This is a genomic window from Alloalcanivorax xenomutans, from assembly GCF_900217905.1.
GTDB classification, from domain to species: domain Bacteria; phylum Pseudomonadota; class Gammaproteobacteria; order Pseudomonadales; family Alcanivoracaceae; genus Alloalcanivorax; species Alloalcanivorax xenomutans.
Map to the genome: position 1 here is coordinate 1 of NZ_OBMO01000031.1, position 43,759 is coordinate 43,759.

At 62.2% G+C, this 43,759-nt stretch carries 42 protein-coding genes, 1 tRNA gene and 1 riboswitch; of the genes, 18 read left to right on the forward strand and 25 right to left on the reverse strand.

The window, feature by feature from the left end; genetic code table 11:
- Window positions 1–303 precede the first annotated feature (303 nt).
- The 5 genes from CRO06_RS20145 to guaB all read right to left on the reverse strand — a co-directional run bounded on the left by CRO06_RS20145 (window position 304) and on the right by guaB (window position 5,499).
- The gene (locus CRO06_RS20145) at window positions 304–774 is read right to left on the reverse strand and encodes a DNA-methyltransferase (protein WP_218839905.1); all 471 of its coding nucleotides are present in this window, start codon (window positions 772–774) and stop codon (window positions 304–306) included.
- Window positions 775–863: 89 nt separating this feature from the next.
- The gene (locus CRO06_RS20150) at window positions 864–1,400 is read right to left on the reverse strand and encodes a DNA-methyltransferase (protein WP_218839906.1); all 537 of its coding nucleotides are present in this window, start codon (window positions 1,398–1,400) and stop codon (window positions 864–866) included.
- 67 nt (window positions 1,401–1,467) lie between these two features.
- Window positions 1,468–2,007, reverse strand: coding sequence for a GNAT family N-acetyltransferase (locus tag CRO06_RS18865; RefSeq protein ID WP_143247767.1), 540 nt, complete (start codon window positions 2,005–2,007; stop codon window positions 1,468–1,470).
- A gap of 245 nt (window positions 2,008–2,252) precedes the next feature.
- On the reverse strand, window positions 2,253–3,824 hold the full coding sequence (guaA, locus tag CRO06_RS18870; protein ID WP_097059140.1) for a glutamine-hydrolyzing GMP synthase: 1,572 nt from the start codon (window positions 3,822–3,824) through the stop codon (window positions 2,253–2,255).
- 205 nt (window positions 3,825–4,029) lie between these two features.
- Window positions 4,030–5,499, reverse strand: coding sequence for an IMP dehydrogenase (gene guaB / locus CRO06_RS18875; RefSeq protein WP_022995353.1), 1,470 nt, complete (start codon window positions 5,497–5,499; stop codon window positions 4,030–4,032).
- 291 nt (window positions 5,500–5,790) lie between these two features.
- On the opposite strand from guaB, the gene xseA reads away from it, so the two are divergent.
- Window positions 5,791–7,143 carry an exodeoxyribonuclease VII large subunit gene (gene xseA, locus CRO06_RS18880; protein ID WP_097059141.1) on the forward strand — a complete coding sequence of 451 codons (1,353 nt, stop codon included), beginning with the start codon at window positions 5,791–5,793 and terminating at the stop codon, window positions 7,141–7,143.
- Here the strand turns inward: xseA and CRO06_RS18885 are convergent.
- From CRO06_RS18885 to ndk, 12 genes are all read right to left on the reverse strand, one after another.
- Entirely contained in the window at window positions 7,109–8,995 is a 1,887-nt protein-coding gene (locus CRO06_RS18885; RefSeq protein ID WP_022995351.1) for an ATP-binding protein, read from the reverse strand. The two genes, xseA and CRO06_RS18885, sit on opposite strands and share 35 nt — an antisense overlap.
- Window positions 8,992–9,846 carry a type 1 periplasmic-binding domain-containing protein gene (locus tag CRO06_RS18890; protein WP_097059142.1) on the reverse strand — a complete coding sequence of 285 codons (855 nt, stop codon included), beginning with the start codon at window positions 9,844–9,846 and terminating at the stop codon, window positions 8,992–8,994. The genes CRO06_RS18885 and CRO06_RS18890 overlap by 4 nt, the downstream gene beginning before the upstream one ends.
- 94 nt (window positions 9,847–9,940) lie before the next feature.
- Window positions 9,941–12,043: a TonB-dependent receptor plug domain-containing protein gene (locus tag CRO06_RS18895; protein ID WP_097059143.1), complete on the reverse strand. Its 2,103-nt coding sequence runs from the start codon at window positions 12,041–12,043 to the stop codon at window positions 9,941–9,943.
- 99 nt (window positions 12,044–12,142) lie between these two features.
- Window positions 12,143–13,540 (reverse strand): ribosome biogenesis GTPase Der, encoded by a 1,398-nt coding sequence (der, locus tag CRO06_RS18900; RefSeq protein WP_022995348.1) that lies wholly within the window; start codon window positions 13,538–13,540, stop codon window positions 12,143–12,145.
- Window positions 13,541–13,750: 210 nt separating this feature from the next.
- Window positions 13,751–14,947, reverse strand: coding sequence for an outer membrane protein assembly factor BamB (gene bamB / locus CRO06_RS18905; RefSeq protein ID WP_022995347.1), 1,197 nt, complete (start codon window positions 14,945–14,947; stop codon window positions 13,751–13,753).
- A gap of 5 nt (window positions 14,948–14,952) precedes the next feature.
- The gene (locus CRO06_RS18910; protein WP_055100159.1) at window positions 14,953–15,600 is read right to left on the reverse strand and encodes a YfgM family protein; all 648 of its coding nucleotides are present in this window, start codon (window positions 15,598–15,600) and stop codon (window positions 14,953–14,955) included.
- A 12-nt stretch (window positions 15,601–15,612) separates the two neighbouring features.
- Window positions 15,613–16,893, reverse strand: a complete 1,281-nt coding sequence (gene hisS, locus CRO06_RS18915) for a histidine--tRNA ligase (protein WP_022995345.1) — start codon at window positions 16,891–16,893, stop codon at window positions 15,613–15,615.
- 130 nt (window positions 16,894–17,023) lie between these two features.
- Window positions 17,024–18,142 (reverse strand): flavodoxin-dependent (E)-4-hydroxy-3-methylbut-2-enyl-diphosphate synthase, encoded by a 1,119-nt coding sequence (ispG, locus tag CRO06_RS18920; RefSeq protein ID WP_022995344.1) that lies wholly within the window; start codon window positions 18,140–18,142, stop codon window positions 17,024–17,026.
- A 96-nt stretch (window positions 18,143–18,238) separates the two neighbouring features.
- Complete coding sequence (locus CRO06_RS18925; RefSeq protein WP_097059144.1) at window positions 18,239–19,165, reverse strand: RodZ domain-containing protein; 927 nt, start codon at window positions 19,163–19,165, stop codon at window positions 18,239–18,241.
- On the reverse strand, window positions 19,165–19,941 hold the full coding sequence (gene pilW / locus CRO06_RS18930) for a type IV pilus biogenesis/stability protein PilW (RefSeq protein ID WP_097059145.1): 777 nt from the start codon (window positions 19,939–19,941) through the stop codon (window positions 19,165–19,167). Before pilW ends, CRO06_RS18925 begins: the two co-directional genes overlap by 1 nt.
- A complete protein-coding gene (gene rlmN, locus CRO06_RS18935; RefSeq protein WP_022995341.1) occupies window positions 19,938–21,080 on the reverse strand; it encodes a dual-specificity RNA methyltransferase RlmN in 1,143 nt (380 codons plus the stop codon). The genes pilW and rlmN overlap by 4 nt, the downstream gene beginning before the upstream one ends.
- A 58-nt stretch (window positions 21,081–21,138) precedes the next feature.
- On the reverse strand, window positions 21,139–21,570 hold the full coding sequence (gene ndk, locus CRO06_RS18940) for a nucleoside-diphosphate kinase (RefSeq protein WP_022995340.1): 432 nt from the start codon (window positions 21,568–21,570) through the stop codon (window positions 21,139–21,141).
- A gap of 284 nt (window positions 21,571–21,854) precedes the next feature.
- On the opposite strand from ndk, the gene sufB reads away from it, so the two are divergent.
- From sufB to CRO06_RS18975, 7 genes are all read left to right on the forward strand, one after another.
- Window positions 21,855–23,297: a Fe-S cluster assembly protein SufB gene (gene sufB, locus CRO06_RS18945; RefSeq protein WP_022995339.1), complete on the forward strand. Its 1,443-nt coding sequence runs from the start codon at window positions 21,855–21,857 to the stop codon at window positions 23,295–23,297.
- Between the two features lie 96 nt (window positions 23,298–23,393).
- Window positions 23,394–24,149, forward strand: a complete 756-nt coding sequence (gene sufC / locus CRO06_RS18950; RefSeq protein WP_055100164.1) for a Fe-S cluster assembly ATPase SufC — start codon at window positions 23,394–23,396, stop codon at window positions 24,147–24,149.
- A complete protein-coding gene (gene sufD, locus CRO06_RS18955; RefSeq protein ID WP_022995337.1) occupies window positions 24,146–25,402 on the forward strand; it encodes a Fe-S cluster assembly protein SufD in 1,257 nt (418 codons plus the stop codon). The genes sufC and sufD overlap by 4 nt, the downstream gene beginning before the upstream one ends.
- Window positions 25,399–26,613, forward strand: coding sequence for an aminotransferase class V-fold PLP-dependent enzyme (locus CRO06_RS18960; RefSeq protein WP_022995336.1), 1,215 nt, complete (start codon window positions 25,399–25,401; stop codon window positions 26,611–26,613). The genes sufD and CRO06_RS18960 overlap by 4 nt, the downstream gene beginning before the upstream one ends.
- Window positions 26,614–26,624: 11 nt before the next feature.
- Window positions 26,625–26,984, forward strand: a complete 360-nt coding sequence (locus tag CRO06_RS18965) for a HesB/IscA family protein (protein WP_097059146.1) — start codon at window positions 26,625–26,627, stop codon at window positions 26,982–26,984.
- Window positions 26,985–26,989: 5 nt separating this feature from the next.
- Complete coding sequence (sufT, locus tag CRO06_RS18970) at window positions 26,990–27,550, forward strand: putative Fe-S cluster assembly protein SufT (RefSeq protein ID WP_097059147.1); 561 nt, start codon at window positions 26,990–26,992, stop codon at window positions 27,548–27,550.
- A gap of 27 nt (window positions 27,551–27,577) precedes the next feature.
- Entirely contained in the window at window positions 27,578–28,030 is a 453-nt protein-coding gene (locus CRO06_RS18975; protein WP_022995333.1) for a SufE family protein, read from the forward strand.
- Between the two features lie 18 nt (window positions 28,031–28,048).
- Here the strand turns inward: CRO06_RS18975 and CRO06_RS18980 are convergent, their stop codons facing one another.
- From CRO06_RS18980 to iscR, 3 genes are all read right to left on the reverse strand, one after another.
- Window positions 28,049–28,594, reverse strand: a complete 546-nt coding sequence (locus tag CRO06_RS18980) for a heme NO-binding domain-containing protein (RefSeq protein WP_055100167.1) — start codon at window positions 28,592–28,594, stop codon at window positions 28,049–28,051.
- Window positions 28,595–28,677: 83 nt separating this feature from the next.
- Complete coding sequence (locus CRO06_RS18985) at window positions 28,678–29,838, reverse strand: IscS subfamily cysteine desulfurase (RefSeq protein WP_097059148.1); 1,161 nt, start codon at window positions 29,836–29,838, stop codon at window positions 28,678–28,680.
- Window positions 29,839–29,870: 32 nt separating this feature from the next.
- Window positions 29,871–30,344 carry a Fe-S cluster assembly transcriptional regulator IscR gene (gene iscR / locus CRO06_RS18990; RefSeq protein ID WP_022995330.1) on the reverse strand — a complete coding sequence of 158 codons (474 nt, stop codon included), beginning with the start codon at window positions 30,342–30,344 and terminating at the stop codon, window positions 29,871–29,873.
- A 206-nt stretch (window positions 30,345–30,550) separates the two neighbouring features.
- Between iscR and CRO06_RS18995 the strand changes: the two genes are divergently transcribed.
- A tRNA-Met gene (locus tag CRO06_RS18995) sits at window positions 30,551–30,627 on the forward strand.
- Window positions 30,628–31,088: 461 nt separating this feature from the next.
- On the opposite strand, the gene CRO06_RS19000 is transcribed toward CRO06_RS18995, so the two are convergent.
- The 5 genes from CRO06_RS19000 to CRO06_RS19020 are packed head-to-tail and all read right to left on the reverse strand — an operon-like array spanning window position 31,089 to window position 33,680.
- Entirely contained in the window at window positions 31,089–31,394 is a 306-nt protein-coding gene (locus CRO06_RS19000; protein WP_022995329.1) for a hypothetical protein, read from the reverse strand.
- A 39-nt stretch (window positions 31,395–31,433) separates the two neighbouring features.
- A complete protein-coding gene (locus tag CRO06_RS19005) occupies window positions 31,434–32,045 on the reverse strand; it encodes a TPM domain-containing protein (RefSeq protein WP_022995328.1) in 612 nt (203 codons plus the stop codon).
- Window positions 32,045–32,776: a TPM domain-containing protein gene (locus CRO06_RS19010; protein ID WP_022995327.1), complete on the reverse strand. Its 732-nt coding sequence runs from the start codon at window positions 32,774–32,776 to the stop codon at window positions 32,045–32,047. Before CRO06_RS19010 ends, CRO06_RS19005 begins: the two co-directional genes overlap by 1 nt.
- A complete protein-coding gene (locus CRO06_RS19015) occupies window positions 32,776–33,366 on the reverse strand; it encodes a LemA family protein (protein ID WP_026949406.1) in 591 nt (196 codons plus the stop codon). The genes CRO06_RS19010 and CRO06_RS19015 overlap by 1 nt, the downstream gene beginning before the upstream one ends.
- The gene (locus CRO06_RS19020; protein WP_022995325.1) at window positions 33,363–33,680 is read right to left on the reverse strand and encodes a GIY-YIG nuclease family protein; all 318 of its coding nucleotides are present in this window, start codon (window positions 33,678–33,680) and stop codon (window positions 33,363–33,365) included. The genes CRO06_RS19015 and CRO06_RS19020 overlap by 4 nt, the downstream gene beginning before the upstream one ends.
- Before the next feature lie 101 nt (window positions 33,681–33,781).
- Between CRO06_RS19020 and CRO06_RS19025 the strand changes: the two genes are divergently transcribed.
- From CRO06_RS19025 to uca, 9 genes are all read left to right on the forward strand, one after another.
- A complete protein-coding gene (locus CRO06_RS19025) occupies window positions 33,782–34,210 on the forward strand; it encodes a hypothetical protein (RefSeq protein ID WP_022995324.1) in 429 nt (142 codons plus the stop codon).
- A 96-nt stretch (window positions 34,211–34,306) separates the two neighbouring features.
- Window positions 34,307–34,657 (forward strand): hypothetical protein, encoded by a 351-nt coding sequence (locus CRO06_RS19030; protein WP_097059149.1) that lies wholly within the window; start codon window positions 34,307–34,309, stop codon window positions 34,655–34,657.
- Entirely contained in the window at window positions 34,654–35,424 is a 771-nt protein-coding gene (locus tag CRO06_RS19035; RefSeq protein WP_022995322.1) for a dienelactone hydrolase family protein, read from the forward strand. The genes CRO06_RS19030 and CRO06_RS19035 overlap by 4 nt, the downstream gene beginning before the upstream one ends.
- A gap of 197 nt (window positions 35,425–35,621) precedes the next feature.
- A riboswitch (guanidine-I (ykkC/yxkD leader) is annotated at window positions 35,622–35,721 on the forward strand.
- Between the two features lie 54 nt (window positions 35,722–35,775).
- Complete coding sequence (locus CRO06_RS19040; protein WP_097059150.1) at window positions 35,776–36,822, forward strand: putative urea ABC transporter substrate-binding protein; 1,047 nt, start codon at window positions 35,776–35,778, stop codon at window positions 36,820–36,822.
- Window positions 36,823–36,861: 39 nt separating this feature from the next.
- The gene (locus tag CRO06_RS19045; RefSeq protein WP_022995320.1) at window positions 36,862–37,677 is read left to right on the forward strand and encodes an ABC transporter permease; all 816 of its coding nucleotides are present in this window, start codon (window positions 36,862–36,864) and stop codon (window positions 37,675–37,677) included.
- A 19-nt stretch (window positions 37,678–37,696) separates the two neighbouring features.
- Window positions 37,697–38,479, forward strand: a complete 783-nt coding sequence (locus CRO06_RS19050) for an ABC transporter ATP-binding protein (RefSeq protein WP_022995319.1) — start codon at window positions 37,697–37,699, stop codon at window positions 38,477–38,479.
- Between the two features lie 37 nt (window positions 38,480–38,516).
- Window positions 38,517–39,233, forward strand: a complete 717-nt coding sequence (locus CRO06_RS19055) for an urea amidolyase associated protein UAAP1 (protein ID WP_022995318.1) — start codon at window positions 38,517–38,519, stop codon at window positions 39,231–39,233.
- 9 nt (window positions 39,234–39,242) lie between these two features.
- Window positions 39,243–39,881 carry an urea amidolyase associated protein UAAP2 gene (locus CRO06_RS19060; RefSeq protein ID WP_022995317.1) on the forward strand — a complete coding sequence of 213 codons (639 nt, stop codon included), beginning with the start codon at window positions 39,243–39,245 and terminating at the stop codon, window positions 39,879–39,881.
- A gap of 83 nt (window positions 39,882–39,964) precedes the next feature.
- The gene (gene uca, locus CRO06_RS19065) at window positions 39,965–43,555 is read left to right on the forward strand and encodes an urea carboxylase (protein ID WP_097059151.1); all 3,591 of its coding nucleotides are present in this window, start codon (window positions 39,965–39,967) and stop codon (window positions 43,553–43,555) included.
- Window positions 43,556–43,759 lie beyond the last annotated feature (204 nt).

Here is a 43,759-nt window from a genome sequence, read left to right on the forward strand (position 1 = left end):
GCTGTACCGCGATTTCTTCATGTCGTTCTCCGTTTGCCTCATTGTAGGTCGGAGAACTCTAATTACGCATTCACCGATTTTAGGGGATGGTTACATTGTCAATTAACCGCGCAGGGCAAATAATGATTGGATTCTCTTCTCTGCCATACAAAACGGTACAAGTTCCAATCGAAATTTCCGGATTACTTTTCCTGACCTTGTAACAGGTCTTACCTAGAAATGGGCATTGTTGCTCATCCACAATAGTCTGCCAGTTTTCGTTGGCGACTTTAGTAGAATGGCCAAATAGTTCCAAAACCTTACTCATAAAAGCGACCAACTCCGCTCTTCGGACATATCAAGATATTGTTTGGATATATCAACACCAATGGATTTTCTATTTAGCTGTTTCGCTACCAAAAGAGTCGTTCCTGTGCCACAAAACGGGTCTAACACAATCCCATCTTCTGGGCATGTAGCTAAAATGGGAATCCTGCACAAATCCTCTGGGTACGGCGCAAAATGCAGATCTCGTTTTTGCGTATCCTCTGGAATAATATCCCATACATCTGTTGGTTTGCTTCCCCTTGGATGGTATTTAAGGAAATAAAAACCCTTGTCCCGAAGCTCTTTTGCACGGCCAGAAACCTTCTCTTTATCCGAGTGCGTAGATCGCTGTTGCCCCCGAATAACCATTCTAAAGTCTGACAGCCTGCCTTCTGCAACATCAGATAATATGCTATCCAGGGCTTCACGAGCCAATAATTTTTCTTCATCGCTTAACGCTGTTGACAATTCTATTTGTCGCTTGTAGCGAACTCCTGAAACACCTGTTGCTGAAACTACCGCCCCGTTTACAACTTTTGTTTGGCGAGGCTTAGATCTTATCGAGTCGGCGTCATAGTAGTACTTATTTTTTTAACAAAATGAAATACATTCTCATGAACATTGCCAAGGCGATCTTTAGTGTTGTCCATACCGCTCTTTACTTTGTTCCATATGACGCTATTCCTAAGAATCCATCCTTGGTTATCGGTAAGCTCAAATGCCACACGCCAAGGAATCCCAAGTAACTTCTTGGCTTTGTACGAATCACCTATGTTGAGCCAGAACGACCCATCATCTTTTAGAACACGCTTTAGCTCTAGAAAAATTGCGCATAAATCTTTAACGAAGTCTCGATAATCCGACTCTAAGCCAATCCCACCGTTTTCGTACTCTCTCTTACCCCAGTAAGGGGGTGAGGTTACTACACAATCTATTGATGAATCTGGGAGTTCTTTAAGAACACCTAGTGCATCACCAAGCATCAGCAATGGCGATGTCGTTGAACCGCTCTTGTACTCTTCAAGTCTCTCCGAGAAACCATTTTCGATAATTCCTCGTTCACTAAGAAAAGGTGATTCTTTTGCTTTCTGCATAATTCTCTCTGTTAAAGCCATTTAGGCCGCAAACTACTCTTTGCCTCAAAGGGGCATAACGTCAAAGCTAACCGGCGCCGAAGGCGTCCGGTTGAGCGCCTTGTTGGGCTGCCTTCCTGTATCTGAGTTCAACTAGCTCTTTGCCATCTATCTCGATGACCTTTGAGGCGCCGTCATGGCTGAATCCAGCCTGCGCGTAGAAGGCACGCGTTCGCGAGTTCTCTTGCAGTACCCAAAGGGTGATAGAGGTGAACCCATGATAGTGAAGCAGTGACACTGCATCATCCATCAACTCCCTTCCGATCCCCTCTCCCCAATGCGAATGGTCTAGGTAAATCGCGTACAGCTCACCAATGCCCCGGCCACCGCTGTCCCTCCTTGGAGCGAATGAGGTCCAGCTGACAACCAGCCCGTCGGAACCAACTGCAACATGAGTGCCATTGGCAGATTCAGATAGTGTTTTGGCCCATCTTTTCTCGCGATCTGCCTTTGAAAGCCGCGACAGGTCGCCTTCGGGAACAATGCCAGTATATGCGGCACGCCAGGTGTCTACATGGATGCGAGCAATATCTGCCGCGTCGGCTTTATTTGCTGTGCGTATGTTCATGGCCCAGCGGCCCAACAGGAATTAGGACACCAGCTCGAATATCCAATGAACGCGCCGGCGTCATATCCCTTTTTCTTGATTTCTCATGACTTGAAATAAAAGCAGAAAAATCAGCCGCTCACAAACCCCACCGCAGGCTGCCTCCTGATATCTTGCCCAACACTTTACCTCAAAACGCAAAAAGGCCGCCAACGCTCCCGCGCCGACGGCCTTTAAGTAAGCCCTTACTTTCAGCCTAAATCAGATCATTCCCACTCAATCGTAGCCGGCGGCTTGGACGAGATGTCATACGTCACGCGGCTGATGCCCGGGATCTCATTAATGATCCGGCTGGAGACCTTCTCCAGGAACTCGTACGGCAGGTGCGCCCAGCGCGCGGTCATGAAGTCGATGGTTTCGACGGCGCGGAGGGCCACCACGTATTCGTAGCGGCGGGCGTCGCCGACGACGCCGACGGATTTGACCGGGAGGAAGACGGCGAAGGCCTGGCTGGTTTTGTGGTAGAGGCCGGCGGCTTTGAGTTCTTCGATGAAGATGTGGTCCGCCAGGCGCAGGGTGTCGGCGTATTCCTTTTTGACTTCGCCGAGGATGCGCACGCCCAGGCCGGGGCCGGGGAAGGGGTGGCGGTAGACCATGTCGTAGGGCAGGCCGAGCTCGAGGCCGATTTTGCGCACTTCGTCCTTGAACAGTTCACGCAGGGGTTCGACGAGCTTGAGTTTCATGTGCTCGGGAAGGCCGCCCACGTTGTGGTGGGATTTGATCACGTGGGCGCCACCGGTTTTGGAGGCGGCGGATTCGATCACGTCCGGGTAGATGGTGCCCTGGGCCAGCCAGTTGGCGTTGGTGAGCTTGGCGGCTTCGGCGTCGAAGATGTCGATGAAGGTGTTGCCGATGATTTTGCGCTTCTTCTCCGGGTCGGCTTCGCCGGCCAGGCGGGAGAGGAAGTGGTCTTCGGCGTCGACGCGGATGACGCGCACGCCCATGTGGTCGGCGAACATTTCCATGACCTGGTCGCCTTCCTGGTGGCGCAGCAGGCCGTTGTCGACGAACACGCAGGTGAGCTGGTCGCCGATCGCCTTATGGAGTAGCGCGGCGACCACGGAGGAGTCGACACCACCGGAGAGGCCGAGGATGACGTCGTCGGTGCCGACCTGTTCTTTGATGGTGGTGATGGCGTCTTCGATGATGTTGGCCGGGGTCCACAGGGCTTCACAGCCACACAGTTCGCGGATGAAGCGTTCCAGCAGGCGGCCGCCTTGCAGGGTGTGGGTGACTTCCGGGTGGAACTGGACGCCGTAGAAGCGTTTTTCGTCGTTGGCCATGCCGGCGATGGGGCAGCTGTCGGTGGTGGCGGTAACGACGAAGCCTTCCGGTACCGCGCCGACACGGTCGCCGTGGCTCATCCACACGTCGAGGTATTCCTGGCCGCCTTCTTCGTGGTCGACGATGCCGTCCAGCAGGGCGCTGCTTTCGGCTTTGGCGACGCGGGCGTAGCCGAATTCGTGTTTTTCACCGGCCACCACGGCGCCGCCCAGTTGCTCGGCCATGGTTTGCATGCCGTAGCAGATGCCCAGCACCGGCACACCCAGTTCGAACACCGCTTGCGGCGCTCGCGGGGTTTCGGCGGCGGTGACGGATTCCGGGCCGCCGGAGAGGATGATGCCTTTGGGGTTGAATTCGGCGATGTCCTCGGCGCTGATATCGAAGGCGCGGATTTCGCAGTAGACGCCGATTTCGCGCACGCGGCGGGCGATCAGTTGGGTGTACTGGGAGCCGAAGTCGAGGATCAGGAGGCGCTGGGCATGGATGTCTTGCATGGTCCGTTTCCGGTTAGGGCCGGCGGTTCGGGGCCGGCTTTAAATGCAAAGGCCGGCGGTTGGGCCGGCCAGTTCTATATCTGTTGCGCTTCGTCGGGGCACCGTGCTTGCCATCCCTGGCGCAACACCCCCTCTCCAGAGCGCCCTGCCCGGCCGTCCATGGCCGGGCGTGAGCCGCGCTGCGAAGCAGTGCTTCGGTCGCGTCTCACCCCACCGGGTAATTCGGCGCTTCCTTGGTGATGGTCACGTCGTGTACATGGCTTTCTTTCATGCCCGCGTTGGTGACCTTGACGAATTCCGGCTTGGTGCGCATTTCGTCGATGCTGGCGCAGCCGGTGTAGCCCATGGAGGCGCGCAGGCCGCCCATCAGTTGGTGGACGATGGCGCTCATCGGGCCTTTGTAGGGTACGCGCCCTTCGATGCCCTCCGGTACCAGTTTCTCGACGCCGGCCGCGGCGTCCTGGAAGTAGCGGTCGGAGGAACCGGAGGAACCGGCCATGGCGCCCAGGGAACCCATGCCACGGTAGGCTTTGTAGTAGCCGCCCTGGAACAGTTCCACTTCGCCCGGCGCTTCCTCGGTGCCGGCCAGCAGGGAGCCGATCATGATGGCGTGGGCGCCGGCGGCGACGGCCTTGGCGATATCGCCGGAGAAGCGGATGCCGCCATCGGAGATCAGCGGCACGCCGGTGCCTTCCAGTTCGGCGGCGACGTCGGAGACCGCGGTGATTTGCGGTACGCCGATGCCGGCGACGATGCGGGTGGTGCAGATGGAGCCCGGGCCGATGCCCACTTTCACCGCGTCGGCGCCGGCTTCCACCAGGGCGCGGGCGGCGGCGGCGGTGGCGATGTTACCGCCGATCACCTGCACGTCCGGGAAGTTCTTTTTGACCCAGGCGACGCGGTCGATGACGCCCTGGGAGTGGCCGTGGGCGGTGTCGACCACGATCACGTCCACGCCGGCTTCCACCAGCGCGGCGACCCGTTCCTCGGTACCGGCGCCGGTGCCAACGGCGGCGCCCACGCGCAGGCGGCCCTGGCTGTCTTTACAGGCGTTGGGGTAGCGGGTGGCTTTCTCGATGTCCTTGACGGTGATCATGCCGCGCAGGGCGCCGGACTCGTTGACCACCAGGATTTTCTCGATGCGATGTTTGTGTAGCAGGCCTTGCACTTCGTCGGCGCTGGCGCCTTCCTTGACCGTCACCAGGCGCTCCTGGCGGGTCATGATGTCGGCCACGTGCTGGTCGTAGTCGGTGATGAAGCGGGTGTCACGGCTGGTGACGATGCCCACCACCTGCTCGCCTTCCACCACCGGCACACCAGAGATGTTGTTGGCTTCGGTGAGGCGCAGCAGCTCCGCCACGGTGGCGTCCGGGCTGATGGTGATCGGATCCTTCACCACGCCGGATTCGTATTTCTTCACCGCGCGCACCTGACGGGCCTGGTCCTCCAGCGGCATGCTCTTGTGCAGGATACCGATGCCGCCTTCCTGGGCCATGGTAATGGCCAGGCGGTGTTCGGTAACGGTGTCCATGGCGGCGGAGACCAGCGGAATATTCAGTTCGATTTCCCGCGTCAGGCGCGACTTGAGGGACACATCCTTGGGCAGTACATCCGAGTGGGCAGGCAGGAGCAAAACGTCGTCAAACGTCAGGGCTTCTTGGGCAATTCTGAGCATATTGCACCGTGGGAGCTGGGGGAGATTCGGCCTGGCCGAAGATGCCGGGCGGCACCGGACGGTCATGGGGCGCCGCCACGTCAAACCGGACCAAAGGCTCCGTTAAATTAAGCGGGGCATTATACGGTATGGCGGTCCTTCGCGGCAATCGGGGATCGCGGTCCGTCCGCCGCGGGCAATGCACAATAATTGACAGATTCAGGGATTGGGAAGATTCGCCTGCGGGCAGGCTCCCACATCCATGGGCCGCGACGCTTGCGGCGACGGCGGGGGGCGCTTACATTGCGCGGCATGACTTCATCACGCACCGAACCCTATTCCATCAGCCGTCTCAACCTGGAAGCCCAGGGACTGCTGGAAGGCAGTTTCCCGCTGATCTGGTTGCAGGGGGAGCTGTCCAATCTGTCCCGTCCCCGTTCCGGCCATTGGTATTTCAGCCTCAAGGACGACCGCGCCCAGGTCAACGGCGCCATGTTCCGCAATCGCAATCAGTTGCTGCGCTTCCAGCCCCGCGACGGCCAGCAGGTGCTGGTGCGCGCCAGGGTCACGCTGTACGTGCCGCGTGGCGGTTTCCAACTGGTGGTGGAGCACATGGAAGAGGCCGGCGAAGGGGCGCTGCGGGCCCAGTTCGAGGCGCTCAAGGCGAAACTGGAGGCGGAAGGGCTGTTCGCTAGCGAACGCAAGCGCCCCCTGCCCCGCTGGCCGCGCCGCATCGGCGTGATCACCAGCCCCAGCGGCGCGGCGGTGCGCGATGTGGTGCAGGTGCTGAAACGCCGCTGTCCCGGCATTCCGGTGCTGGTCTACCCGGCGGCGGTACAGGGCGATGAAGCACCAATGCAACTGCGCCGGGCGTTGGACCTGGCGGTGCGCCGGGCGGATTGCGACGTGCTGGTGATCGGCCGGGGCGGCGGTTCGCTGGAGGATCTGTGGGCGTTCAATGATGAAGCCCTGGTGCGGGCGGTGGCGGCTTGCCCGATTCCCATTGTCTCGGCGGTGGGCCATGAGGTGGACGTGGCGCTGACGGATTTCGCCGCTGATTTGCGCGCGCCCACGCCGTCGGCGGCGGCGGAGCTGGTGAGCCCGGACGGCGAGGCGATTCTGGCGCGACTGGATCAGTTGCAGCGCCGCCAGCACCGGGCGGTGGCCGGCACGCTGCAATATCGCCGTCAGCGGCTGAGCCAGCTGGCCCACCGGCTGCAGTTGCGCCACCCGCAACGGGAGCTGGAACAGCGCCGGCAGCAGGTGGACGAATATCAGGCCCGTCTGCAACGGGCGCTGCAGCACAAGCAGACGCTGCTGCAAGCGCGGCTGGATCGCTTGAAAGGGCGGGTGATGCAGCAGTCCCCGCGTCAGCAGCTGGCGCTGCAGCGGCAACGTCTGCTGGGCCTGCAACGGCGGCTGCCGGTGCCGTTGCTGCACCAGCGCAGCCAATTGCAGCAGCGGCTCACCGGGCTGGGCCGGCGGTTGCATACCGCCAGTCCGCTGGCGACGCTGGACCGGGGTTATTCGCTGACGCTGGCCGAGGGCCAGCCGCTGCGTTCGGTGGAAACCCTGCGGGAAGGCCAGACCGTGGAAACGCGGCTGGCGGATGGCCGCTTCGAATCCAAAGTCACCCGGCTTCTGCCGTCTTCAGATAACGACTGAGCAACTTCGCCAGCAATTGCCGGCGGTAGGGTTTGGCCAGGTGGTCGTCCATGCCCGAGGCGAGGCAACGTTCCCGTTCCTCTCCCAAGGCGTTGGCGGTGAGCGCGATGATCGGCACCGGCGAGCGGCCCGCCGCCCGTTCCCAGCGGCGGATCGCCCGGGTCGCTTCCAGGCCGTCCATCACTGGCATTTGCACGTCCATCAGCACCACGTCGAAGTTTTCTCCCTGAATGGTGTTGAGCGCGGTTTCGCCATCGCCACAGCTGACCACTTCCAGCCCCAGATTTTCCAGCATGCGCGCCGCCACCATGCGGTTGACCAGGTTGTCTTCCACCAGCAGAGCGCGGCCGCTCAGGAGGCCATCATCGATGCGCGGGCCATCGCTGGCCAGCTCCCCGGCGACCCGGGCGCGCACACGCAATCGCAAGGTGAAACAGCTGCCCTCTCCGGGCTGGCTTTTGACGGCCAGATCGCCACCGAGCATTTCCGCCAGGCGCCGGGCGATGGCCAGCCCCAGGCCGGTGCCGCCATAACGGCGTGACGGCGACGCGTCCAGTTGCGAGAAGGCCACGAACAGGCGGTCGCGCTGGGCGTCGGAGATGCCGATGCCGGTGTCGGTGACGGACAGCGACAGGTTCATCAGGCCGTGCTCGTCGGCGGCGGCCTGGATGGTCACCCGCACCCCGCCCTGCTCGGTGAATTTCACCGCGTTGGAGATCAGATTGCTGAGAATCTGCCGTAGCCGCGTGGGATCGGAATACAGGTCATAGCCTTCCAGTTGCTCCAGCCCTTCCAGCTCCAGGTACAGGCCTTTGTGGCGCGCCACATAGCGGAAAGTGCCGATGCAGTTTTCCAACAGCGGGCCGGGGGCGAAGAAGGTCTGATCGATGTCCATGCGCCCGGCTTCGATGCGCGAGAAATCGAGAATGTCGTTGATCACTTCCAGCAGGTGGCCGGTGGATTCCAGCGCCGCCTGGGTGTACTCGCGCTGCTCCTCATTCTGCTTCGTGGTTTCCAGCAGTTGCAGCATGCCGAGCACGCCATTCATGGGGGTGCGCAGTTCATGGCTCATCATCGCCAGGAAGTCGGTTTTCGCCTGGCTGGCCTGCTGCGCGCTGCGATGGGCTTGCCGCAATTCCCCCATGGCCCGTTGTTGATCGGCGCGGGCGCGCTCCAGACCAGAGGCCAGTTCGTTGATGTCCCGCTGCAGATCCGACAGTTCCCCCTGCAGATGGTGGTCACCGCGGGCGCGGTAATCACCGCCGCGAATCACCCGCACCAGACCGGACAGATAGGACAGCGGCTCGGCGATGCGGCGGGCCAGATAACCAGCACACACCAGGCCCACCATCATCGCCAGCAAGGCCGGCACCAGGCTGGCGGCGAGGATTTCCTTTTGCCGCGCCGCCAGCAGTTCCGGGGCCAGCCCCAGCACCACTTCGCCGACCCGGTCTCCGGGATCCACATAGCGCTCGGTTTCAGAAGCGGACAGCGGCTGCCGATAGATGCCCGCGCGGAATTCCAGCAGTCCGCCGCGCCCGTCGCTGGTGGCCCGGCCTTCGCTCAATAACACCTGGCCGGTCTCGTCACGGAACGCCACGTAATAGACGTCCGGGCGTTGCAGTGCCATGTTGGCGTGACGGCGCAGCTCCGAAGTGTTGCCGGAGAGCACGCCGTACTCGGCGGCGGCGGCCAGCTGGCGGGCCAGGAAGCCGCCCAGTTCGCGCACTTCGTTGTCGGCGTCCTGCAGACGCTGCCAGGTGAGTGTCACCAGAACCAGAACCAGCATGATCAGCGCCGGTATCACACCGAGCCAGCGCAACTGCCGGCGAATCCCCCCCTGGGCCATCATGGCTGTTCCTCCCATTTTCGTTGTAACGCCCGGGGTTCCCAAAGCGGCAGGTTATAGGCGCGTGCCACGTGCTCATTGACGCTGATACTGCTGTGCTCGACAAAATCCGGCGACGGCCAGTGCCCTTGTCGCCGCCATTGGTCGAGCCAGCGCAATGTTTGCCGTGCCAACGCCGGCAAAGAGGAATGAACACTGGCGACACTGCCGGCGTTGACGAACCCCTGACCAGGGCCGACCACGGGCACGCGTTGGCGGTAGCCGGAGAGTAAAATGAGTTTGGCGGTGCCGGCGTTGAACAGCGTCTCGTCTTCCGGCAGTAACAGCAAATCCCACTGTGGCAAGTACCTTCTCAGCAGCGGTCCGATGCCGGCGGCGGAGGAAACCGGCATCCAGTCCAGTTGCAGGGAAGCGGTGGCCGCCGACGGCAGCGGCTGCCAGGCGCTGTCGGGGCCATACAAAACGCCAACGCGGCTGACTCCGGGAAAGAGGATTTCGATCAGGCGCAACTGTTGTTCCAGCGACACGCCACTCCAGATCGCGCTGCACTGGCAATCCCGGCGTCTGGCCTCGTCAACCACCGCCGGCGGCACCGAAACACCCAGCACCGGGCCGCCCTCTTCCACCGCGCGCCGAAACGGAGCGGCGCCCAAAGCCAGGGTAACGTCGGCACCACTTTCCACCAGGCTCCAGGGCAGCGCGGACGGCACCTGTTCCAGGGCCAGCAGAAAGGCGCCGCGCTGCTGCGGCTGATCGCTGATCACGCGCACGCGCAGCGGGTCGTCGGCCGCCGCCGACAGCGAATATAACGCGAGGGTTGCGAGCAGAATCCGGGCCTTCCTTGACCAGCGCACGCTCAATGACCTCCCCGCGGTGCGACACCGATCCGCTCCCCGCCGGTGAAGGCGAGGAGTCGGACGTTATGGAAAAGGCGTCGCTCCGTCATAGTCAGAACCGCAAAGCCAGGGTTAGCCAGAACCGTTCATCAGCCCGATAGCGATTTTCCTCGAACACCACCGGCTCGTTTTCGAGGAAGTGCTGCACCAACAGGCTGGCCTCCAGGTGGGTCGCCCCCAGGGCACGGCGATAAGCCAGTTGCAGATCCAGGCGTTCATAAGGGTGATTGTTATAGTCCCGCGCCAGGTAATAGCCGCTGGAAAGCCACCAGTTCCGCAGCACGTGCCATTCCCACAGGGCGCTGCCGCTGTCACGGGCGGCGAAGCGTAATTCCGTGTCACGGTTGCTGCGGGTATGGATGTGGGCGCCGCTGAGACGCAGCCAGTGATGCGCGCCGGGCCGCCAGCTGAGCTGCGCTTCGGTACCGCGATGGCTGACCTTGCCGCTGTTGTCGGCGTCAAAATTCACCGGGCTGATGGGGCCGCTGATCAGGTCCCAGAGCTCTTCCTGGAAATAACGCACATCCAGTTCCACGTCACCGAAGTGGCCGTAGTAACCCCATTCCCGAGAGCGGATACGTTCCGGTTTCAGATTGCCATCGGCCTGTTCGCTGACAAAGAAGTAGGCCGGATCCCACCCCAGCCAGTCCGCGGTGCGGTCGCCAAAAGGTCCGTTGAGCCGGCTGATCGGCGCGTTGGAATGGGCCTGGTCCTCGTAGATGTCCGGCGAGCGCAGGCCACGGGCGTATACCCAACGCAAATGGTGTCCGGGCATCAGTTGCCAGGACAAACCGACGCGCGGCGTGAAGTGCTCGCCGTTGAGGTCATCATATTCCCAGTACCCGCCCAGATTGGCGGTGAGCCGGAACAGCGGCTTCAGCGCCAGATTGGCAAAAGCGCGGCGGCTGACGTTATCAGCGGTGCCGCTGAGGTAGGTTTGCGAGCTGCCCCGGTCGTAGCGCAGGTTGAGTCCCGCCACCAGCCGCGCCCACGAGTTGATTTGAACGGTATCCTGGATTTCCAGGTCGTAACGATGCTCGCGCACGTCCAGGTAACTGGTGCCACAAAAACGGTCAGCGCCGCTGCTGAGCAAGTTGGCGTAGCGCTGCTGTACCGCCGGGTCGGCGGGCGCGGCGGCCAGTGTGGCGTCAATGTCACCATCGTGGGCCAGATACAGGTCGCGCATTTCCTTCGAGAAAAGCAGGCCGCCGCCAGCGCCGTGCCGCCCGGTGAGCGGGTCGAAATAACACATGGTCAGCGGCAACTCTTCGTCCGAATACTGGGCGTAACCCGAGACCTTAAGTTGATGCCAGTCAGACAGTTGGCGTTCCCACACCATGCCGGCAAAGGCGCTGTCGTCGCGCTGTATCGCCAGACGCTGATAATCGCCCAGCCCGCGAAGACTGCTTTCCGGCGCCCGTTCCAGTTTTGAACGGCTACCGCCGAAGTAAAGGCTGAGCACGTCGCCATTATCCAGTTCCCAGGCTCCGCGACTATTAACGCTTTGGGTGCGTTTGGCATCGCCGCCCTCCATCGGCGGCAAGCCGGCGTCGTAACCGTCGTCGGCGCGGCTCTCCACGGAGATCCGGAAGGCACTGTCGCCGAGGTGCCAGCCGCCGCTGACATAGGCGTCACGAATGCCATTGTTGCCGGCGCGCAGACGCACTCTCTGGCCTTCGCTGTCGCGTGGATCGCGACTGATGATATTGATCACCCCGGAAAAGGCGTTGGCGCCGTAGGCCGCGGCGGCCGGGCCACGAGTGACCTCAATGCGCTCCACATCCTCCAGAGCGATGGGGAGATCATTCCAGTTGACCCGCGCCAGTCCCGGCCGATAAACACTGCGGCCGTCCAGCAATACCAGCATGCGGCGATGATCACGGGCCTGGGTGCCGTGATAGGACACTGACGGTACATTGCCGTCGGCCTTGGCCACGCTCATGCCGGGAACCAGCCGCATGACCTGATACAGTTCCCGGGCGCCGCTGGCGCGAATCATGTCCTGGGTGATGATGGTGACACTGGCGGGGACTTCGGAGAGAGGCTGATCGAGGCGGGCCGGGGTCAGCACCCGGGGGATATCCGGGCCGGCCATTTCCTGGGCATGGCTCAGCCCCACCGTACTTGCCAGTACGGCGGCGGACCAGAGTCGCATTCCACAGTGGTATCGCACCCCGTGCTCCCCCCGCTTGATCCGGAACCGTGCCGTCCCCACGACGGCAGCCGTTCTCCGTTTTTTCTATCGGAATCCGAGTTATTTCTTGATGTGCTTCATCATGCGCCGGCGACGGCGGATCTGCCGATCGGTCAGCGGATTCTTGCGCCCCTCGTAGGGGTTGTCGCCGGATTTCAGCTCCAGCCGGATCGGCGACCCCTCGATTTTCAGCAGTTCCCGGAACCGGTTCTCCAGATAACGCCGGTAACTGACCGGCAATGAATCGGTGCGGTTACCGTGAATCACCACCACCGGCGGATTCGAGCCGCCCAGGTGCGCGTACCGCAGCTTGGCGCGAAAACGGCCGCTGCGAGGCGGCGGATGGGAATGGGTGATGTCTTCCAGCATGCGCGTCAGGGCATTGCTGCCGATCTTGATGAAAGCGGAATCCCAGGCCCGCTCCACCAGACCGAACAAGTCGCCGACGCCGGTGCCGTGCAGGGCGGAAATGAATTTTATTTTGGCCCAGGGCACGAATTGCAGGCGGCGATCCAGTTGCTGCTTGACCCACTCCTTGTGATCGCTTTCCAGACCATCCCACTTGTTCATGGCGATCACCAGGGCGCGGCCGGCTTCCAGCACATAGCCCAACAGGTGCAGATCCTGGTCACTGATGCCGTCGCGGGCATCCACCACCAGCAACACCACCTGGGCAGCGTCCACCGCCTGCAGCGCCTTGATCACCGAGAATTTTTCGATGGTCTCGTGGACTTTTCCCCGGCGGCGCACCCCGGCGGTGTCGATCAGCACATAAGGCCGGCCATTGCGCTCGAACGGCACCTCAATGGAATCCCGGGTGGTACCGGCCTGGTCGAACACCACCACCCGCTCTTCGCCAAGAATACGGTTGATCAGCGTGGATTTGCCCACATTGGGGCGGCCCAGCACCGCTACCCGCACGGTGTCCGGGGCTTCCGGTTCTTCCTCTTCACCGGTTTCTTCCGGCTCGGGGAAGACGGCCAGCACCTCGTCCATCAGCGCGCGTACACCACGCCCGTGGGCGGCGGCGATGGGCAGCACCTGGGTCAGCCCCAGAGCGTAGAAATCCGCCATGGCGGAATCCGGGTCCAGGCCATCGGTCTTGTTCACCACCAGAAACACCGGCTTGGGCAGCTTGCGCAACTCCGAGGCCACCTGTTGATCGGCGGCGGTCAGGCCGGCGCGGCCGTCCACCAGGAACAGCACGGCGTCCGCTTCACCCACGGCAAGCAGGGCCTGATCGGTCATCGGCCGGTCTATGCCCTCCTCGCTTTCGCCGATACCGCCGGTATCGACCACGATGTAGGGTCGGTCGCCCATGCGGCCGTCCCCGTACTTGCGGTCACGGGTGAGCCCGGGAAAGTCCGCCACCAGGGCGTCCCGGGTACGGGTTAGGCGATTGAACAGCGTGGACTTGCCCACATTGGGGCGGCCCACCAGGGCGATAACCGGTTTCATGCGGCACTCTGACGGTATATTGGGGCGCTATGGTATTAACTTAGCGGGAAAGTTGCCAAATTAATCGGCAATGGCTGGGACGATGGTGTCGGAATGGCTTCGCCTTTCCTCAAACGCCCCCTCTCCCCTCAAGGGAGAGGGGGCCGAATAGAAAGGTCTGTCTCGTCTCCCCTCTCCCTTGAGGGGAGAGGGTGAAAAGAGCGTCCCGGATCAGTCCCGGGCTTCCAGGCGGTAGGCGGCCAGACGGCCCTCGCTGCCAAGCACGTAGATGACGTCGTCGTGGCGGATCGGCGCGGACACAATGGGCTTGCCGCGATGGCGATAGCGGGCCACCAGCTTGCCGTCGCTCTGATCCATCCAGTGCAGATAGCCTTCGTAGTCACCGACCACCACCAGGTCATCCTGCACCGCGGTACCGGTGAGGCGGCGGCCATAGAGCTTGTCCTGCTGCCACAGGAAGGTGCCGCTACGCTGGTCGACGCCGCGAACCAGGCCCTGATCATCGCTGACGAACAGCGTGCCCAGATCGGAACTGAGGCGCTGGTGGCTGGAAATGTCCTTGGCCCAGTAGGGGCGGCCGTTTTCCCAGTCCAGCACCGCCACCTTGCCTTGGAACGTAGCGGTGAACACACCGCCGTTCTCCACGATCAGGCTGGTGTTGATGTCCACCAGACGGTCGAGTTCGGAGCGGCCGGTGGGCTCGGCCACCCGGCGCTCCCAGATCGGCGAACCGGTCTGTTCGTCCAGGCACACCACCTTGCCGCCGGAAAACGCCGCGTAGACACGCCCGGCGGTGACCACCGGCTGTGTGCCGCCCAGCAGAATCAGGTTGGGAATGGCGGTCTCGTACTCCCAGCGCGGCTCACCGGTTTCACTATCGAGCGCCTGGATACGGCCGTCGATGGTCTGGTACAGCGCCAGGGAACTGGTGCCGGTGGGGGCGGAGAGGATCTCGCTGCTCAACTGGCGGCGCCACAATTCGCTGCCGTCCTCGGCGGACAGCGCCACCGCCTCGCCTTCCCGGGTGCCGTAGTAGACCTTGCCGTAGCCGGCGAAGAGGCCGCCGGAGATGCGATCCTCGGTCTTTTTACGCCATTGCCGGTCGCCGTCTTCGCGGTTGAACGCGTAGACCTGACCGTGCACGTCGGCGGCGAACACTTGCTGGCTGGTCACCGCCGGGCTCAGTTTTATCGAGGTCTCGTCCATGCCGTCGCCGGCATTGGCTTTCCACAGCCGTTTGACCTTGTAGGCACTGTCGAAGTCCGGCAGATCATTGGGCTCGATGGCGTTGGGGTTGCTGCTGCATCCGGTCAGCACCAGCGCGCCCGCCACCAGGGCCACCAGGCCGCGCGTGGTGAGGGAGCGGCGCAGACCGCCGGAGGCTTGGGAGGCTTTAAGAGGCTGCATAAATCTCACGATTGACGGTTCAGGTCATCCAGTTTCATTTGCACGCGGTCACTTCCCCCCTGGCCGCCCATGGCTTCCAGTGCGGAAGCATAAGCGTCCCGTGCTTCGTCCCATTGCTGCCTGGCCTTGGCGACGTCGCCTTTGAGCTCCAGGGCCTGCCCCTGCATGGCCTCGGGCCAGGTACGGCCCAATTCCTTGCCGGCGGCGTCCAGCTCGTTCTGGGCGATCAACACTCGCACCAGGCGTAAACGGGCCACGTGTTCCAGTTCCTTGGTGGCGGGTTTGTCCACCACCAGGCGCAGTTGACTGGCGGCTTCGTCCAGATCGCCGTCCTGCACCGCCAGTTTGGCCAGTGCCAGATGGGCGTAACCGGCGTAGCTGCTGCCGGCGAACTGGTCGATCAAGGCTTCGGCATTGGTTTTCACCACGCCGGCATCGCCGTCGCCGGCGCCCGTCGGCATCGCGCCGATCATCTTCTCGTACAGGCCGGAGGCCTTGCCGGCTTCAACGCTTTGATGCTGCTGCCATTGCCGCCAGCCGATCATGGAACCCACCGCCAGTACGATCACCACTACCGTGGCCACGCCGTTTTTCTGCCACCAGTTGCGCAGACGCTCGGCTTGTTCTTCTTCGTCACGGATGTAATCGGCCACCCCTGTTTCTCCTTACGCTTGTGATCTTGCGAGACGTTCGGCCAGCCAGTCGGCCAGGTCGGTCTCGGGCAATTGCTGTTGTTCCGCGTCTTCACGCAGCGGTTTCACCGCCACTTCCCCGCGCGCCACTTCGTCCTCGCCGAGGATCAGCGCGTAGCGGGCGCCGCTGCGGTCGGCTTTTTTCATCTGACTCTTGAAGCTGCCGCCACCACAATGGGCGACGATGCCGACGCCGGGGAACCGGTCCCGCAGGCGCTCGGCCAGGGCCAGAGCCTGGGACTGCACTTCGCCCATGGCAGCAATATAGAGTGCCACCGGCGCCGGCAGTTCCGGGTTTTGTTGTTCCAGCAGCAGAATCAGCCGCTCCAGGCCCATGGCGAAGCCCACAGCCGGAGTCGGCTTGCCGCCCAGTTGCGCCACCAGGCCGTCGTAACGGCCGCCGGCGCACACCGTGCCCTGGGCGCCCAGAGCCCGGGTGGTCCATTCGAATACGGTTTTGCCGTAATAGTCCAGCCCGCGCACCAAATAAGGGTTGAGGCGGTATTCGATCCCGGCGGCCTCGAGCAACGCACACAGCTTGCTGAAGTGCTCACGGGCATCGTGGTTAAGAAATTGTTCCAGCCGCGGCGCCTGTTCCAGCACTTCGCGGGTGCCGGCGTCCTTGCTGTCGAGCACGCGCAGCGGGTTGCGTTCCAGCCGGCGGCGGGAGTCGTCGTCCAGGCGCTCGCTGTGTTCGCGCAGGTAGGCCACCAGGGCATCACGGTAGCGGGCGCGGTCTTCGGCGTCTCCCAGGGAATTCAGTTCCAGGGTGACCTGATCGGATAAGCCCAGGGCTTTCCACAGGCGCGCGGAGAGCAGAATCACCTCGGCGTCAATGTCCGGCCCGTCCATGCCGAAGGTTTCCACGCCAATCTGGTGGAACTGGCGATAACGGCCGGCCTGCGGACGCTCATGGCGGAACATGGGCCCGGCATACCAGAGCCGCTGGGTCTGGTTGTAGAGCAGACCGTGCTCCTCCGCGGCGCGCACGCAGCTGGCGGTGCCTTCCGGACGCAGGGTCAGGCTGTCGCCATTGCGGTCCTCGAAGGTGTACATCTCCTTCTCGACGATATCGGTGACTTCGCCGATGCCGCGCTTGAACAGATCGGTCTGCTCCAGGATCGGCGTGCGGATCTCCTGGTAGCCATAGGCCGCCAGCACCCCGCGCACTTTATCTTCCAGCCACTGCCACAGCGGCGTCTGCTGCGGCAGGATGTCGTTCATCCCGCGAATGGAGGTGATCTTCTTACCCACCGGTTCTCCTTGTTAACGCTCGACGCCCGACGCTGCACGCCCGACGCTTGAAACCCGACCGGAAACAACAAACGCCGGAGACTTGCCGCTTTTCGGCGTCAAGCGTCCGGCGTCCGGCACCCGGCGTTCTTTATTCACTACGCGCGATAATACCCTTGGCTTCGTCGTCGCGCATTTTTTGCACCTTGGCGCGCACCATCCGTTCCAGTTCGCTCACCAGGTCTTCCTGCTTGACGTGGTGGCTTTTCTGGCCGTCCTCGTAGGACAGATTGTTCGGGGTGCCGCCGGTGAGACCGACATCGGCTTCCCGCGCTTCGCCCGGACCGTTGACCAGGCAGCCGATCACCGCCAGGTCCACGGACTCGTTGATGTCTTCCAGGCGCGCCTCCAATTCGTTGACGGTCTGGATCACATCGAAGTTCTGCCGCGAACAGCTCGGGCAGGCGATGATATTGACGCCTTTCTTGCGCAGATTGAGGCTCTTGAGAATATCGAAACCGACGCGGATTTCCTCCACCGGGTCGGTGGCCAGGGAAATACGGATGGTGTCACCAATGCCTTCCAGCAGCAGACCGCCAAGCGCCACCGCGGATTTCACCGTGCCGGAGCGGAACGTGCCCGCCTCGGTGACGCCCAGATGCAGGGGTTGCTCCACCTGGGTGGCCAGCTTGCGGTAAGCCTGCAGGGTCATGAAGACATTGGAGGCCTTGACGCTGATTTTGAATTCCTGGAAATCGTGGCGGTCGAGAATCTCCGCGTGCCGCAACGCCGACTCCACCAGCGCGTCACTGGTGGGTTCGCCGTATTTGCGTTGCAGTTCCTTCTCCAGCGAGCCGGCGTTGACCCCGATACGGATCGGAACCCCGTGATCACGGGCGGACTGAATCACCGCCCGCACCCGGTCCTCACGACCGATATTCCCCGGGTTGATACGCAGGCAGTCGGCGCCTTCGTCGGCCACCTTCAGGGCGATCTTGTAATCGTAGTGGATGTCCGCCACCAGCGGCACCTGCACCTGTTTGCGGATCTTGCCGAAGGCCTCGGCGGCGTCCATGGTCGGCACCGAAACCCGCACGATATCGGCCCCCACCTCTTCCAGGCGGCGAATCTGCGCCACCGTGGCGTCCACGTCGCAGGTGTCGGTGTTAGTCATGCTCTGCACGGAGATCGGAGCGTCACCGCCAACGGGCACGGATCCCACATGAATCTGCCGGGATTTGCGGCGTTGAATGGAAATTTCCGGTTCCATACTGACTCCTGAAGAGCTGAAACGTCTGATCGACTTATCGCGGCCCGGCACCGGGCCGGGCATTCAACAGCGTTAGGCGGCCACGGTCATACGGGGCTACGGTAAAGAGAAACGCAGCACCTGGCCGGATCCGCTGCCGGGCAGGGTTTCCGTCTTGCCGTTGAGTGTCATCTCGCTGACCGCGGCGGCGTCACCGACGGTCAGCCGATAAGGGGCTTCGCCATTGAGGGACACACGATCCCCGGCGCTTTGCACACCTTCCACCAGGCGCTTGCCGGTGGCGTCAACGACCCGGATCCAGCAATCGCGGGAAAAAGCCATTTCCAGCCGGTCGCCGCTGGTTTCCGCCATGGAGGCTCCGGTTTCGCTGTCCGTGGCGGCCTCATCAGCCGGCTCCGGAGTTCCCGCCTGTGGCTCCACCACCGCGGCCCCGCTGTCCATGCCATTATCCTCCGTATTGGAAGACGGCTCCATGACAGGTTCCGGGGCCACCGTTCCGGAGTCCGGGGAGGGCTCCGACGGCGGTGCCGGGGCCAGGTCCGTATCGGACCCGGTGTCGGCCGGCGCCGCTGGTGACGGCTCCGGCACCACGGATTCTTCCACCGTATCGGGGTGCGTGCCCACCGGCTCGGGCTCGCCGGCCGAGGGCCATAACCACCATGCCAGGGCCAGCAGCAACAGGACCAGCAGCACCAGCAGCAACGGCCAGCGCCAGTCGCGCCCGCCACTCAGCGGTTCATGCACGGATTCGGTGGGCGCCGGCTCCCGGCGGTTCTGGTTCACATGCTGCTGAAAGCGGGACGCCAGTTCCTCGCCGGGCAGGCCGAGCAGACGGGCGTAATTACGTAAATACCCTTTAATAAAGGGCGGCTCGGGCAAACGCCCGTAGTCATCGTCCTCGAGAGCCTGAAGGTAGCTCATCGAAAGGTGCAGGTGTTCGGACACTTCCTCACGGGTCATACCCCGCTCTTCACGCACTCGACGCAACTCGGCGCCGGGCAGTTCCGTCCCTGACTCGCTCATTAAGGTGCCTCCTGAGCGTCGCGCCACTCCTGCCAGAGCCGATATTCACGGGAGCCCCGGTGGAGATTCTGCAACGCAAGCTCATAACTGGATTGTTGGTCTTTACGGCCCAACGCATGGGCCAGCCGCACCCCCAGCCACAACCCGGCGGGGTCCTGTCGACCCACCCGCTGGGTGTATTGTTGGTAATAGTCCCAGCCCAGATCGTAGCGCTGCTCCTGATAATACAGCCGCGCCAGCTCCAGATTCGGTGTCACGGATCGCGGTTGCAGACGAAGCGCCTTGATAAAGGCTTCTTTCGCCTCCTCCGGCTGGTCCAGGCGCAGATGGCACAGGCCGATATTGCTATAGGCACTGCCCCGCCCTTCATAACCCGGGTCGTTGGCGACCCGACCGAAAAGCTTGAGCGCTTCCTGGTACCGACCCTGGCTGTACAGCAGGGTTCCGTAGTTGTTCAATGCCGGCGCGTAATCGCCGTCGATCCGCAGGGCGCGGTTGTAGTGACGCTCCTCATTCTCCGGATCGCGCTCGTAGTTATACAACAAGGCCATGGCATTGTGTGCCTTGGCACTGTTGTCATTGAGTGACAGAGCCCGGGAAAAATGTCGCCGGGCCTCGCTGGGATTGCCCTGCTGAAGATATTGAAGACCAGCGGCGACGCGGCTGGTGACCGCCTCATCCACCTTGACGTTGTTACGACTGCTCTCCACCGCGCAGCCGGACAGCCAAAGGCCTCCGGCCAGCACCACAACCAAAGAAAAATGTCGTTTTATCATACAGACGCCGCATTGCCATCGGCCTGTTCGGTGCGGTGAAACACCGATTTTTTCCAACGTTCGGCACGACGGGTGCGGTCCTGCACCGTGCCCACCAGTTGCCCGCAGGCAGCGTCGATGTCATCGCCGCGGGTGGTGCGTACCGTGGTCAGCAGGCCATGGTCATTAAGGAATTTATGGAACTCCAGGATGTCTTTTTTCCGGGAGCGCTCATAGCCAGCGTGGGGGAAGGGATTGAAGGGAATCAGGTTGACCTTTACCGGAATGCCGTTGAGCAGCTTGACCAACTGCCGGGCGTGCTCCGGTTTGTCGTTCACGTCACGCAGCATCACGTATTCCATGGTGATCGTGTTGTGACGGTGGGTAATATTGTCGCTGTAGCGTTTGCAGGCGGCCATCAGTTCCGCCAGCGGGTATTTGCGATTGAGCGGCACCAGTTCATTGCGCAGCTCATCATTGGGCGCGTGCAGACTGACCGCCAGCGCCACATCCAGATCCTGGCTGAGCTGGTCGATCTTCGGCACCACGCCGGAAGTGGACAGGGTAATGCGCTTCTTGCCGATGCCGTAACCCAGGTCGTCCTTCATGATGCGCATGGCGGTAAGCACTTCGCCGTAATTCAACAACGGCTCGCCCATGCCCATCATCACCACGTTGGTGATCGGATGCTCGCCCAGATTGCGGCGTGGGCCGAAGGCACGGCCCGCCTGCCAGACCTGGCCGATGATCTCGGCGCTGGTCAGATCGCGCTGAAAACCCTGTTTACCGGTGGAGCAGAAGCCGCAATCCACGGCGCAGCCCACCTGGGAGGACACACACAGGGTGCCGCGGCGGCCATCGGGGATGAACACGGTTTCCACCGCGCCGCCGCCGTCGGCCTCGAACACCCACTTGCGGGTGCCGTCCCGGGAAATACCTTCGTGCAGTACTTTGGGGCCACGAATTTCCGCCACTTCGGTCAGCTTCTGGCGCAGCGCCTTGCCGACGTCGGTCATCTGGTCAAAATGGTCCGCCTGATGGTGATGGATCCACTTCATCACTTGCTGGGCACGGAACTTCTTCTCCCCCATTTCGAGGAAGAACGTTTCCATTTGCTCACGGCTGAAACCGAGCAGATTGACCTTTTGCGGGGCACTCATGGCTTCCTCCTGCGGCGGCGTCACGCCCCGCCCTGCGGCGAGGCGTTCACCCACCACCTTAGCGGGTGCGCGGGCAGATTTCTTCGTCGGAGAAGAAATAGCTCACTTCACGGGCGGCGGACTCAGTGGAGTCGGAGCCGTGTACCGCGTTTTCGTCAATGGTTTCGGCGAAGTCGGCGCGAATGGTGCCGGCTTCCGCTTCTTTCGGGTTGGTGGCGCCCATCAGGTCACGGTTCTTGAGTACCGCGCCTTCGCCTTCCAGCACCTGCACGATGACCGGGCCGCTGGTCATGAAAGCCACCAGATCACCGAAGAAAGGACGCTCCTTGTGCTCGGCGTAGAAGCCCTCGGCCTGCTCACGGCTCAGGTGCAGCATTTTCATGGCCACGACCTTCAGGCCCGCTTTTTCGAAACGGCCAACGATCTCACCGATGACGTTTTTGGCCACGGCGTCGGGCTTGATGATCGAGAGAGTACGCTCTACTGACATCGCTGTGTCTTCTCCAGAATTGCATGAATTTGCATTGCTTGTAGTGAATAGGCGCCCGCGCCATTCGGCCGGCCGCGCCCGTGGACTCGGCCTGGGCGGTCCTCGCCGCGATCCGGGGGCCTGAAACCGGCGGATTATACGCATCCGGGGTTAAATATGATACCGTTGGCGCCGGTTTCAGGCCCCAGGGGCCACCGCCTATCGATCCCATCGCCACTCTGGATTCCACCCTGCCGTCGGATCCCGTATAATACCTGACTAAATTACTCTGGTATTCTGAGATTATGAGCAGCCAAGCCGAACTGGACAAAGTCATCCGCTCCGAGTACGAGGCCGGATTCACCACCCTGGTGGAGTCCGACACTCTGCCGCCGGGGCTCAGCGAAGACGTCATCCGCTTCATCTCCGCCAAGAAAGGAGAGCCGGAGTGGCTGCTGGAATGGCGTCTGGAAGCCTACCGCAAGTGGCGGGAGATGCCGGAGCCGGAATGGGCCCACCTGCATTACCCGAAGGTGGACTATGACGCTATCTCCTACTATTCCGCGCCGAAAAGCATGGAAGACCGGCCAAAAAGCCTGGATGAGGTGGACCCGGAACTGCTCGACACCTACAAGAAGCTCGGCATCCCCCTGCATGAACAGGAAATGCTCGCCGGGGTGGCGGTGGACGCGGTGTTCGACTCGGTTTCCATCGGCACCACCTTCAAGGAAAAGCTGGCCGAGGCCGGGGTGATCTTCTGCTCCATTTCCGAGGCGGTGCAGGAACATCCGGAACTGGTGCGGAAATACCTGGGCTCCGTGGTGCCCAAGAGCGATAACTTCTTCGCCGGGCTCAACTCCGCGGTGTTCACCGACGGTTCCTTTGTTTACATCCCCAAGGGCGTGCGTTGCCCCATGGAGCTGTCCACCTACTTCCGCATCAACGAAGCCAACACCGGCCAGTTCGAACGCACCCTGATCGTCGCCGACGAAGGCAGCTACGTCAGCTACCTGGAAGGCTGCACCGCGCCGCAGCGTGATGAGAATCAGCTGCACGCGGCGGTGGTGGAGCTGGTGGCCCTGCCCGGCGCCGAGATCAAGTATTCCACGGTGCAGAACTGGTATCCCGGCGACGAGAACGGCAAGGGCGGCATCTACAACTTCGTCACCAAGCGCGGCGTCGCCCATGACAATGCCAAGATCAGCTGGACCCAGGTGGAAACCGGCTCGGCCATCACCTGGAAGTATCCGTCCGTGGTGCTGCGCGGCGACAACTCCGTGGGCGAGTTCTATTCCGTGGCCCTGACCCGCCACGCGCAACAGGCGGACACCGGCACCAAGATGATCCACCTGGGCAAGAACACCAGAAGCACCATCGTTTCCAAGGGCATTTCCGCCGGCAAGAGCTCCAACGCCTACCGCGGCCTGGTACGGATGGGCCCACGCGCGGAGAACGCCCGCAACTTCACCCAGTGTGACTCGCTGCTGCTGGGCGATCGCTGCGGCGCCCACACTTTCCCGTACATCGAATCCAAGCACCCCAGCGCCACGGTGGAACACGAAGCCACCACCTCCAAGGTGAGCGACGACCAGTTGTTCCTGTGCCGGCAGCGCGGCATTGATCCGGAGAAAGCGATTTCCATGATCGTGAACGGCTTCTGCAAGGAAGTGTTCAAGGAACTGCCGATGGAATTCGCGGTGGAGGCCGGCAAGCTACTGGAAGTGAGTCTGGAAGGGGCAGTTGGTTAGTTAACAGTTAATAGCGAAAACCGGCCCCAGGCCTCGTCCTCCGCAGCGAAGCGTTGTGGGAAAGTCTTAGACAGTTAATTTATAGGCGTTATTTACATGCTGGAAATTCGTGATCTGCACGCCGCCGTCAACGGCAAAGCCATTCTCAAGGGTCTGGATCTGACCGTGAACCCGGGCGAAGTACACGCCATCATGGGACCCAACGGCTCGGGCAAGTCCACCCTGGCCAATGTTCTGGCCGGCCGTGACAATTACGAGATCACCGGGGGCCAGGCCATTCTGGATGGTCACGACCTGGCGGAGCTGGAACCGGAGGAGCGCGCCCAGGCCGGCCTGTTCCTGGCGTTCCAGTACCCGGTGGAAATCCCCGGCGTGTCCAACATGGAATTTCTCAAAGCGGCTTTGGAAGCGGTGCGCAAGGCCCAGGGCAAGGAAGAGTGGGACTCGGTGACGCTGCTGCGCAAGGCCCGCGAAGCCTGCAAGCAGGTCAATCTGGACGCTCAGTTCCTCAAGCGCGGCGTTAACGAAGGCTTCTCCGGCGGCGAGAAGAAACGCAACGAGATCATGCAGATGCTGCTGATGGAGCCGCGTCTGGCCCTGCTCGACGAAACCGACTCCGGTCTTGATATCGATGCTCTGCAAACCGTGGCCCGGGGCGTCAACTCCCTGCGCAGCCCGGAGCGCGGCATCGTGCTGGTCACGCACTATCAGCGGCTGCTGGATTACATCGTGCCGGACCACGTCCATGTGCTTTCCGATGGCCGCATCATTAAATCCGGCGGCAAGGAACTGGCTCTGGAACTGGAACAGAAAGGCTACGGCTGGCTGACCGGCGAGGAAGAGTCCGCATGAGCCTCCCTTCGAAACAACAGGGCCTCGAACTGAAGACCCTGGCGGTGGAAAACGCGCGCCGCTCCGAAGCCGGGGACGCGCTGACGCCGTTGCGCGGTGACAGCCTGAACGCCCTTGAGGCCGCCGTTTTCCCCGACCGTAAAACCGAGCAGTGGAAATACACTTCCCTGCATCCGCTCACCGACGGCCATCTGAGAACCGCCGCCGACGGCGCCCTGCCCGAGCCGCTGCCGAACCTGGCCGCTCATCGCCTGGTGATGAGCAATGGCCGCTTGCAGGAAAACCTGAGCCAGTTGCCGGAAGGCGTGACACTGCATCGCCGGGCCGGACAGCGTGACGAGTTGCTGACGCCGTTCGCGCTCTACAACGGCGCGGCGCTGACGGACGCCATCACTCTGGAAGTGGCCGCCAACACCGAAGTCAGCGCGCCGCTGCACCTGCTGCTGCACGCCGCCAGCGACACGCCCGCCCATTGCCAGACCCGGGTGGAAGTACTGTTGAATCCGGGCAGCAAGCTGACCCTGATAGAGCATTACATCGGCCAGGGCCCGGTGCTGAACAACGCGGTGACCGTGATCGAGGCCCGCGACAACGCCAGCCTCACCCACTACCGGCTGCAAAGCGAGCGGGAAGACACCCTGCACATCAGCACCTTGCTGTTCCGGCAGACCGGGGTCAGCCGCATCGACAGCTACCAGCTGATGGGCGGCAACCGGCTGCGCCGCAACGACGTACGTGCCCTGCTGGAAAAAAGCGGTGCCGAACTGAACATGCAGGGCGTGTTCGTGGCCCGTGGCCAAAGCCACATCGACAATCAGCTGTGCGTGGAACACCGCGTGCCACACTGCACCTCCAATCAGGTGTTCAAGGGTCTGGCCGGCGAAAAGGGCAAGGCGATCCTCAATGGCCGTATTCACATCCACGAGGGTGCCATGGGCACCCTGGCGGAACTGAGCAACAAGAACCTGCTGCTGAGTCCCGGCGCGGAGATCTACACCAAACCGGAACTGGAAATTTACAACGATGACGTGAAGTGCGCCCATGGCGCCACCGTCGGCCAACTCGACGCCGCCCAGCAGTTCTACCTGCAATCCCGGGGCATCGCGCTGGCGGAAGCCAAGCGCATGCTGAGCCTGGGCTTCGTCAATGAACTGATCCTGGCGCTGCCGGACGAGAGCGTGGCGCGGTGGGTGCAGCCGTGGCTGGCGGGGGAATTGAGCCAGTATCCCGGCGCCAACGAGGAAGCGGCATGACTCTGAACGTTTCCGCGCTGCGCGACGCCTTCCCGATTCTCCACCAGGAGGCCAACGGCAAACCGCTGGTGTACCTGGACAACGCCGCCACCACGCAAAAACCGCGGGTGGTGATCGACGCGATACGGGATTACTACCAGGGCACCAACAGCAACGTGCACCGGGGCGCTCACTACCTGAGTGACCGCGCCACCGCGGACTTCGAAGCGGCGCGGGATACCGTGGCGGCGTTCCTCAACGCCGATCGCGAGGAGATCATCTGGACCAAGGGCACCACCGAAGGCATCAATCTGGTGGCCCAGTGCATCGGCCGCGAGCGGCTCAAGGCCGGTGACGAAGTGCTGATCACTACCCTGGAACACCACGCCAACATCGTGCCCTGGCAGCAGGCCTGCCTGGCCACCGGCGCCAGCCTCAAAGTGGTTCCACTGCGCGAGGACGGCAGTGTGGATAGCGAGGCGTTCCACCAGTTGCTGAATGAACGCACCCGCATCGTGGCGCTGTCCCATGTCTCCAACAGCCTGGGCTCGGTGACGCCGGTGGCGGAGTTGATCGCCGCCGCCAAGGCCGCTGGCGCCATCACCCTGGTGGACGGCGCCCAGGCGGTGTCGCACTTCCCGGTGGACGTGCGCGCGCTGGGCTGTGATTTCTATGCCTTCTCCGGCCATAAGGTGTTCGGCCCCACCGGCATCGGCGCCCTGTATGGCCGCCGTGAGTTGCTGGAAGCCATGCCGCCTTACCAAACTGGCGGCGAGATGATCGAGGTGGTGACGTTCGAGAAAAGCACCTGGAATCAGTTGCCGTACAAATTCGAACCGGGGACGCCGAACATCGCCGGCGTGGTCGGTCTGGGCGCGGCCATCCGCTGGCTCCAGGGGCAGGACCGGGACGCGCTGGCGCGCCATGAGCGGGCCCTGTTGAGCGCCGCCCATGAACAGGCGGAAGCGTTCCCGGGGTTGAAAATCATCGGTAACGCCGCCACCAAGGCCAGTGTATTGTCGTTCCTGTTGGACGGCGCCCACCCCGCCGATGTCGGCGTGTTGCTGGACAAGCAAGGCGTGGCGGTGCGCACCGGGCATCATTGCTGCATGCCGCTGATGGACAGCCTCGGCATTCCCGGTACCGTGCGCGCCTCGTTTTCGATCTACAATACCCTTGATGAGGTGGACGTCCTGTTCCAGGCGCTCCATAAAGTACGTTCTTTTCTATAGGTGATGATGTCATGACGGTACAGACTTTCGTGCCCGGCCAGGCGCAAATTCACCTGACCGAATCCGCCCGCCGCCAGGCTCTCAAGGAGATCGAGCGCGCCGGCGCCGCCGGCATCCGCTTGAATCTGGATGAGTCCGGCTGCTCCGGTTATATGTACGTGCTCGACTTTGTCGACGAACCGCGCGAGAGTGACAAGCGCTTCGACATCGACGGCATTGCGCTCTATGTGCCGGAAAAATGGCTGGTGATGCTCAACGGTCTTGAGATCGATTACGTCACCGAGGGCGTCAACAGCCTGTTCAAGTTCCGCAACCCCAACGCCACCGGCGAATGCGGCTGCGGTGAAAGCTTCACCGTGCACGAGGTCTGAAGGTCTTGACCAGCACCCCTTCTACCTCAGAGCAACGCACCGTGGTGGTCAGCCGGGACGTACCCGCCCGGCGGGTTCCCAACGGCACCCGCATCACCATCAAAAAGAATACCTTCGTCAACCTGCGTCAGGCGCTGGGCGGCACTTATACGGTGACCGTGAACGGCAATATGGCGCGTATTGACGGCACCGACGCGGATGCCATCGGGCAGCAGCCGCTGGAGCTGGATTTCGACGCCGCCGAAGCGGACGGTACGGTGCGGGACGAGGATCTTCAGAAGACGCTGAAAACCATCTACGACCCGGAAATTCCGGTGAACGTTGTCGACCTGGGCTTGGTTTACGGCTGCGATGTGATTCGCAGGGACGACCAGAATGTGGTGCAGGTACGGATGACACTCACCGCCCCCACCTGCGGCATGGGGCCCGTCCTGGTCGGCGATGTGGAAGACCGGCTGGCCAAGGTGCCCAATGTGGACAAAGTGGAAGTGGCGCTGGTGTTCGACCCGCCCTGGAGCCGGGATATGATGACGGAAGAGGCCCAACTGGAACTGGGCCTGTTCTGACGGCAGTAATTGAGAAGGTGGTTCAACTTGTCTGATTTCGATATTCGCGCCATCACCCTCGGTGAGAACGTCACCGCCGAGGATGTCCGTGACGACCTGGAATTCCTGGACGACTGGGAAGAGCGCTACCGCTACATCATCGATCTCGGCAAGCAACTGCCGGAACTGCCGGACACCCTGCGCACCGAAGACCGCTTCGTGCGCGGCTGCCAGAGCCAGGTATGGCTGGTCACCGACTACGATGACAGCGAGGGCCGCCTGTATCTGGCGGTGGATTCCGACGCCATCATCGTGCGCGGGCTGGCGGCGATCGTGCTCACCGCCCTCAACCGCCGCTCGCCGGAACAGATCGCGGCGGTGGACATGGACGCCTTCTTCCAGGACATCGACCTGTTCGGCCATCTCAGCCCCACCCGTGGCAACGGCCTGCGTGCCATGGTCGCCCGCATCAAGCAGGAAGCGGCGGCCCTGGCCGCCTGACCCCCAACGTTCCGACGTTCAGGCGGCGGGTTCCAGACGCACCACGAAGCGCCGCACGCCGCCGTCCACCTGCTCCGACTCCAGTATCTCCACCTTCTCCCCATAGAACGCCGCCACGCCGTGGACGCAGCCCAGCGCCAGCAGGCTCAGATCCCGGTGGGAACGGTATTCCACCTGCAGCACCCGCGGCTCCAGCTCACGGACATCAATGCGCGGCGGCGTCGCCTCCGGGTTCTTCAGACGAATGACCCGCTGGTGAATGCGTTCCTCCACGTTGAGCAGGAACGCCACCGCGTCCCATTCCCGTGGAATCATCGCCCGGTACATATTGATCAGGGGCGGGATCACCCAGGCGCCGAATTCCTCCAGCAAATCATCACGGTGCAGCCCGGTGACCGACTGCAGCGCCGCCACCAGGTCCTCCAGATGACTGTCCGGGTAAAGTTGAATCGGTACGTGCAGGCAGTCGGTCAGGCCCGCTCGGTGGTTGACGTCATCCCATACCGACGGACCATAGCGGTCGGTAACGAAATGACGCAGATGGGCAAGGATCACTCCGTGCATGGTTGGCTCCGTCCTTTGGTGTGACAACACCTAAGCAAGCAGCACGCCGGTTACGGAGCCTTCCGTCGGACAAAAAGAGCCGCTTATCCCCTTTGAGCAGCAGCGTCACGCAGCCGGGTGACCACCTGCGTCACATTCTGTATTACCGTGTCGATTTGCGTCTCATCGGTGAAGCGGCCCACCGAGAAACGCAGTGAGCCGTGCGCCAGCGAATCGGACACCCCCATCGCCTTGAGCACATAGGACGGCTCCAGCGACGCCGAGGTGCAGGCGGACCCGGTGGACACCGCCACGCCGGTCAACGCGGTCAGCAGCATCTCCCCTTCCAACCCTTCGAACGCCACGTTCATATGGCCGGGTAAACGCGGCGCGCCGGCACCGTTGAGGGACACGCCGGGCAGCGTCCGGATGCCACCCCACAAGCGATCCCGCAACGCGGCGATACGCTCGTTCTCTTCATCCCGGCTGGCCATGGCCAATGACAAGGCCTCGCCCATGGCGACAATCTGGTGGGCGGGCAAGGTGCCCGACCGCATGCCCCGCTCATGGCCGCCGCCGTGGATCTGGGCGGCGACCCGGACATCCGGATGGCGCCGCACATAGAGCGCGCCAATGCCTTTCGGGCCGTAGATCTTGTGGGCACACAGGGAGACCAGGTCCACCGCGGTTTCCCGAACATCCAACGGCAACTTGCCCATGGTCTGGGCGGCGTCGGTGTGAAACAGAACGCCACGCTCCCGGCACAAGGCGCCAATGGCACCGATGTCGTTGATCACCCCGGTTTCGTTGTTGGCGTGCATGATCGACACCAGCACGGTGTCCTCGCGCATCGCCTCTTCCACCGCCCGCGGGGTGATCCGGCCATCCGGCTCCGGCGCCAGATAGGTGACCTCGACGCCACGCCCTTCCAGCCAGCCGCAGGGGTCCAGCACCGCCTTGTGCTCGGTGGCGGAGGTGATCACATGTCCCCTGCCCCGCTGCTCCAGAACACCTTTGATGGCCAGATTGTTGGCCTCGGTGGCACCGCTGGTCCAGACGATCTCCCGGGGATCGGCGTTGAGCGCGTCCGCCACCTGACGACGGGCATTTTCCACCGCCTCCTCCGCCAGCCAGCCGTAAAGATGGCTGCGCGATGCCGGATTCCCGAAGGTGCCGTCCGGCCCGAGAAAACGCACCATCGCCTCCACCACCCGGGGGTCCACCGGGGTAGTGGCGGCGTAATCCAGATAAACCGCTTGCGACATGGATGTTGATTACTGTGTTGATAATGGAAGGATCAAAGCGTGCTGACCGGCACCCGGTTCAGTTGGCTCTGCGTGATCTTCTGGCGCTCCGCCACCTGACGCACCTCATTGCGGGACACCAGTTCGCCCAGCGTGATGTGCGACAGGAAATCCTGGATCTGATCCGACAGATCACACCAGAGGTGGTGTGTCAGACAAATGTGGCCGTCCTGACAATCGCCGTTGCCGCCGCAACGGGTGGCATCCACGGACTCGTCCACGGCGGCGATCACCGAAGCCACATCAATATCGTCACTGTCCCGGCTCAGCCTGTAGCCGCCGCCGGGACCGCGCACACTGCTCACCAGATGCCGCCGGCGCAACTTGGCGAACAGCTGCTCCAGATAGGAAATGGAAATTCCCTGACGCTCGGAGATATCCGCCAGGGATACCGGACCCTCATCCGCATGAAGAGCCAGATCCAGCATCGCGGTCACCGCGTATCGGCCTTTGGTGGTTAATCGCATACCCACACCTTTGGTACGTGAATAGGAAGTCAGACTATAAAGACCAACCAAATCAGTCAAGTATTATCGGAGAATAATTGATAACCGTTCTCATGTAAAAAGGTCTGAACAAGAAATAGACGGTTGGTTCCCGAAATGGCCCGGATCGACTCCCTCGTTCTTGACAGCGCCCCGGAGCTCACGGACAATTCGCGGCCTTGAAACATGGCAAGGTAGCTCAGCTGGTTAGAGCACAGCACTCATAATGCTGGGGTCGGCGGTTCAAGTCCGCCCCTTGCTACCAAATATCCAGGAAAGGCTGCTCAGTTGAGCAGCCTTTTTCGTTTCAGGCAGGCCAAGGTTCTGATCCGGGGGCCGACCCTGCTTTTTCTGGGCTGGGGTCGACGCAGGCGGCCTGCCCGTTCAAGTCCGCCCCTTGCTACCAATATCCAGGAAAGGCTGCTCAGTTGAGCAGCCTTTTTTGTTTCAGGCGGGCCAAGGTTCTGATCCAGGGGCCGACCCTGCTTTTTCTGGGCTGGGGTCGACGCAGGCGGCCTGCCCGTTCAAGTCCGCCCCTTGCTACCATATATCCAGGAAAGGCTGCTCAATTGAGCAGCCTTTTTTGTTTCTGACGGTCCGGACTCGCCTCTTAACGCGCACGAACTCAGATAGAGCACCACGAAGGGAGCTTTACTCATATACGAGTAAAAAACGAGATTAAAGGCTCTTTTTACTCGTATATGAGTACAAGAAACCCAGTTCCGTCTAACCGCAGGCGTTACCCGGTACCCGGAAGGGCCGGATCAGGTGTAGCACGAAGGGGCAGCAGATGACCCACCAGGTGGAGAGCGCATTGACCACCGGACCGGATTGCCCCCAGATGAACGGTATACCGGCATAGCCGGCGTATCCGCATACGGTGGCCAATACGGCGAACCCGAGGTGGAGATACAGGCGCCGCCGGAACGCAAAGGTATAGCCCACGCTGAACAGCAACGGAAACAGCCACCAGAACACCATGGTGATGTAATCCCAGGTGGTCATTTCGAATACAAGCTCCACGCTCTCCATGTCCCTTCCCTACGGCGCCTTTTTCTTACAACACGTTTCTTACAGCACAATCAGATGATTGGGCAGTTCATTCTTCTGCTCGGTGGCCGGCACGTGGGTGATCAACTCATCGCCACAGCTGGCCACGCATTCCAGGAAGCCATTCAGGGTATCCCTGGCCTTCACGTGAGCCGTGAAGGTATCGACGATCGACTGCCAGCGTTCGTTGGGCACGTGGCGGGCAATGCCCTGGTCCGCCAGGATTTCCACGTAGTGCTCCGCTTCGCAGACGAAGATCAAGACGCCGGTACCGCCCTTGGTGTGGTGCAGCCCCTGATCCAGAAACACCCGCCGGGCCAGGTCCGCGGCGCGGCGCTGTTTCACCGAGGCGGGCACCAGCCGCATCATCAGCGGCGGCCAGCGGAACACCAGCGCCAGCACCACCAGGGTGGTCCACTGTGCCAGCAGCACTTCCAGCGGAGCCAGCCAGATCGGCGTGAAGGCGAGGATCAGTGGCACCAGCAGGGACAGCAGCGCCGCCCACATCATCGGAATATAGCGATAATTGTCCGCCTGCCGGGCCAGCACCGTCACCAGCTCGGCGTCGGTGTCCTTTTCCACCGCGGCAATGGCGCGGGACACCCGGTTTTGGTTCTCTTCATTCAATAACATCACCAGCCTCCCGAGGCGCCACCGCCCCCAAAGCCGCCGCCTCCACCGCCGAAGCCGCCGCCGCCGAAACCACCACCGCCGCCGCCAAAGCCGCCCATTCCGCCAATGGCAATCGGTGCCAGCAGGCCTCGCCCACGACGACCACCGCCGCGTCCGCCGCCGCCGAAGGTCAGCAGCATGGTCAACACCACCAATACGATCAGATAGATCAATGCCTGGAGGTTACTGCCCTTATTGGCTTTCCTGGCCGGGGCGGTGTACTCGCCATCGATGGCGGCAAGAATGGCCGCGGCCCCCTGTTCGATCCCGGTGAAGTAGTCCCCTTGACGGAACGCGGGCTGGATTTCGTTCTGAATAATGGCGTGGGACAACGCATCGGTGAGCACACCTTCGAGTCCGTAGCCCACCTCGATGCGAATCTTGCGTTCCTTGGGCGCGATGATCAGCAAGGCGCCGTTGTCATGTTCAGCCTGACCGATCCCCCAGGCCCGACCCAACTGATAACCATAGTCCTCGATGGCGTAGCCCTGCAGATCCGGCAGGGTCACCACGACGACCTGGTTGGAGGTGCGGCTCTCGGCCTCGGCCAGGCGCTGTTCCAGTGCCCGGGCCTGTTGCGGCGACAGCAACCCGGCATTATCCACCACGCGGCCGGTCAGAGCGGGGAATTCCGGTGCCGCCCAGGCGGAGGGCAGCACCAGCATCAGCAGAGTGCAGAGCAGTAGTCGCATCAGTTGAAGTTAACCTGGGGCGCTTGTTCCGCCCCTTCCGTGGTGGCTTCGAAGGAAGGCCGTACTTCCATCTCACTGTACAGCATGCTGTGCCAGATACGACCCGGGAAGGTGCGAATCTCGGTATTGTATTGCTGCACCGCGGTGATGTAGTCCCGGCGCGCCACGGCGATGCGGTTCTCGGTGCCTTCCAACTGCGATTGCAAGGCCAGGAAATTCTGGTTGGCCTTGAGATCCGGGTAGCGCTCCACCACCACCATCAGGCGCTGCAAAGCAGAACCGAGTTGCTGCTGCGCCGCCTCGAACTGCTGCAGCTTTTGCGGGTCGTTAATCAGACTTTCATCGGCCTGAATGGAACCGACCTTGGCGCGGGCTTCGGTGACCTCCACCAGCACATCCCGCTCGTGTTCCATGTAGCCCCGTACCGTACTGACCAGGTTGGGCACCAGATCCGCGCGCCGCTGATACTGGTTTTCCACCTGTCCCCAGGCGGCCTTCACCTGCTCGTCATAGGTGGGAATGTTATTGATGCCGCAGCCGGTAACGCCGAACAGAATCGACAGCAACAGGACAAAACGCCAATGCTTCATTGCGGGGTCTCCATATCCAAACCGAGGACGTCCAGCACTTCCTGAACATCGTTTGTATTGCTTTGCCCAATGGCCAGCAACCGCTCCTTGACGGTGCGCGGCTGCGCCTTGATGCGGGCTTCGAGCCGGCAGGCGCTGGCGCGATCCGCCACCGCCGCCCGCCAAACCAGGGTCACCGGCCGCCGTGCCCGAGTATAACGGGCGCCACGGGGGCCTTCATTGTGCTCCCGGTGACGGCGCTCCACATCCGTGGTGACGCCGGTATACAGTGAACCGTCCACGCAGCGCAGTATATAAACCCACCACTGTTGCATGGTTTTACATCTCCCGCGTCGACAGTTGCTATTATCAAAACATACCCAGCTCCGCCAGCGAAGGCGGCGACACTACAATACAAGGATTTCCGGAGACACGCATGATTACTTATCTCTATTGGGTACTGGTTGCGATCCTGATTTTTCTCAGTCTGTTCCTGGTCGGTGCCCGCATGGGCAAGTGGAAACCGGCGGTGATTCTGGCGGTGCTGGTGTGGCTGGCGGGCACCGTGCTGTATTACTTCTGGCTCGAGCAGATCTTCGTCAAGCGGCTGGGCGGCACCATGACGCTGAGCGTGCCGGCGGGGCAGCAGCACATCGCCGCCACCTGGAAAGGCGATAATCTGTGGATCGAGAACTACGACCCGGAGACCAACCGCTGTATTTTCCGTGAATACTCCCGTGGCAATCTGCTGGAGGGCCAGGTGGTGATTGAAAACTGTCACCCCCTACGTGCCGGTGGCAGCGCCGACAACAGTGGCGCCGAGGACAGCACCACTATTCCCAAACGCCCACGAACCGCGCTTTAACCCGGAAAATGCGCCACCAGCGATCTTCGCCGGTGGCCTTCCCGTCGCCGCGCTGCTATCTTTGAAGGTCGTCCACGCCGATGATTCGCCTTCCCCATGAAAGTGCGTACCACCAAGGAACAGCAGCGCGAGCGACTGCGCCGGGATATGGAGCGTTTTCTGTCCCGGGGCGGGAGTATCAAGCGCGTGCCCCCCGGCACCAGCGGCGAGCCCCCGCGAGGTGCCCGACCATTATCTCCGTTCAGCCACACGCCCAGGCCCCCGCGTACCGATTTGTCACGGCTGGCCGCCACCATCGACGCCCGCAAGCATAAGCCCAAGGTCCGCCGCACCCGATCCGCCGCGCCGCGCCGCCGGCTGATCTATGACGACTTCGGTGAGCCTTTACGCTGGGTCTGGGGAGACGCCACCACCGCCCCCGACACCCCGGACAAGGAGAATTCATGAACCGCCTGATCGCGCTGAGCCTGCTGCTGCTCGGTTCCCTGGCCCACGCCGACATTATCGAACAGAAAGTGAACCTCCCCGGCGGCGTCGGCACTGGCGTACTGTACATGGACGAGGACCAGGAACGGCTTACCGCCGGGGTCATCGTGGTCCACGAATGGTGGGGGCTGAACAATTACATCCGCAACCGGAGCCGGCAACTGGCCGCGGAAGGCTACGTGGCACTGGCCGTGGACATGTACAACGAAAAAGTGGCGCAGCACCCCAAGGACGCCAAGGCGTTCATGGAGCAGGCCCTGGCCGAGCCGGAAAAGATGACCGCCCGCTTCAATGCCGCCAAGACGCTGCTGCGCAAGATGCAGTATGTGGACGACAACCGGATTTACGCGGTGGGCTACTGTTTCGGTGGCGGCGTGGTGCTGGAGCAGGCCCGCAGGGGCAATGATCTGGCCGGCGTGGCCAGCTTCCACGGCACCCTGGCGACGCAAAATCCAGCGGGTCCCGGCGACATCAAGGCACGCATCCTGGTGGCCACCGGGCAGGCCGACCCCATGGTGCCACCGGAGCAGGTCTCGGCACTGGTGGAGGAACTGAACAACGCCGGCGCGGAATATCAGCTGCTCAGCTTCCCCGACGCCAAGCACGGCTTCACCAATCCCGAGGCGGATCAGTTTGGTCAGCGTTTCGACATGCCCCTGGCCTACGACGCCGAAGCCGACCGGGAGAGCTGGCGGGCACTGACGGAGTTTCTCGATAGCACACCCTGACGCCCCTGAATGCACCACCTTCGGGCATGGCGCACCAAACTGGCGCCATGCCCGCCCCATCCGCAGGCCCTCCACCCCGTTTTTCCTCCCCCGATCCCCCGCAATCCCTGGCCTGCACCGATTTGGCACCGCTCTTGCTGGTATACCGGCGTGAGGAATCGAATGGCCGGTGGCCATCCACACTCGACAATTTGCTTCCAATAGACCGCTAGGGTTCCGATCGGCGCCGCCGATGCCTGGTCCGAGAGCAGTCGACCTTCGCTGAAGGTTACACGGCGGGACAAAAGCCCGGGAGGACACGATGACACCTGTCATTGGATTCCTCTTCGTCCGTAACCCAGGAGGTCCGACATGACCCGTTTGCTCACCACCGTCTGCACCACCGCCCTGCTCGCCCTGACGCTCGCCCCCCCTGTCCAGGCCCAGGCCCGGGACAGTTTCAAGGTCTGCTGGTCCATCTACGTGGGCTGGCTGCCCTGGGACTACGGCGCCGCCGAAGGCATCGTCGACAAATGGGCGGACAAGTACGACATCGACATCGAAGTGGTACAGATCAACGACTACATCGAGTCCATCAACCAGTACACCGCCGGCCAGTTCGACGGTTGCACCATGACCAACATGGACGCCCTGACCATCCCCGCCGCCGGCGGCGTCGACAGCACCGCGCTGATCGTTGGTGACTTCTCCAACGGCAACGACGGCATCGTGCTCAAGGACGCCGATAAACTCGAGGCCATCAAGGGCCGTCGCGTCAATCTGGTGGAACTGTCCGTCTCCCACTACCTGCTGGCCCGGGCGCTGGACAGCGTGGGACTCAGCGAGCGCGACATCACCGTGGTCAACACCGCCGACGCCGATCTGGTATCCGCTTTCAATACCCCCGACGTGACCGCCCTGGCCACCTGGAATCCGCTGCTGGGTACAATCAAGGAGTCTCCGGAAGCCAATCTGGTGTTCGACTCTTCCAAAATTCCCGGCGAAATCATCGACCTGATGGTGGTGAACACCGACACCCTGAAAGCCAATCCAGCCCTGGGCAAAGCGCTCACCGGCGCCTGGTACGAAATCATGGGGCACCTCAATGACAGCGGCTTCCGCCAGCATCTGGCCAATGTCGCCGCCACCGACCTGGACGGCCTGCGGATGCAGCTCGACGCCACCCGTCTGTTCGACAAAGCCGAGGACGCGGTCACCTTCACCAACAGCCCGGCGCTGAAGGACACCATGCAGAAAGTGGCGGAATTCTCTTTTGACCACGGTCTGCTCGGCGAAGGCGCCCCGGATGCCGGCTTCGTTGGCGTGGAAACCCCCGCCGGCGTCTACGGCAACAACGGCAATATCAAACTGCGCTTTGACCCAACCTACATGACGATGGCCGTCGAGGGTGAGCTGTAACCGGCCCCTCGTGCCTTGTCACCGCCCACAGGAGTCGCCATGAAGAAGTTGATCAACCGGCAACCCGGACGGGTCGCCACCTGGGCGCTGGGGCTGTTGCCCTTCGCCCTTCTGCTGGTGGTGTACCTGCTGGCTTCCGACGCCCGCCTGGAAGCCAACCCCAACGACAAACTGCTGCCGGCGTTCAGTGCCATGGGCGATGCCATTCAACGCATGGCGTTCGAACCCAGCAAGCGCAGCGGCGAGTACCTGTTATGGGCGGATACCCTGGCCAGCCTCACCCGCCTGGCCATCGGCGTCGGCATCAGCGCCTTGATGGGACTGGTCTTCGGCATTGTCACCGGCACCCTGCCCTATGCCCGCGCCGGGTTGTCCCCGCTGATCACCGGGCTGTCGCTGGTGCCGCCGATGGCGATCCTGCCGATCCTGTTCATTCTGTTCGGGCTCGGCGAACTGGCCAAGGTGATGCTGATCATCATCGGCATTACGCCTTTTCTGATCCGCGACTTGCAGCAAAGGGCCCGGGAGATCCCCGCCGAGCAGGTGATCAAGATGCAAACGCTCGGCGCCAACACCTGGCAGATCATTCTGCGTCTGGTGTGGCCGCAGATCATGCCGCGCCTGATCAGCGCGGTGCGGCTGTCATTGGGCTCCGCCTGGCTGTTCCTGATCGCCGCCGAAGCCATCGCCGCCACCGAAGGGCTGGGTTATCGCATCTTCCTGGTGCGCCGCTACCTGTCCATGGACGTGATCCTGCCCTACGTGCTCTGGATCACCCTGCTGGCGTTCGCCATCGACTTCCTGCTGGCCCGCTATTCCCGCTGGCGTTACCCCTGGTTCCACGGCAGTCACTGAGCAAAGCGAGGAGAAGCCCATGGCTATCATCGAAATGAACAATCTGTGGAAGGAATACGGCGACCAGGTGGTGCTGGAACGCCTCAACGCCGAGGTGCGGGAAGGGGAATTCGTCACCCTGGTCGGCGCCTCCGGCTGCGGCAAGACCACCTTTCTGAAAATGCTGCTCGGCACCGAATCGCCCAGCCGGGGCAAGTTGCTGCTGGACGGCGCGCCGATCCCGGATCAGCCGGACGAGACCCGCGGCATCGTGTTCCAACGCTATTCCGTGCTGCCGCATCTGAGCGCGCTGGAAAACGTCATGCTGGCCGACGAGTTGCACCGACACAAACTCATCGGCCGCGCCTTCGGCGGCAAACGCAAAGCCTTGAAGGACGCCGCCATGGCCATGCTGGAATCCGTGGGGCTGACCCAGGCCGCCGGCAAGTTTCCCCACGAGCTGTCCGGTGGCATGCAACAGCGTCTGGCCATCGCCCAGGCATTGATGAAACGGCCGCGCATTTTGCTGCTGGACGAACCCTTCGGCGCGCTCGATCCCGGCATCCGCCGCGACATGCATCACCTGGTGCTGGATCTGTGGCGGCAACAGGGCCTGACCATCTTCATGGTCACCCATGACCTCGCCGAAGGCTTTTACCTCGGTACCCGGCTGTGGGTATTCGACAAGACCCGCCTGGACCCGCAAGCCCCCGGCGCCTACGGCGCGCGCATCACCTACGACCTGCCAGTGGGAGATTGCGACAAAGGCACGCTCACGGCCATCCAGGAGCAGGCGGACGCCACCGCCCGCACCATGGCCTAGCGCCCGTTTTGATTTGGAAACGTACAAGGAGACCTTCATGACCGAACCGCTGTACGACTACACCATGCCCGGTGGCGCCCATTGGTCGTTTCGCCTGCGCCGTGGCACCGCTCTGCGTCTCACCGATCTGGAAGGCGGCGCCAACGTCGGCATGCTGTTCTACAACCCGGAAGAAAAACTGGAGCGTTACAACGCTCCGGACACCCTCAAGGGTCAGCACACCTTCAAACTGACCCGCGGTAATTGTCTCTACTCCGACATGGGCCGGGTGTTCGCTTCCATTGTCGACGACAGCTTCGGCTGGCACGACACCGTCTGCGGTAACCTGGACGATGCCCGCCTGCTGGAGAAATACGGTGAGCACAATTACCAGCAATACCGCAACGACTGGACTCTGAGCGGCCACGCCAGTTTCCTCACCGAGTTGGCAAAATATGGCCTGGGAGAGCGAGACCTGGCCGCCAATCTCAATCTGTTCAGTAAGGTGGTCACCGACGATAACGGACAGCTGCGTTTCGACGCCGGCGCCGCCCGCGCCGGGGCGCAAATCACCCTGCGTTTCGAGATGGACACGCTGGTGGTGATGCACACCTGCCCGCACCCGCTCAATCCCGCCAGCGACTATCCACGCAAACCAGTGCGGGTGGAAATGCTCACCGCCGCGCCGGTGGCAAAGGACGATTACTGCCTGAATTTTCGTCCGGAAAACGCCCGCGCCTTCGAAAACAACCGCCTCTATCACCTGGGCCTTTAGGAGACCATCATGATTCGGGAAAGTCAGCTGAAGCCCGCCGATGCTCATTTCCGCGACACCGTCCCCGCCGGCGATTACTTTCTTAAAGTGCTGAAGGAAGGCGAGACCCTGCGCATCCTCGATCTGGAAGGCAACCAGGCGGCGGACACGCTGTTTTTCAATGCCAAGGACACCGCCGAGCGCTACAGCGCCATGGACACCATCCGCGAACAGGGCAACGTCTTCCTCACCGCCGGCACCGTGCTGCGTTCCAACCGCAACCGGCCGATGCTGGAAATCACCGCTGACACCTGCGGCCGCCACGATACCCTCGGCGGCGCCTGCGCCACGGAAAGCAACACCGTGCGTTACGCGCTGGAAAAACGCTGCATGCACGCCTGCCGGGACAGCTGGATGCGGGCCGTTAACGAAAATGAGGAATACGGGCTGAGCAAGCGCGACATCACCCACAACATCAATTTTTTCATGAACGTCCCGGTGACCGCCGAAGGCGGCCTCACCTTCGCTGACGGGATTTCCGCACCGGGCAAGTATGTGGAAATGAAAGCGCTGATGGATATCACCGTGCTGATTTCCAACTGCCCGCAGCTCAATAACCCGTGCAACGGCTACAACCCCACGCCCATCGAAGTGCTGATCTGGCACTGACTATCGGAATAAGGCGCCGGGGACGACCCCGGAAGCCGGACGCTTACGGCGGGACGACCCGCCATCGCCGCAGAGCCGACATCATGTTCAAGAAGGTACTGATCGCCAACCGTGGCGCCATCGCCACCCGAATCATCCGTACCCTGAAAACCCTGGGCGTCACCAGCGTCGCGGTCTACGCCGACGCGGACGCCGATTCCCGCCACGTGAGCCTGGCCGACGAGGCTTACTGTCTGGGCGACGGCAGCGCCGCCAGCACCTATCTGAATCAGGATAAGTTACTGACACTGATGGCCGAACAGCAGGTGGATGCGGTGCATCCCGGCTATGGTTTTCTCAGTGAGAACCCGGATTTCGTCGAGCGTTGCGAAGCCCAAGGCATCGCCTTTATCGGCCCCACCCCGGAACAGATGCGGGACTTCGGCCTCAAACACACCGCCCGCCAGCTGGCGGAAGACAATCAGGTGCCGCTGCTGCCGGGCACCGGTCTGCTGACCGATCCGGAACAGGCGCTGGCCGCCGCCACCGGCATCGGCTATCCGGTGATGTTGAAAAGCACGGCCGGCGGCGGTGGTATCGGCATGCAGATTTGCCACGATGCCGAATCGCTGCGCAAAGCCTGGGACACGGTACGCCGGCTCAGCGCCAACAACTTCTCCAACGATGGCGTGTTCCTGGAAAAATACATTGAGCGCGCCCGCCACATCGAAGTGCAGGTGTTCGGCGATGGAAAAGGCCAGGCGGTGACGCTCGGCGAGCGTGACTGCTCCGCCCAGCGCCGCCATCAAAAAGTGGTGGAGGAAACCCCGGCGCCCAATCTTCCCGAAGAGGTTCGGCGCACTTTGCACGACACCGCACGGCGTCTGATGGCGGCGGTGCATTACCGCAACGCCGGGACCGTGGAATTCATTCTCGACCAGGATACCAACCGCTTTTACTTCCTGGAGGTGAACACTCGCCTGCAGGTGGAGCACGGCGTCACCGAGCAGGTTTACGGCGCCGACCTGGTGTCCTGGATGGTGCGGCTGGCCGCCGGCGAACTACCGCCGCTGGAACACCTGGCCGGCGATCTCACGCCGCACGGTCATTCGATCCAGGTACGTCTCTATGCGGAGGATCCGAACAAGGATTTCCAGCCCAGTGCTGGTCTGCTGACCACCGTGCGTTTTCCTGAAGCGGACGGCCAACGGCTGCGGCTGGACCATTGGATCGAAGCGGGACTGACCGTATCCCCGCTGTACGACCCGATGCTGGCCAAGGTCATCGTTCACGAGGATGATCGCGAGCGCGCTCTGGCTGCCCTGGAGCAAGCGCTCGGCGACACTCTGGTGGAAGGCATCGAAACCAACCGCGAGTATGTGCTGGCGATCCTCGCCGACCCGGCGTTTCGGCAAGGCCGCATGACCACTCGCTATCTGAACGACTTCCGCTACCAACCCGATACCCTGGATGTCCTTGCCGGCGGTACCCTGACCACCGTCCAGGATTATCCCGGGCGCGGCGGCTACTGGCCGGTGGGCGTGCCGCCGTCCGGCCCGTTCGACAGCCTCAGTTTCCGCCTCGGTAACCGGTTGCTGGGCAACGACGAGAATGCGGCCGGCCTGGAATGCACGCTCAATGGCCCGACCCTGCGCTTCAACCGCGACACCCGGATCGCGCTGACCGGCGCGGATATGGGCGCCACGCTCGACGGCGAGTCCGTGCCCCGCTACCAGGCGGTGACGGTGATCGCCGGCCAGACGCTGAAGCTGGGCAAGGTCAACGACACCGGTGCCCGCGCTTACCTGGCCGTGGCTGGCGGCATTCAATGCGAACCCTACCTGGGCTCACGCAGCACTTTTACGCTGGGTCAGTTTGGCGGCCACGGCGGCCGGGCTCTGCGCACCGGCGATGTGTTGCATCTGAGCCCGCACGGCGCGGTCCCGCAAGCCATCGAGGTGCCACCCGCGCTGAAGCCGAAGCTGCGCGATACCTGGACATTGCGAGTCATCTACGGTCCCCATGGCGCACCGGACTTCTTCACCGACAACGACGTCGCCACCTTCTTCAGCAGCGATTGGCAGGTCCATTACAACTCCAGCCGCACCGGCATACGACTGGTGGGGCCGAAACCGGAATGGGCCCGCAGCGACGGCGGCGAAGCCGGCATGCACCCTTCCAACATCCACGATAACGCCTATGCGGTGGGTACCATTGATTTCACCGGCGATATGCCGGTGATTCTGGGCCCGGATGGTCCGTCGCTCGGTGGCTTTGTCTGTCCCGCCACGGTGATCAAAGCCGACCTGTGGAAACTGGGACAGCTGAAAGCCGGGGATAAAGTACGCTTTCAACCGGTCTCCCTGGAAGACGCCGACCGTCTGTGTGAAGAACAGGACCGCTGTCTGCAACACCTGAACGCACCCGAACTGGTAGTGAAGTCCGCCCCTGTGATCACCCCGGTACTGGACCGCCTGCCGGAGGAGGAAGCCGGTGTGGAGGTAGTCTACCGAGCCGCCGGTGACCGTTATGTGCTGGTGGAATACGGTCCACTGGAACTGGATTTGCGCCTGCGTTTCCGGGCTCACGCCCTGATGCTGTGGCTGGAGCAGCAGCGGATTGACGGCGTGCTGGAACTGACCCCCGGCATTCGTTCCCTGCAGATTCATTTCGATCCACGGCAGCTGCCGCGCAACACCTTGTTAACGCTATTGAAGGAAGCAGAACTGTCCTTGCAGCAACAGGATGATTTGCAAGTGCCGTCACGTATCGTTCATCTGCCACTGAGCTGGGACGACGAGGCCTGCCGGCTGGCGATCCAGAAATATATGCAATCGGTGCGCAAGGACGCGCCCTGGTGTCCGAGCAATATCGAATTCATCCGCCGCATCAATGGCCTCGACAGCATCGACGAGGTCAAACGGATTCTGTTCGAGGCCAGCTATGTGGTGATGGGGTTGGGTGATGTTTACCTGGGCGCCCCGGTGGCCACGCCTTACGATCCCCGTCACCGGCTGGTCACCACCAAATACAATCCGGCGCGCACCTGGACCGCGGAAAATTCCGTCGGCATCGGCGGTTCCTATTTGTGTGTGTACGGCATGGAGGGCCCGGGTGGCTATCAATTCGTCGGCCGCACCCTGCAAATGTGGAATCGCTATCGCACCACCGAGGCCTTCACCAAACCCTGGCTGCTACGGTTCTTCGATCAGATTCGCTTCTACGAAGTCAGCGCCGGGGAACTGCAACGAATCCGCCGGGACTTTCCCAAAGGCGACTACCCGCTCAAGGTGGAAGAGACCACATTCAGCCTCAATGCTTATCAGGATTTTCTGCGGCGCAATGACGACAGCATCCGGGCCTTCACCGGGCAGCGGAACCAGGCCTTCGAAGAGGAACTGCAACGTTGGGTGGAAAGCGGCCAGATTCATTTCGAGTCGCAACAGGATCTGAATGGCGACGACGGCGACGGTCTGCCGGAAGGCACGCCGGTGGAATCCCCCACCGCCGGCAACATCTGGCAACTCAACGTGGCCGAGGGCGACAATGTGGAAGCCGGCCAGGTGGTGGCAATCCTGGAATCCATGAAGATGGAGATCGAAGTCACCGCCCCGGAAGCCGGCCAGGTGCTGCATATAGCGCGGCAGGAAGGCCAGCAGATCAACGCCGGCCAGGCCATCATGGTGCTGGGCTAGCAGCCGGACCACGCAGCCGCTGTAAAAGCTTGCCTGCAAGCAAATACCCAACACCGGAAGGCCGGGATTCGCCAGCAGGCTGGCTCCCACAGTTTGGACTACGAAGCCGCTGTGGGAGATTCTATGGTGCCCTGCAACGCTTAAAAGAGCTTTGCGGGGCAATATTCTTGTTGCTGCTTCATCAGGGCGAAGGCGGTGCGGGCG

Excerpts from the sequence above, each read along its gene's own strand:
- CRO06_RS19040 (WP_097059150.1), top strand. The coding sequence starts at position 35,776 with ATGACCCGTTTGCTCACCACCGTCTGCACCACCGCCCTGCTCGCCCTG.
- CRO06_RS18965 (WP_097059146.1), top strand. The coding sequence starts at position 26,625 with ATGACGGTACAGACTTTCGTGCCCGGCCAGGCGCAAATTCACCTGACC.
- guaA (WP_097059140.1), bottom strand. The coding sequence starts at position 3,824 with ATGCAAGACATCCATGCCCAGCGCCTCCTGATCCTCGACTTCGGCTCC.
- sufB (WP_022995339.1), top strand. The coding sequence starts at position 21,855 with ATGAGCAGCCAAGCCGAACTGGACAAAGTCATCCGCTCCGAGTACGAG.
- der (WP_022995348.1), bottom strand. The coding sequence starts at position 13,540 with ATGAAACCGGTTATCGCCCTGGTGGGCCGCCCCAATGTGGGCAAGTCC.
- ispG (WP_022995344.1), bottom strand. The coding sequence starts at position 18,142 with ATGGAACCGGAAATTTCCATTCAACGCCGCAAATCCCGGCAGATTCAT.
- CRO06_RS18985 (WP_097059148.1), bottom strand. The coding sequence starts at position 29,838 with ATGTCGCAAGCGGTTTATCTGGATTACGCCGCCACTACCCCGGTGGAC.
- CRO06_RS19000 (WP_022995329.1), bottom strand. The coding sequence starts at position 31,394 with ATGGAGAGCGTGGAGCTTGTATTCGAAATGACCACCTGGGATTACATC.
- CRO06_RS18980 (WP_055100167.1), bottom strand. The coding sequence starts at position 28,594 with ATGCACGGAGTGATCCTTGCCCATCTGCGTCATTTCGTTACCGACCGC.
- CRO06_RS19030 (WP_097059149.1), top strand. The coding sequence starts at position 34,307 with ATGAAAGTGCGTACCACCAAGGAACAGCAGCGCGAGCGACTGCGCCGG.
- CRO06_RS19035 (WP_022995322.1), top strand. The coding sequence starts at position 34,654 with ATGAACCGCCTGATCGCGCTGAGCCTGCTGCTGCTCGGTTCCCTGGCC.
- bamB (WP_022995347.1), bottom strand. The coding sequence starts at position 14,947 with ATGCAGCCTCTTAAAGCCTCCCAAGCCTCCGGCGGTCTGCGCCGCTCC.
- CRO06_RS18925 (WP_097059144.1), bottom strand. The coding sequence starts at position 19,165 with ATGAGCGAGTCAGGGACGGAACTGCCCGGCGCCGAGTTGCGTCGAGTG.
- CRO06_RS19015 (WP_026949406.1), bottom strand. The coding sequence starts at position 33,366 with ATGAAGCATTGGCGTTTTGTCCTGTTGCTGTCGATTCTGTTCGGCGTT.
- CRO06_RS18865 (WP_143247767.1), bottom strand. The coding sequence starts at position 2,007 with ATGAACATACGCACAGCAAATAAAGCCGACGCGGCAGATATTGCTCGC.
- CRO06_RS20150 (WP_218839906.1), bottom strand. The coding sequence starts at position 1,400 with ATGCAGAAAGCAAAAGAATCACCTTTTCTTAGTGAACGAGGAATTATC.
- CRO06_RS19025 (WP_022995324.1), top strand. The coding sequence starts at position 33,782 with ATGATTACTTATCTCTATTGGGTACTGGTTGCGATCCTGATTTTTCTC.
- CRO06_RS19020 (WP_022995325.1), bottom strand. The coding sequence starts at position 33,680 with ATGCAACAGTGGTGGGTTTATATACTGCGCTGCGTGGACGGTTCACTG.
- CRO06_RS19010 (WP_022995327.1), bottom strand. The coding sequence starts at position 32,776 with ATGCGACTACTGCTCTGCACTCTGCTGATGCTGGTGCTGCCCTCCGCC.
- sufD (WP_022995337.1), top strand. The coding sequence starts at position 24,146 with ATGAGCCTCCCTTCGAAACAACAGGGCCTCGAACTGAAGACCCTGGCG.
- rlmN (WP_022995341.1), bottom strand. The coding sequence starts at position 21,080 with ATGAGTGCCCCGCAAAAGGTCAATCTGCTCGGTTTCAGCCGTGAGCAA.
- CRO06_RS19055 (WP_022995318.1), top strand. The coding sequence starts at position 38,517 with ATGACCGAACCGCTGTACGACTACACCATGCCCGGTGGCGCCCATTGG.
- iscR (WP_022995330.1), bottom strand. The coding sequence starts at position 30,344 with ATGCGATTAACCACCAAAGGCCGATACGCGGTGACCGCGATGCTGGAT.
- CRO06_RS18960 (WP_022995336.1), top strand. The coding sequence starts at position 25,399 with ATGACTCTGAACGTTTCCGCGCTGCGCGACGCCTTCCCGATTCTCCAC.
- CRO06_RS19045 (WP_022995320.1), top strand. The coding sequence starts at position 36,862 with ATGAAGAAGTTGATCAACCGGCAACCCGGACGGGTCGCCACCTGGGCG.
- ndk (WP_022995340.1), bottom strand. The coding sequence starts at position 21,570 with ATGTCAGTAGAGCGTACTCTCTCGATCATCAAGCCCGACGCCGTGGCC.
- sufC (WP_055100164.1), top strand. The coding sequence starts at position 23,394 with ATGCTGGAAATTCGTGATCTGCACGCCGCCGTCAACGGCAAAGCCATT.
- uca (WP_097059151.1), top strand. The coding sequence starts at position 39,965 with ATGTTCAAGAAGGTACTGATCGCCAACCGTGGCGCCATCGCCACCCGA.
- guaB (WP_022995353.1), bottom strand. The coding sequence starts at position 5,499 with ATGCTCAGAATTGCCCAAGAAGCCCTGACGTTTGACGACGTTTTGCTC.
- CRO06_RS19050 (WP_022995319.1), top strand. The coding sequence starts at position 37,697 with ATGGCTATCATCGAAATGAACAATCTGTGGAAGGAATACGGCGACCAG.
- CRO06_RS18895 (WP_097059143.1), bottom strand. The coding sequence starts at position 12,043 with ATGCGACTCTGGTCCGCCGCCGTACTGGCAAGTACGGTGGGGCTGAGC.
- CRO06_RS19005 (WP_022995328.1), bottom strand. The coding sequence starts at position 32,045 with ATGTTATTGAATGAAGAGAACCAAAACCGGGTGTCCCGCGCCATTGCC.
- CRO06_RS18885 (WP_022995351.1), bottom strand. The coding sequence starts at position 8,995 with ATGATGGCCCAGGGGGGGATTCGCCGGCAGTTGCGCTGGCTCGGTGTG.
- pilW (WP_097059145.1), bottom strand. The coding sequence starts at position 19,941 with ATGATAAAACGACATTTTTCTTTGGTTGTGGTGCTGGCCGGAGGCCTT.
- xseA (WP_097059141.1), top strand. The coding sequence starts at position 5,791 with ATGACTTCATCACGCACCGAACCCTATTCCATCAGCCGTCTCAACCTG.
- CRO06_RS19060 (WP_022995317.1), top strand. The coding sequence starts at position 39,243 with ATGATTCGGGAAAGTCAGCTGAAGCCCGCCGATGCTCATTTCCGCGAC.